At 36.1% G+C, this 57,671-nt stretch carries 52 protein-coding genes, 1 tRNA gene, 1 other RNA gene and 2 pseudogenes (2 of these 56 running past the window's edge); 31 read left to right on the top strand and 25 right to left on the bottom strand.

What is annotated here, in order from left to right; translation table 11 throughout:
- The 3 genes from rluD to AC1MPL_RS10855 all read left to right on the top strand — a co-directional run.
- Positions 1-537 carry the 3' portion of a 23S rRNA pseudouridine(1911/1915/1917) synthase RluD gene (gene rluD / locus AC1MPL_RS10865; RefSeq protein WP_479765963.1) on the top strand. The gene continues 516 nt to the left of window position 1, outside the view, so 537 of the gene's 1,053 nt are visible here — the last part of the coding sequence; its start codon lies beyond the left edge, outside the window; its stop codon occupies positions 535-537.
- A 77-nt stretch (positions 538-614) separates the two neighbouring features.
- Entirely contained in the window at positions 615-1,364 is a 750-nt protein-coding gene (gene pgeF, locus AC1MPL_RS10860; RefSeq protein WP_479766223.1) for a peptidoglycan editing factor PgeF, read from the top strand.
- 29 nt (positions 1,365-1,393) lie between these two features.
- Positions 1,394-1,948, top strand: coding sequence for a flavodoxin family protein (locus AC1MPL_RS10855; protein ID WP_479766222.1), 555 nt, complete (start codon positions 1,394-1,396; stop codon positions 1,946-1,948).
- 59 nt (positions 1,949-2,007) lie between these two features.
- Here the strand turns inward: AC1MPL_RS10855 and smpB are convergent, their stop codons facing one another.
- Complete coding sequence (smpB, locus tag AC1MPL_RS10850) at positions 2,008-2,484, bottom strand: SsrA-binding protein SmpB (protein ID WP_023273775.1); 477 nt, start codon at positions 2,482-2,484, stop codon at positions 2,008-2,010.
- A 153-nt stretch (positions 2,485-2,637) separates the two neighbouring features.
- On the opposite strand from smpB, the gene coaD reads away from it, so the two are divergent.
- From coaD to AC1MPL_RS10830, 4 genes are all read left to right on the top strand, one after another.
- Complete coding sequence (gene coaD, locus AC1MPL_RS10845) at positions 2,638-3,126, top strand: pantetheine-phosphate adenylyltransferase (protein WP_479765962.1); 489 nt, start codon at positions 2,638-2,640, stop codon at positions 3,124-3,126.
- Between the two features lie 5 nt (positions 3,127-3,131).
- A complete protein-coding gene (locus AC1MPL_RS10840; RefSeq protein WP_479765960.1) occupies positions 3,132-3,401 on the top strand; it encodes a YfhL family 4Fe-4S dicluster ferredoxin in 270 nt (89 codons plus the stop codon).
- Positions 3,402-3,421: 20 nt separating this feature from the next.
- Positions 3,422-3,779, top strand: an RNA gene (gene rnpB, locus AC1MPL_RS10835) — RNase P RNA component class A.
- A 60-nt stretch (positions 3,780-3,839) separates the two neighbouring features.
- Positions 3,840-3,916: transfer RNA gene (locus AC1MPL_RS10830), tRNA-Met, on the top strand.
- 786 nt (positions 3,917-4,702) lie between these two features.
- Here the strand turns inward: AC1MPL_RS10830 and AC1MPL_RS10825 are convergent.
- Positions 4,703-5,689 carry an aldo/keto reductase gene (locus AC1MPL_RS10825; protein ID WP_479765959.1) on the bottom strand — a complete coding sequence of 329 codons (987 nt, stop codon included), beginning with the start codon at positions 5,687-5,689 and terminating at the stop codon, positions 4,703-4,705.
- Between the two features lie 99 nt (positions 5,690-5,788).
- On the opposite strand from AC1MPL_RS10825, the gene AC1MPL_RS10820 reads away from it, so the two are divergent.
- On the top strand, positions 5,789-6,694 hold the full coding sequence (locus tag AC1MPL_RS10820; protein WP_479765958.1) for a LysR family transcriptional regulator: 906 nt from the start codon (positions 5,789-5,791) through the stop codon (positions 6,692-6,694).
- Between the two features lie 42 nt (positions 6,695-6,736).
- On the opposite strand, the gene AC1MPL_RS10815 is transcribed toward AC1MPL_RS10820, so the two are convergent.
- Together AC1MPL_RS10815 and AC1MPL_RS10810 are read right to left on the bottom strand one after the other, a co-directional pair.
- Positions 6,737-7,513 (bottom strand): DUF481 domain-containing protein, encoded by a 777-nt coding sequence (locus AC1MPL_RS10815; RefSeq protein ID WP_479765956.1) that lies wholly within the window; start codon positions 7,511-7,513, stop codon positions 6,737-6,739.
- Between the two features lie 235 nt (positions 7,514-7,748).
- Positions 7,749-8,576: an SDR family oxidoreductase gene (locus AC1MPL_RS10810; protein ID WP_479765955.1), complete on the bottom strand. Its 828-nt coding sequence runs from the start codon at positions 8,574-8,576 to the stop codon at positions 7,749-7,751.
- Between the two features lie 234 nt (positions 8,577-8,810).
- Between AC1MPL_RS10810 and AC1MPL_RS10805 the strand changes: the two genes are divergently transcribed.
- Complete coding sequence (locus AC1MPL_RS10805) at positions 8,811-9,878, top strand: 4-phosphoerythronate dehydrogenase (RefSeq protein ID WP_479765954.1); 1,068 nt, start codon at positions 8,811-8,813, stop codon at positions 9,876-9,878.
- Positions 9,878-10,852 carry an EF-P lysine aminoacylase EpmA gene (gene epmA, locus AC1MPL_RS10800; protein WP_479765952.1) on the top strand — a complete coding sequence of 325 codons (975 nt, stop codon included), beginning with the start codon at positions 9,878-9,880 and terminating at the stop codon, positions 10,850-10,852. Before AC1MPL_RS10805 ends, epmA begins: the two co-directional genes overlap by 1 nt.
- 242 nt (positions 10,853-11,094) lie before the next feature.
- Here epmA and AC1MPL_RS10795 read toward each other — a convergent pair whose 3' ends face one another.
- The 4 genes from AC1MPL_RS10795 to AC1MPL_RS10780 form a co-directional block, all read right to left on the bottom strand.
- The gene (locus tag AC1MPL_RS10795) at positions 11,095-12,333 is read right to left on the bottom strand and encodes a multifunctional CCA addition/repair protein (protein ID WP_479765951.1); all 1,239 of its coding nucleotides are present in this window, start codon (positions 12,331-12,333) and stop codon (positions 11,095-11,097) included.
- Positions 12,334-12,419: 86 nt separating this feature from the next.
- A complete protein-coding gene (locus tag AC1MPL_RS10790; RefSeq protein ID WP_479765950.1) occupies positions 12,420-14,693 on the bottom strand; it encodes an NADP-dependent malic enzyme in 2,274 nt (757 codons plus the stop codon).
- Positions 14,694-15,017: 324 nt separating this feature from the next.
- Entirely contained in the window at positions 15,018-15,737 is a 720-nt protein-coding gene (locus AC1MPL_RS10785; RefSeq protein ID WP_479765949.1) for a 16S rRNA (uracil(1498)-N(3))-methyltransferase, read from the bottom strand.
- Positions 15,738-16,100: 363 nt separating this feature from the next.
- Positions 16,101-17,249: an acetyltransferase domain-containing protein gene (locus tag AC1MPL_RS10780; protein ID WP_479765948.1), complete on the bottom strand. Its 1,149-nt coding sequence runs from the start codon at positions 17,247-17,249 to the stop codon at positions 16,101-16,103.
- Positions 17,250-17,397: 148 nt separating this feature from the next.
- On the opposite strand from AC1MPL_RS10780, the gene AC1MPL_RS10775 reads away from it, so the two are divergent.
- Positions 17,398-17,853, top strand: coding sequence for a GNAT family N-acetyltransferase (locus tag AC1MPL_RS10775; protein WP_479765947.1), 456 nt, complete (start codon positions 17,398-17,400; stop codon positions 17,851-17,853).
- Between the two features lie 50 nt (positions 17,854-17,903).
- Here AC1MPL_RS10775 and AC1MPL_RS10770 read toward each other — a convergent pair whose 3' ends face one another.
- A complete protein-coding gene (locus tag AC1MPL_RS10770; protein ID WP_479765946.1) occupies positions 17,904-18,500 on the bottom strand; it encodes a CHAP domain-containing protein in 597 nt (198 codons plus the stop codon).
- A 359-nt stretch (positions 18,501-18,859) separates the two neighbouring features.
- Between AC1MPL_RS10770 and AC1MPL_RS10765 the strand changes: the two genes are divergently transcribed.
- Together AC1MPL_RS10765 and AC1MPL_RS10760 are read left to right on the top strand one after the other, a co-directional pair.
- The gene (locus AC1MPL_RS10765; protein WP_479765945.1) at positions 18,860-20,173 is read left to right on the top strand and encodes an MFS transporter; all 1,314 of its coding nucleotides are present in this window, start codon (positions 18,860-18,862) and stop codon (positions 20,171-20,173) included.
- A 26-nt stretch (positions 20,174-20,199) separates the two neighbouring features.
- The gene (locus tag AC1MPL_RS10760; RefSeq protein ID WP_479765944.1) at positions 20,200-21,540 is read left to right on the top strand and encodes an amidase family protein; all 1,341 of its coding nucleotides are present in this window, start codon (positions 20,200-20,202) and stop codon (positions 21,538-21,540) included.
- 48 nt (positions 21,541-21,588) lie between these two features.
- Here AC1MPL_RS10760 and lipA read toward each other — a convergent pair whose 3' ends face one another.
- The gene (gene lipA / locus AC1MPL_RS10755) at positions 21,589-22,602 is read right to left on the bottom strand and encodes a lipoyl synthase (RefSeq protein ID WP_479765943.1); all 1,014 of its coding nucleotides are present in this window, start codon (positions 22,600-22,602) and stop codon (positions 21,589-21,591) included.
- A gap of 196 nt (positions 22,603-22,798) precedes the next feature.
- Here lipA and sthA point away from each other — a divergent pair, with 196 nt between their 5' ends.
- The 3 genes from sthA to AC1MPL_RS10740 all read left to right on the top strand — a co-directional run bounded on the left by sthA (position 22,799) and on the right by AC1MPL_RS10740 (position 25,335).
- On the top strand, positions 22,799-24,214 hold the full coding sequence (sthA, locus tag AC1MPL_RS10750; RefSeq protein ID WP_479765942.1) for a Si-specific NAD(P)(+) transhydrogenase: 1,416 nt from the start codon (positions 22,799-22,801) through the stop codon (positions 24,212-24,214).
- A 196-nt stretch (positions 24,215-24,410) separates the two neighbouring features.
- Complete coding sequence (gene dps / locus AC1MPL_RS10745) at positions 24,411-24,911, top strand: DNA starvation/stationary phase protection protein Dps (RefSeq protein ID WP_479765941.1); 501 nt, start codon at positions 24,411-24,413, stop codon at positions 24,909-24,911.
- Positions 24,912-25,083: 172 nt separating this feature from the next.
- Positions 25,084-25,335, top strand: coding sequence for a hypothetical protein (locus AC1MPL_RS10740; RefSeq protein ID WP_479765940.1), 252 nt, complete (start codon positions 25,084-25,086; stop codon positions 25,333-25,335).
- Positions 25,336-25,342: 7 nt separating this feature from the next.
- On the opposite strand, the gene rsmD is transcribed toward AC1MPL_RS10740, so the two are convergent.
- From rsmD to gdhA, 3 genes are all read right to left on the bottom strand, one after another.
- Positions 25,343-25,894 (bottom strand): 16S rRNA (guanine(966)-N(2))-methyltransferase RsmD, encoded by a 552-nt coding sequence (rsmD, locus tag AC1MPL_RS10735; protein WP_479765939.1) that lies wholly within the window; start codon positions 25,892-25,894, stop codon positions 25,343-25,345.
- Between the two features lie 11 nt (positions 25,895-25,905).
- Positions 25,906-27,954: a penicillin-binding protein 2 gene (gene mrdA, locus AC1MPL_RS10730; RefSeq protein WP_479765938.1), complete on the bottom strand. Its 2,049-nt coding sequence runs from the start codon at positions 27,952-27,954 to the stop codon at positions 25,906-25,908.
- Positions 27,955-28,119: 165 nt separating this feature from the next.
- Positions 28,120-29,463, bottom strand: a complete 1,344-nt coding sequence (gene gdhA / locus AC1MPL_RS10725; RefSeq protein ID WP_479765937.1) for an NADP-specific glutamate dehydrogenase — start codon at positions 29,461-29,463, stop codon at positions 28,120-28,122.
- Between the two features lie 425 nt (positions 29,464-29,888).
- Between gdhA and AC1MPL_RS10720 the strand changes: the two genes are divergently transcribed.
- From AC1MPL_RS10720 to AC1MPL_RS10710, 3 genes are all read left to right on the top strand, one after another.
- Positions 29,889-31,205 carry a hypothetical protein gene (locus AC1MPL_RS10720; RefSeq protein ID WP_479765935.1) on the top strand — a complete coding sequence of 439 codons (1,317 nt, stop codon included), beginning with the start codon at positions 29,889-29,891 and terminating at the stop codon, positions 31,203-31,205.
- A gap of 75 nt (positions 31,206-31,280) precedes the next feature.
- A complete protein-coding gene (gene adk / locus AC1MPL_RS10715) occupies positions 31,281-31,934 on the top strand; it encodes an adenylate kinase (protein ID WP_479765934.1) in 654 nt (217 codons plus the stop codon).
- Positions 31,935-31,999: 65 nt separating this feature from the next.
- On the top strand, positions 32,000-32,170 hold the full coding sequence (locus AC1MPL_RS10710) for a hypothetical protein (RefSeq protein ID WP_479765933.1): 171 nt from the start codon (positions 32,000-32,002) through the stop codon (positions 32,168-32,170).
- A 9-nt stretch (positions 32,171-32,179) separates the two neighbouring features.
- Here the strand turns inward: AC1MPL_RS10710 and nth are convergent, their stop codons facing one another.
- From nth to AC1MPL_RS10695, 3 genes are all read right to left on the bottom strand, one after another.
- The gene (gene nth, locus AC1MPL_RS10705; protein ID WP_479765932.1) at positions 32,180-32,842 is read right to left on the bottom strand and encodes an endonuclease III; all 663 of its coding nucleotides are present in this window, start codon (positions 32,840-32,842) and stop codon (positions 32,180-32,182) included.
- The gene (locus AC1MPL_RS10700; RefSeq protein WP_479765931.1) at positions 32,839-33,639 is read right to left on the bottom strand and encodes an RnfABCDGE type electron transport complex subunit B; all 801 of its coding nucleotides are present in this window, start codon (positions 33,637-33,639) and stop codon (positions 32,839-32,841) included. The genes nth and AC1MPL_RS10700 overlap by 4 nt, the downstream gene beginning before the upstream one ends.
- A gap of 133 nt (positions 33,640-33,772) precedes the next feature.
- A complete protein-coding gene (locus AC1MPL_RS10695) occupies positions 33,773-34,552 on the bottom strand; it encodes a ferredoxin--NADP reductase (RefSeq protein WP_237410430.1) in 780 nt (259 codons plus the stop codon).
- Between the two features lie 99 nt (positions 34,553-34,651).
- On the opposite strand from AC1MPL_RS10695, the gene tsaA reads away from it, so the two are divergent.
- Entirely contained in the window at positions 34,652-35,371 is a 720-nt protein-coding gene (tsaA, locus tag AC1MPL_RS10690; protein ID WP_479765930.1) for a tRNA (N6-threonylcarbamoyladenosine(37)-N6)-methyltransferase TrmO, read from the top strand.
- 166 nt (positions 35,372-35,537) lie between these two features.
- The gene (gene tfpB, locus AC1MPL_RS10685; RefSeq protein WP_479765929.1) at positions 35,538-37,310 is read left to right on the top strand and encodes a type IV pilus assembly ATPase TfpB; all 1,773 of its coding nucleotides are present in this window, start codon (positions 35,538-35,540) and stop codon (positions 37,308-37,310) included.
- Positions 37,311-37,395: 85 nt separating this feature from the next.
- Here the strand turns inward: tfpB and hemP are convergent, their stop codons facing one another.
- Complete coding sequence (hemP, locus tag AC1MPL_RS10680) at positions 37,396-37,566, bottom strand: hemin uptake protein HemP (RefSeq protein ID WP_023273815.1); 171 nt, start codon at positions 37,564-37,566, stop codon at positions 37,396-37,398.
- A gap of 145 nt (positions 37,567-37,711) precedes the next feature.
- On the opposite strand from hemP, the gene AC1MPL_RS10675 reads away from it, so the two are divergent.
- Positions 37,712-38,599 carry an NUDIX domain-containing protein gene (locus tag AC1MPL_RS10675; protein WP_479765928.1) on the top strand — a complete coding sequence of 296 codons (888 nt, stop codon included), beginning with the start codon at positions 37,712-37,714 and terminating at the stop codon, positions 38,597-38,599.
- On the opposite strand, the gene AC1MPL_RS10670 is transcribed toward AC1MPL_RS10675, so the two are convergent.
- Both AC1MPL_RS10670 and mrcB read right to left on the bottom strand, forming a co-directional pair.
- Entirely contained in the window at positions 38,596-39,324 is a 729-nt protein-coding gene (locus tag AC1MPL_RS10670) for a hypothetical protein (protein WP_479765927.1), read from the bottom strand. The two genes, AC1MPL_RS10675 and AC1MPL_RS10670, sit on opposite strands and share 4 nt — an antisense overlap.
- 16 nt (positions 39,325-39,340) lie before the next feature.
- On the bottom strand, positions 39,341-41,728 hold the full coding sequence (gene mrcB / locus AC1MPL_RS10665; protein ID WP_479765926.1) for a penicillin-binding protein 1B: 2,388 nt from the start codon (positions 41,726-41,728) through the stop codon (positions 39,341-39,343).
- 189 nt (positions 41,729-41,917) lie between these two features.
- On the opposite strand from mrcB, the gene AC1MPL_RS10660 reads away from it, so the two are divergent.
- Positions 41,918-42,829 (top strand): NAD(+) kinase, encoded by a 912-nt coding sequence (locus AC1MPL_RS10660; protein WP_479765925.1) that lies wholly within the window; start codon positions 41,918-41,920, stop codon positions 42,827-42,829.
- Positions 42,826-43,083 (top strand): YeaC family protein, encoded by a 258-nt coding sequence (locus AC1MPL_RS10655; RefSeq protein WP_479765923.1) that lies wholly within the window; start codon positions 42,826-42,828, stop codon positions 43,081-43,083. Before AC1MPL_RS10660 ends, AC1MPL_RS10655 begins: the two co-directional genes overlap by 4 nt.
- A gap of 6 nt (positions 43,084-43,089) precedes the next feature.
- On the opposite strand, the gene AC1MPL_RS10650 is transcribed toward AC1MPL_RS10655, so the two are convergent.
- Together AC1MPL_RS10650 and AC1MPL_RS10645 are read right to left on the bottom strand one after the other, a co-directional pair.
- Entirely contained in the window at positions 43,090-44,088 is a 999-nt protein-coding gene (locus AC1MPL_RS10650) for a glycosyl transferase family protein (protein ID WP_479765922.1), read from the bottom strand.
- A gap of 58 nt (positions 44,089-44,146) precedes the next feature.
- Positions 44,147-44,959: an alpha/beta hydrolase gene (locus tag AC1MPL_RS10645; RefSeq protein ID WP_479765921.1), complete on the bottom strand. Its 813-nt coding sequence runs from the start codon at positions 44,957-44,959 to the stop codon at positions 44,147-44,149.
- 257 nt (positions 44,960-45,216) lie between these two features.
- Here AC1MPL_RS10645 and pheA point away from each other — a divergent pair, with 257 nt between their 5' ends.
- From pheA to AC1MPL_RS10620, 5 genes are all read left to right on the top strand, one after another.
- Positions 45,217-46,323, top strand: coding sequence for a prephenate dehydratase (gene pheA, locus AC1MPL_RS10640; RefSeq protein WP_479765920.1), 1,107 nt, complete (start codon positions 45,217-45,219; stop codon positions 46,321-46,323).
- A 57-nt stretch (positions 46,324-46,380) separates the two neighbouring features.
- Positions 46,381-48,627 (top strand): bifunctional prephenate dehydrogenase/3-phosphoshikimate 1-carboxyvinyltransferase, encoded by a 2,247-nt coding sequence (locus AC1MPL_RS10635; RefSeq protein WP_479765919.1) that lies wholly within the window; start codon positions 46,381-46,383, stop codon positions 48,625-48,627.
- A gap of 238 nt (positions 48,628-48,865) precedes the next feature.
- The gene (locus AC1MPL_RS10630; protein ID WP_479765918.1) at positions 48,866-50,986 is read left to right on the top strand and encodes a TonB-dependent siderophore receptor; all 2,121 of its coding nucleotides are present in this window, start codon (positions 48,866-48,868) and stop codon (positions 50,984-50,986) included.
- A gap of 31 nt (positions 50,987-51,017) precedes the next feature.
- Entirely contained in the window at positions 51,018-51,287 is a 270-nt protein-coding gene (locus tag AC1MPL_RS10625) for a hypothetical protein (protein ID WP_479765917.1), read from the top strand.
- Between the two features lie 6 nt (positions 51,288-51,293).
- The gene (locus AC1MPL_RS10620; RefSeq protein WP_479765916.1) at positions 51,294-52,829 is read left to right on the top strand and encodes a PepSY-associated TM helix domain-containing protein; all 1,536 of its coding nucleotides are present in this window, start codon (positions 51,294-51,296) and stop codon (positions 52,827-52,829) included.
- A 290-nt stretch (positions 52,830-53,119) separates the two neighbouring features.
- On the opposite strand, the pseudogene AC1MPL_RS10615 reads toward AC1MPL_RS10620, so the two are convergent.
- Positions 53,120-53,797: pseudogene (locus AC1MPL_RS10615) on the bottom strand (ATP-binding cassette domain-containing protein); the annotation flags it as partial.
- Between the two features lie 70 nt (positions 53,798-53,867).
- Between AC1MPL_RS10615 and AC1MPL_RS10610 the strand changes: the two are divergent.
- Positions 53,868-55,033, top strand: a protein-coding gene (locus tag AC1MPL_RS10610; protein WP_479764079.1) for an IS3 family transposase whose coding sequence is annotated in 2 segments (ribosomal slippage) — positions 53,868-54,126 and positions 54,126-55,033 — 1,167 coding nt in all. Because the reading frame shifts where the segments join, the coding sequence is not laid out codon by codon here.
- A gap of 43 nt (positions 55,034-55,076) precedes the next feature.
- Here the strand turns inward: AC1MPL_RS10610 and AC1MPL_RS10605 are convergent.
- The 3 genes and pseudogenes from AC1MPL_RS10605 to AC1MPL_RS10595 all read right to left on the bottom strand — a co-directional run.
- Positions 55,077-55,655, bottom strand: a pseudogene (locus AC1MPL_RS10605) (P-loop NTPase family protein); the annotation flags it as partial.
- 149 nt (positions 55,656-55,804) lie between these two features.
- Positions 55,805-56,455, bottom strand: coding sequence for a YitT family protein (locus AC1MPL_RS10600; protein WP_479765915.1), 651 nt, complete (start codon positions 56,453-56,455; stop codon positions 55,805-55,807).
- A gap of 266 nt (positions 56,456-56,721) precedes the next feature.
- The gene (locus AC1MPL_RS10595) at positions 56,722-57,183 is read right to left on the bottom strand and encodes an Lrp/AsnC family transcriptional regulator (RefSeq protein WP_479765913.1); all 462 of its coding nucleotides are present in this window, start codon (positions 57,181-57,183) and stop codon (positions 56,722-56,724) included.
- 231 nt (positions 57,184-57,414) lie between these two features.
- Between AC1MPL_RS10595 and AC1MPL_RS10590 the strand changes: the two genes are divergently transcribed.
- Positions 57,415-57,671 carry the 5' portion of an amino acid permease gene (locus AC1MPL_RS10590; RefSeq protein WP_479765911.1) on the top strand. The gene runs 1,087 nt beyond the window's last position, so only the first 257 of its 1,344 coding nucleotides appear in the window; the start codon lies at positions 57,415-57,417; the stop codon falls past the right edge of the window.

Raw genomic sequence — 57,671 nt, 5'->3', positions numbered from 1 at the left:
ACTTCAGGTTTGCTTGTTGTTGCTAAAACATTGGAAGCGCAGTTCTCACTTTCTAGGCAGTTGGCACGTAAATCTGTTTATCGTGTGTATGATCTAATTGTCTATGGCAATATTATTGCAGGTGGTACAGTCGATGAACCGATTAAACGTCACCCTGTAGATCGTATAAAAATGGCTGTTCTTCCCGGGGGGAGAGATGCTATTACACACTATAATGTGAAGGAGCGGTTTCAACATTTTACAAGAGTACAAGCGCAATTAGAGACAGGACGTACACATCAGATTCGTGTACATTTTAGCTACATTGGATATGGACTAGTCGGTGATCCTGTATATATGAATCGTGTGCGTGTACCTGCAGGTGCATCTGAACGACTAACTGAAATGTTAAGAGGATTTCGCCGTCAAGCTTTACATGCTGCTAAATTGGGCTTGGTTCATCCAAGAACTCAGGAAGAGATGCTTTTTGAAGCGCCGTGGCCAGATGATTTTACTGCATTAGTAACAGTATTACGTGAAGAAAATAAAGCATACTAAAAGCATAGATTGCAAAAATATCAAAGAAGTACAAGTAGTCAGGTGCTTCTTTGATTTAAATAGGGATGAAGAAGATGATTCGATTTGTAGAGGGACTACCCAAAGGAATATATGTTGGACAAACTCGATTAGAACTTGAAAGTAGTTTGCCTGCAAAGCAGTCTGAATTAGATGGATTTAATTTGGCATTACATGTTGGTGATGATGAAGCACGTGTACATGCACATCGTATTGCATTGCTAGAGTATTTAAAGCCATTCCATGTGTCAAAAATGACATGGTTACAGCAAACACATAGTACCATCTGCCATGTTGTTAATGATGAAATTAAATTTTCCCCTCGTGTAGGTGATGGTCTTATTACGCAAATGCAGGGTCATGCACTAATGATTATGACTGCTGACTGTTTACCTATTGTATTTGGGAATGATGATGAAGTTGCAAATGTACATGCAGGTTGGAGAGGTCTTGCGGCTGGTATTATTGAAAGTACGATTAAAACAATGAAAAAACCACCGACATGGGCTTGGTTAGGTGCATGTATTGGTCAAAATAGTTTTGAAATTGGCCTAGAGGTTAAAGAAATATTTTGTAAAAAATATGCTATTGAGTCTGCATTTTTAACTAAAGAAAACATAGAAAATAAAGCATATGCTGATTTATATGCGATTGCTGCATATATTTTAAAGCAATTTGGTGTATTGCAGATCTTAGGTGGAACAGAATGTACTTTTTCACAAAATAAGGATTATTTTTCTTATCGGCGTCAGCCTAAAACAGGAAGAATGGCAACATTCGTATTTATAAATAAATTCATGGTAAAATAGTCGGGTTTAAACCACTTGTGTCTAATACCATGTCGGCATCTGAAAAAATCTTATCTATTATTTATCATAGTCCTTATGGCCATACTGCTAAGGTTGCAAGCTATATAGCTCAAGGTGCAGAAAAGATGGGTGTAAAAGTTTTTCTCATGTCTATTGAAGATATTCAATGGGAAATTCTAGATCAATCTCACGGTATAATTTTTGGCTCACCAACGTATATGGGGAGTGTTTCGGGCCCATTTAAAATGTTTATGGACAGTACATCAAAGCGTTGGATGTCACGTGCATGGCAAGGGAAAATGGCGGCAGGATTTACAAACTCAGGTGGTTTAAGTGGAGATAAACTTTCTGTATTACAGCAAATAAATCTTTTTGCAATGCAACATGGAATGTTATGGACGGGTTTACCACTGCTTGCTAAAGGACATACAGAGTTAGATTTAAACCGTTTAGCTAGCCATTTAGGATTAATGACGCAGTCGGATAATGCGCCTGTGGATATTACACCGCCTGAAGGTGATTTGAAGACAGCTTTATGGTTTGGTGAGTATGTTGCTTTGACTCTACAAAGAATAAAAAGCTAGAAGTGACCTACAGTGATCGTATTTAATATAAAAGCCCTCCATATGTAGAGGGCTTTTTATTATTTATGAAAGAGTCTTGCTTTGTCGCGTTTCCAGTCACGGTCTTTTTCACTGGCGCGTTTGTCATGAAGTTGTTTACCTTTTACAAGAGCAATTTCAAGCTTAACAAGATGACCTTTCCAATAGCATGCTAAAGGTACACATGAGTAACCTTTCTGGTTCACGGCTCCCATAAGTCTTTCAATTTCTTTTCTAGACAGCAACAGCTTTCTAGAGCGAGTAGCTTCTGGTACGACATGGGTAGAAGCTGAAAGTAGGGGCTGGATTTGAGCACCAAAAAGATATGCTTCACTATTTTTAAAAATAACATAGCTTTCGACAAGACTCATACGACCTGCACGCAAAGACTTTACTTCCCAACCTTGTAAGGAAAGGCCTGCTTCAAATTTTTCTTCAATAAAATAATCATGGCGGGCACGCTTATTCTGTGCAATTGTACCGCCATTATTTTTTTTAACTACTTTTACGTTCGCCATAATCTATATATTCCAAATCTGCATCTATTGTGCCGTAAACTTTAGACGAGGTGAAGTGTTTCTTATATTAAAGGCTGTTATGGAGTCCATTCTCTAAAAATCAAGTTTTTGTTAGAATGGTATGTTATATGAAAAAATTTGAGTGTAATTTGGATGTCTAAAAGCCGTATCATTTATCCTGGAACATTTGATCCGATTACAAAAGGTCATATTGATTTAGTTGTAAGAGCATCTAAGATGTTCGATGAGGTTATTGTAGCAATTGCTGCTGGACATCATAAAAAGCCACTTTTTTCTTTAGATGAGCGTGTTTCACTTGCACAGCAATCTTTTTCCGAGCTAGACAATATTAAGTTTATTGGTTTTGATGGTTTGCTTGTTAATTTCTTTAATGAACAAAATGCAACAGCTGTTCTACGTGGTTTAAGAGCAGTATCTGATTTTGAGTATGAATTTCAACTTGCCAATATGAACAGAACCTTAGATGCAAGGTTTGAAACAGTATTCTTGACGCCATCCGAACAGTACTCATTTATTTCATCAACAATGGTGCGTGAGATTGCTCGTTTAGATGGTGATGTTTCAAAATTCGTGCCTGAGCATGTTGTTCAAGCATTTCAGCGTAAGTATGCAAAAGGGTAATAAACGTGTCATTGTATATTACAGATGAATGTATCAATTGTGATGTCTGTGAACCAGTATGTCCAAATGAAGCTATTTATCTTGGTGATGTGATCTATGAGATTGATCCTAATTTATGTACGGAATGTATAGGGCATTATGACAAACCACAGTGTCAACTTTTTTGTCCTGTTGACTGTATTCCTAAAGATCCTGAGCATGAAGAAAGTGAAGAAATTTTACTCGAAAAATATCATCGTTTAATTGATCAAAAAAATACAAGCATTTCTGAGTAAGATTTGCTAATATGTGCGCCGAAGTGAGCTGGACGGTCGCTGCTATGGAGGTCTTCGTGACTAAAGTAGGGGAGGAAAGTCCGGGCTTCGCAGGGCAAGGTGCCAGGTAATGCCTGGGTGGCGTAAGCCAACGGAAAGTGCAGCAGAGAGTAGACCGCCATATTTATATGGTAAGGGTGAAAGGGTGCGGTAAGAGCGCACCGCATGTCTGGTAACAGTACATGGCATGGTAAACCCCACCTGAAGCAAGACCAAATAGGAATCCACATAGGTATGGCCCATACTGGATTCGGGTAGGTCGCTTGAGCGTATGAGTGATTGTACGCCTAGAGGAATGATCGTTCTTGACAGAACCCGGCTTACAGGCTCACTTCACAGATTTTAGAAAAAAGTGTTGACTATTCTTTTTTTAGCAAATAGAATGCGCAAACAGTTTTCGGCTATGTAGCTCAGTTGGTTAGAGCACAGCACTCATAATGCTGGGGTCACAGGTTCAAGTCCAGTCATAGCCACCATTTTATAGACCATGCACCCTTGTATGGTCTTTTTTTATGTCTTAATTATATATGTTTTTCTACAATTTTATTAATCTTAGTTTCTATTTATAAATAATGTAGTTATTTCTTTAAATTTAGAATAATTGACTAGCCTTAATAGTAACTAACTATTATTTAATTTAAAATAGCAATATTTTTAAATAGCCACGATAATAAATCAAAAAATTAATGGTTTTTTAGCTCGCAGATGTTGATTAATATTTATAGTTTATAAAGTTCTAATGACATTTGAAGTGCATGGCTAGGCCAATTGGCAATGCAAAAAATGACTAGAGTCAAATGCTCTATAATAAATATTATGGATGTGATTGCAGATAAACTTAGTCTATTCCATTAGTAGCTATACTAATGGAAGGAATGTCTAATCATAATTTATAATTATATGCAGTAGAAAACTTAGATAAAGCTAGAAAAAATACTAAATAAAAACACTATGGAGAAATATTGTACGAATTTAAAACTGCAAAGGATTTGAGACCAGTTTTATAACAACTTGGTTTCAGAGTCAGGTTTAAATTATGCTGAAGTGGTATTATAGATTGAAAGAGCAAGAAAGTAGCTAATGTATCGGTTGTGAGTGGGAGAAGATTGTTGTTGCTATAATTGCTGAAACCACTGCAAAAAATATAAGAACGCAACTTATATTTTTACAGGGTTCAGACTATATATACAATGGGTCATCTTCACCAAAAACCATAATGTATAAAGAGTATGGTTAGGTAGTTTATTGAAAAGTAAGTATATTTATATATCAATCATTTGGAGCTCTTTCTCATTATAACGTGCACCTGCAATATGTTCAGAAAGAAAGATGTTATCGATTTTTTGAATATTTTCTTGATCTAATATAATTTCACTTGCAGCAATATTATCTTGTAAGTGGTTCATTCTGCGTATTCCTGGAATAGGGACAAGGTGTGTATATTTATGTAGCATCCATGCAAGTGCAAGTTGTGCATTCGAACAATGATAGAATTGTGAAATTTGTTCTAGCTGTTGAATAAGATAATGGTTTTGTTCAACTGAATTTTTTTGAAATCTAGGTAGGTTTTTTCTAAAATCATTATCTGCAAGATTTTCTATGTGTAGTTGACCTGTGAGAAAGCCTCGACCAAGCGGGCTATAAGGTACAAAGCCAATATTAAGTGCTGTACATGTTGGTAATATTTTTTGTTCAGCTTCACGTGACCATAACGAATATTCACTTTGCACTGCAGTAATGGGGTGAACTGCATGTGCTTTACGTAAGGTATTCGCAGAAACTTCACACAGCCCAATATGCTGAATTTTACCTTCATGAATTAGGTCAGCCATTGTTCCAATGACATCTTCAATAGGTACGTTTGGATCTACACGATGCTGATAAAATAAGTCAATTGTTTCGCGACCTAAACGTTTTAAACTTTCTTCTGCTACTTTCCGAATGTTTTTAGGATGGCTATCTAAGCCACATACTTGATCAATACCTTCTTTGCTTGGGTCGAGTTGAAACCCAAATTTAGTTGCAATAAAGATGTCTTTATGGTCTTTAAAAGCCTTCTTCAGTAGTTCTTCATTGGTAAAAGGACCATAAACTTCTGCGGTATCGAAAAAATTAATACCGAGCTCTACAGCCTGATGAAGTATGTATATTGCTTCTTTTTCTTCTAAGCCACCATATGCTGAACTCATGCCCATGCAGCCCATACCAATACTAGAAACCTCTAACTCACCAATTTTTCGTTGTTTCATTGTGTTTATCTCAATTATTTACGGTATTATTAAAGTAAGTGAGCAAGGTTTGATTTACAATTGAGTTAAATTTAATGGTTTATTAAAAATAATTAAAGAATGAGTCGAATCCCAGAGTTTCATCAAATACATGTATTTATGACAGTAGCGAAGTATTTAAGCTTTGCACGAGCTTCAAAAATGATTAATGTCACACCACCTGCGATTACGACAACAATAAATAATTTAGAACAGCGCTTAGAGGTAAGGCTTTTTCATCGTTCAACACGTAGTGTGTCTTTGACAGAGAAAGGGCAAGATTTTTTAGAGAGTGTGACACCTATTTACAAGCAGTATATAAATGCCTGTGAGCAATTTACAACGAATGAAATTATACCTAAAGGAAAAGTAAAAATAAGCATCCCACGTATTGTACAAGATTTGTTTTTTGAACAAGTTTTTATACCGTTTAAAAAACAGTATCCCAACATCGAGCTTGAAGTTTTAGTTTCAGATGGGCTTGTGAATATTATTGATGAAGGTTTTGATTTTGGTATTCGATTCTACGAGTCTATTCCTAAAGACATGATAGCAATTCGTTTCGAAAGTCATGTTTCTCTAAGACCATTTGCTTCACCTACATTTTTAAAAAAATATGGGTGTCCACAAAATATAGATGAGCTTTCATCATTTAATTGTATACAGCGAAAGTTCCCAAGTGGTGAAAATTATGCATGGGAATTTTTTGATGGGCAAAAGCATATTCATAAAAAAACGAATGGAAATATGATTGTAAATACAGATCAGATGATGATTCAGGCAGGTTTAAATCATCTAGGCATTATTTATGTTTATGATAGCTTGGTTGCAATATATGAAAATAGTGGAGAACTAAAACGTATTTTGAATCAGTATAACTATCCTAGCGCACCATTTTATTTATACTACGCAACTGGTAAAAATATTTCTCGTGCTGCACGATGTTTTATTGATTGGGTTCAGCAGTCGACTGGTGTAATGCATTGAAAAAAAGGATGCACATGCATCCTTTTCTTATTGGAAAATATTTTAGTATTTATAGTTTAAGCCAAGAGAGAGTAAAGAGTCTCGGCTATTACCAATATCTGCTTGAATATCTTTAATATTATAGCTTGCAGATGCTGCAAAGTGTTTTGTTAAATCAGTTGTTAATGCTGTTCTTGAACGGAATGTACGAGAGTCCTGACCAAATTCATAGCCTAAGTCTTGGTTGAAACGAACAGAAGGTGTAATTTTGTATTCATAGAACGCTGCCAGAGTACCTACTAATTCATTAGTTGTATCCTGTGGAGCAACTTTCTCTTTACTAAAACGATAACCGCCACCAATTTCAGTAGAAAGTGACTGTCTATCATCTTTAATTAAATTTAGACCTAAACCACCTGTTGCACTTAATTGATAGTCAAAGGCACTGCTTAAATCTTTTTCAGCAGTTAATTTACCGAATTGGTAAACAGTGTCTGAACTACTATGAGATACTTTTCCAGCAAGTAAATAGCGTTCGATATTGTTTTTTGCATTGTCATCATGCGTGCTGACAGCACTTGCAAGAACTTCTTGACCCCAGACACCTACTTGGCGTTGAAATAAGATACGTGCGGTTAGATTAGATTTATTTGTTGAGCTACCATCAGTTGTTTTACTATTGTTAAAGAGGTAACCAATATCACCTTCTAAGCGAAATGGTTTATCGTTATCAACTTTTATTGTACTTGCCCCACCTGTGCGTGTTGGTCCTAGGTCTGCAGCAAATAGTGAAGAGCATGCTAAAGTTGTTAAAATACCAATAATAATTTTCTTACGCATTTTAATCTCGTATTTTGATTTTGTTTGAGTAAAGATAGCTATATCTTCGGTTAATTGTGCTTTGATGCTAAACAATAATCAAAAAAAATTACATAATAGATACATGTAACTTTTTTTTAGTCGTTTTTGTAAATATATTTTGTGAAAATTAAATTAATGTTGTTTTATGATGTTTAAGACAAAATCTAATATTTAGATATCGCTATATAAGCTGTTATCTTATACAGCGATATAATTAACCATTCACCATAATACCGCCATTAATGTGTAATGTTTGGCCTGTAATGTATGAGCCATCTTCACTTGCAAGAAAAACAAAGCTTGGACCAACTTCATGAGGTAAGCCATAGCGTTGCATTGGTGTATCTTTACCTAAATCATCTAGCTTGGATTTATCTACATCGCTCCATGTGCCTTGAATAGGTGTAAGAATTGGACCTGGTGCAATAGAGTTAATGCGAATACCTTTATGTGCAACTTGATTAGAAAGCGCGCGAGTAAAGCTAATCATTGCACCTTTTGTTGATGAGTAATCGACCAATTCTTTTAAACCAATATAAGCATTTACAGAAGCAACGTTAATAATAGAATCACCTTCTTTAAACTGTGGTAAGAAGATTTTACTTAAATAGAACATCGCATCTAAATTGATGTTAAATGTTTTCTTCCACTGTTCATCGGAAATATCTGCAAGATTATTTTTTGGAAATTGAGCTCCTGCATTGTTTACAAGAACATCTACTTTTCCAAAGTCACGCAATACGTTGTTTGCAAACTCTTGTGTTTTTTCTTTATCTCCAAGATCTACTTCATAAACTCGGCATGTTCTACCAAGTTTTTCAATCCATTCTTTTACAGAAGCAGCTTGTGCTTGAGAGGATGTATAGCTTGTAATCGCAATATCTGCACCTTCAGTAGCCGCATGCATAGACATTGCACGACCAATGCCTGTGCCCCCACCAGTAATTACAACAACTTTCCCCGCAAGTTTACCTGTGCCTTTATAGTTCTCACGAATAAAATTGTGTACTTGTTCAACGCTTCTTAAATCAGGATTAGACATGGAAGTCCTCCGGTATCATTTTCATTAAAAGTGTTATTTTGACGATAAAACTCTGAATCATTAAATATAAGAATGAGTCAAAGAATATTTATGAATTTATTTCTTACTATATAAGCTTTCGTATCAGTATAAAGCGTTCTCTGAAAAATTGGTGAGTTGTTAAAAAAACGAAACAATAGGCTTATATGTGGTTTATGATGTGGGCATTCGTATTTTCGTATTAGGTGGTGCTCAATGAAAATTGTTGCAGATGAGAATCTTGCCTTTGCATCATATTTCTTTTCAGATATTGCAGAAATTCAATTACATGCAGGTCGAACATTACAAGCTAAAGATTTAGTGGATACTAATGCGTTGCTTGTGCGTTCTGTCACTAAAGTAAATGAAGATTTACTAAAAGATACTTCTGTTAAGTTTGTTGGAAGTGCAACTATTGGTACTGATCATTTAGATATAGATTATTTGCAGTCACAGCATATTGAGTGGAAAAATGCCGCAGGGTGTAATGCTCAAGCAGTAGCAGAGTATGTTGTTACTGCTTTGGCACACTTGAATATCAATTTATTAGATGCAAATAAGGATTTTACTTTAGGTATTATTGGGCTTGGAAATGTAGGTTGTCGTTTAGCTCATCTTGGAAGGTTACTTGGATGGAATGTCATTGCATATGATCCATTTGTAACCATAGATGGTGTTACACAGGTTGAACTATCGGTATTATTGCAACATGCAAATGCGATTTCAATTCATGTTCCTTTGACTAAAGATGGTGATTATCCGACATATCACTTATTCAATGATGACGTTTTTCAATCTTTACCTAAAGAAACCATTCTTATCAATAGTGCACGCGGTGCAGTTATTTCAGAACAGGCTTTACTTAAAGATGTAAAGCGTACTGGGCGTTTAGTTGTGCTTGATGTGTTTGAGTATGAGCCATTAATTAGTGAGGCATTACTTAAGCATATTAGCTTAGTGACACCACATATTGCAGGTTACAGTTTAGAAGGCAAAGCGCGAGGTACTCAAATGGTTTACGAAGAGTTTTGTAAATATTATGACTTCGTCCAAAATAAAGACTTTAAAACCCAGTTGTCTGCATGTGAGCAATTCTTTGAGGGGTCGAGTGATCTAAAAAGTGTTCTTAAAAAGTATATTTTCGAGATATATCCAATTTTAGAAGATGATCGGCGATTACGTGCATGTTTAAAAGATGGAATTATAGATCAGTACAGTTTTGATCAATTACGCAAAAGTTATCCATTACGCCGAGAATGGTCATCACATGGAGCACATATATAATGTCGTTAAGCTATGCACCTACGTGTGACATGAAAGCATTACAAGCACGTGCAAAAATGTATGCACAAATTCGTCAGTTTTTTAATGAAAGAGATGTATTAGAAGTTGAAACACCTATTCTTTCTGCAGCAGGTGTGACGGATGTTCATTTAGCTTCCGTAACGGCAAATAGAAGTTTAGGAGGAAAGGTAAATGAGCACTATTTACAAACTTCTCCTGAGTTTGCAATGAAACGTTTATTGGCTAGTGGTAGTGGGCCTATTTATCAAATCTGTAAAGTATTTAGAGATGATGAGCATGGTAAAAAACACAATAGTGAATTTACGATGCTTGAATGGTATCGCCCTAACTTTTCATTAAAAGATTTGATGCATGAAACAGCAGATTTATTACAAGTCTGTTTATCTGATCGATTTTCAGAAATTAGACCGCTTATTTTAAGCTACAAGCATGCCTTTCAAGATCGTTTAAATTTGAACCCATTAAAAGCAACAGTAAACGATTTAAAAGAAGCAACAAAGCGTGTGGGTATTCATATTGATTTAGCTGAAGATCGTCTTGCATATATGGATCTGTTATTTTCCCATATAGTAGAACCAAGTTTAGGCTTCGATACACCAGTATTTTTAACTGATTTCCCACCTGAAATGGCTTCTTTGGCAAAGACACGTATAGATGACGATGGGGAGGAGGTTGCGGCTCGATTTGAAGTATATATCGAAGGTTTAGAGCTTGCCAATGCCTATGATGAGTTAGTGGATGCTGATGTTTTGCGATCGCGTTTTGAAGAGGATAATCGAGCACGTGAAAAACAAGGCTTAAGTACAATGCCTTTAGACGAGCATTTACTTGCAGCATTACCTAATATGCCTGCATGTTCAGGTATTGCGCTTGGCGTAGACCGCTTATTAATGGTGGCACAAAATAAGTTTAAACTGTCAGAAGTAATTACTTTTCCAGCAGATATAGCATAGATTTTTGAGTTATTGAATTGAGTAATATGTTGTAATAGCTTTATATGTGCATAGTACCAATATACCAATTATTAATGAGATAATGTAACCGACGATACTGTCGGGTAAGTTGTTGGATATATAGTAGTATGCAAGGAGCATGAAAATAATAAACAGTAGAGTAGTCATTTTTATAATGTAGATTTTATGTTTACGCTAAGAGTATTCTCTTAGCGTAAACTACATGTTAGATAAAACCTATACTAATTTTGCTTTGAAAGAAACTTCTCTTTTAGCATTTCTAGTGCTTTGATCCGATAAGAAATAAGCATTTCTCCAATATCTGGGCCTTTAACTTCTTTTGGTAGGTCATGTGCTTTAATACTACGAACACATTGAATTGCTTGTCGCATATAATCTGCTTGAGGGTAGGGTCTATTTTCTAAACCTAAGCGCCCGCGTGCATCACACTCACATGCTTGAATAAACTCTTCTACCTTTTCAGGTCTTCTTAAAACATCTAGACGTTGTAGTAAGCGCCAAAATGTACCCGGTTTTAGTATTAAAGCCTGATGGCACATGAGATGTTCTTTACAGACTGAAATCGCAAGTTTTTTAGTATTTGTAGGAACTTTTAAGCGTTCACACATCTGTGTTACAGGTTTTACACCACGAGCTTCGTGCATAATATGACGAGGTAATATATCTTTTGGAGTCAGTGCTTTTCCAAGATCATGGACTAAAACAGCAAATCGAACGTCTAAACTATATTCATGCCTGCAAGCTTGTTGTAAAGACATGAGTGTATGTATACCACAGTCAATTTCAGGGTGATATTCAGGACGTTGGGGTATGCCAAAGAGTGCATCAATTTCCGGGAAAAGAACCTCGAGCGCACCACATTCACGGAGTACTTTAAAGTATACATCTGCATTTTTTTCTAAAAGGGCTCGAGATGTTTCCTTCCAAACACGTTCAGGTGTAAGGCTTTCAAGCTCTCCAGAATTTGCTAGTTTTTGCATCAGGCTAAGTGTTTCTGGTGCAATTGTGAAACCGTAACTTGCATAACGTGCAGCAAATCGAGCAATACGTAATACACGTAATGGATCTTCTGCAAAAGCATCTGAAATATGGCGTAGAATTTTATTTTCTATATCTTTATGACCATGGTAGGGGTCATAAATTTGACCTGTTTTTTCATCTTGAGCGATGGCATTGATTGTAAGATCACGCCGTAATAAATCTTGCTCTAGTGTAATGTCTGGGTCGGTAATAAATTCGAAGCCATGATATCCACGACCTTTTTTTCTTTCTGTTCTTGCAAGTGCATATTCTTCTTTGGTTTTTGGGTGTAAAAACACAGGAAAATCTTTCCCTACAGCTTGGTATCCTTGTTGAATAAGCTGTTCAGGGGTTGCACCAACAACGACATAATCTTTTTCTTGATAGGGGTGGCCAAGAAGCTGATCTCTGACAGCGCCACCAACTAAATAAACACGCATGAAAAAACCTCTATTCTTAGCATCATCATGCATTAGAATAGAGGTTTGTACAAGTCTGAAATTCAAACCTTTTTAGTCAGAATGAATTATTTTCCTTGTTGTTGCTGAATCGCAGTCACTGTTACAGCAGTCATATTTACTAAACGACGTGTTGTTGCCGTTGGTGTTAAAATATGTACTGGTTTTGCAGCACCTAAAAGAATAGGTCCAATCGTTACATTGTTGCCAGTAGTTGACTTTAAAAGGTTAAAGGCAATATTTGCAGCATCAAGGTTCGGCATAATAAGTAAATTTGCTGAACCTTTATAGCGTGAATTAGGGAATGCAAAATGACGAATATTTTCATCTAATGCAGCATCACCATGCATTTCACCTTCAACGATAAGTTCAGGCGCACGCTCAGAAAGTAACTCATAAACTTTACGCATTTTTTGCGCACTTTCATCAGTTTGGTTACTACCAAAACTAGAATGAGAAAGTAGAGCAATGCGTGGTTCTATACCAAAGCGACGTACTTCTTCAGCAGCCAGTACAGTCATTTCAGCCAATTGCTCGGCATTTGGGTTTGTATTGACATATGTATCAGCAATGAATAGGTTGCGATCACCTAGCATTAGTGCATTGAGGGTAAAGAAGTTATTCATGCCTTCTTTAAGCCCAATAATATTGTTAACAAACTCTAAGTGGCGTTCATAACTGCTGTATGTACCACAAAGCATACCGTCAACTTTACCTGTTTTTAAAAGCATAGAAGCAATAATTGTTGAACGACGACGCGCTTCGCGTTGCGCATATTCAACAGTAACCCCTTTGCGCTTCATAACTTCATGGTAGTTTTTCCAGCACTCTTCGTATTGCGGGTTATGCTCTTGGTCTACAATTTCAATGTTAATACCATTATGTAAGCGTAAACCGAGTTTTTGAATGTTTGCTTCGATAACTGCAGTACGGCCCACTAGAATTGGACGTGCAAGACCTTCATCTACAACTACTTGAGCAGCTCGAAGTACACGTACATCTTCACCTTCTGCGTAAGCAATGCGCTTAGGCGCTTTTTTTGCTTGTGCAAAAATAGGTTTCATAATAAATGCTGTGTTATATACGAACTCAGATAATTTTTGATGATATGTATTCATATCTTCAATTGGACGTGTTGCTACACCAGAATCCATCGCTGCTTGTGCAACAGCAGGCGCAATTTCTAGAATAAGACGTTGATCTAGTGGTCCAGGAATAAGGTAGTCACGACCAAATGCAGTAGGCTTTTCACCATAAGTAGAAGTATCAGCTTCGACATGTGCCATGCGTGCAATGGCATGTACACAAGCAACTTTCATTTCCTCATTAATTGTAGTTGCACCAACATCAAGCGCACCACGGAAAATGTAAGGGAAGCAAAGTGCATTGTTTACTTGGTTTGGATAGTCTGAACGACCTGTAGCCATAATTACATCAGAGCGAACTTCATGTGCATGCTCTGGTAAAATTTCAGGATCTGGGTTTGCAAGAGCAAAGATAATTGGATCTTGCGCCATTTTCTTAACCATATCTTTTGTTAAGATACCAGCTGCTGAAAGCCCAAGGAACATATCTGCATTTTCAATGACTTCATGCAGCTTAGTTTCAGGAATATCTTGCATATAGCGTTTCTTAGATACATCTAGGTTCTCTCTAGATGTTGTAATAAGACCGCGAGAATCTGCAACAATGATATTTTCTTTTTTAGCACCCAAAGCACATAATAGGTCTAAGCAAGAAAGTGCTGCCGCACCTGCACCCGATGCAACAATTTTTAATGATTCAATTTTTTTACCATTAAGTTCTAATGCGTTGAGTAGCGCTGAACCTACAATGATACTTGTTCCATGTTGATCATCATGGAACACAGGAATGTTCATGCGTTCACGGAGTTTTTTCTCGATATAGAAGCACTCAGGGGCTTTAATATCTTCTAAGTTAATTCCGCCAAAAGTTGGTTCAAGTGCTGCAACGATATCTACAATTTTATCAGGATCGTTTTCAGCAATTTCAATATCAAAAACATCAACACCAGCAAATTTTTTGAAAAGAACGCCTTTACCTTCCATAACAGGTTTGGAAGCCAATGGACCAATATTCCCCAATCCTAAGACTGCTGTTCCATTACTGATAACAGCAACTAAGTTACCACGTGCAGTATATTTTGCTGCTGTAGATGGATCACGTGCAATTTCTAAGCAAGGTTCTGCCACCCCTGGAGAATAGGCTAATGCCAAATCACGTTGATTGCTGAGCTGTTTGCTTGGCGTAACGCTAATTTTTCCAGGAGTTGGAAATTCATGATAATTTAAAGCTTGTTGTTTAAGTGTTTGATCGTCCATTTGAATCTCTTTAGTACAGTTTAGTCTAGTGATTTATAAGACACTAGAACACATACAGTTTGAATATAGCATTAGTTAAAGATTTAGCACAGCGATAAACAGACTAAAACTAAAAGTATAAAGGAGCCTTAATAGGCTTGCCTATGGCAAATAAGTTACTGTTTTGAGAAAAAGGGTTTTAAATGAACAGTTATAAGGCTTAATAATTAACCAATACATATAAATATTCACTACTATCAATCTCTTAATTGTATTTAAATATCATAGAAGTTATAAAAAATACCTTTCTAGTCCCTTATATTCCCGTTATGAAAGTTGCTTATCTTATTTGTTAAAAGTGAAGTTTAGTATAGATAGAGCAACAACTGGGGCAGTTTCAGTACGTAAAACACGCTCGCCAATACACCAATTTTGAAATTTTTTCTTATTTGCTTGCAGAATTTCATCTTCCGAGAGTCCGCCTTCAGGACCAATGAGTAAAGCTATATCGGGTGTTACATGTTGTAAGACATCTACTTGTGCTTTATTGGGTGCAAGTACAAGGCGAGTAGAAGGGAGTTCATCATTTAACCAGTCTTGTAGGTTCTTGGGTGGCAATACTTTGGGAACTAAATTTAGTCCGCATTGCTCACATGCTGCAATGGCAACAGCCTGCCAATGGTCTATTTTTTTTTGATCTCGATCATATTTTAATCGCATTTCACAACGTTCACTGGTAAGTAGTTGAATTGTATGTACACCTAACTCAACAGCTTTTTGTATTGCATAATCCATACGATCTCCTTTAGACATTACTTGTCCTAGAAGTCCATTAAAGCGAGGAGATCTATTATCGGGTGAAAATGTTTGTACATCTACAAAGGCATTCTTTTTATTAATTTCTACAAGGCTGACTTTATATTCTCCACCTTTGCCATTAAAAAAAATTGCTTCCTCATTTAACTTAGCGCGTAAAACACGTACCCAATGGTGAAAAACCGTTTCTGTAAGTTCAACACGTGTATCTACATTTAATGCTGTATCTATATAAAAACGGTTACTCATGAGGCGTAGGACTCTTAAATATATATTTAGATTAAAGAATATCTTAACCCAATATTTTGTTGGGTAAATGATATTTATAGTATAAACATGTGTGCTTAGTACGCTACCCTTAATCATACGTTCGTATAACTTTAGTACAGTTTAATAGGTTTAATTCTGAGTATGTTTATAATTATTATTAGATTTTTAAGAAACCAGTTTATACCTGAAAAAAACTAGGGTTGTGGATCATTGAGATGCTTTTATACGATTAGCTTAATTTATAAATAGATATTATGTGTATTATCTTCAAATGATTATTCTGGTTGGCTTTCTATCTAGAGTTAAATTTGAGGAGCTGTGAATGTGCTCCTCAAGTTAAGTTTAGAAATATTTTAGAAGAGTAATATGTTTATTATTATGCTTAAATTTTGAAAATGCATGAATTGCAGGGTAAAGACAAATGCATAAAATAATACTTACAAGCCAAACTGTAGAAATATCATTAAAGCCAAAGTATTTACCATGATTTAAGCCAAAGAAACTTACTGCAATTATATAAAGTATTTTAAGTACAAAAAGATGAAAAATATAAAAAAACATGGGTACAGAACCAAAAGTAATAAGGGGTTTAACCCATGATTTATTTTGATTTTTTTCTAAAAATAGAAGTAATAAAAGCCCAATACCACCATTCCATAAAATGAAGAATAAAGAGGGCGGGTATTTTGTTAAATTTAGAAAACTCATAAGTGTTTCTAGCAAGGTTGGCATATGTTGCCATGTTTTATCGCCGTAAATATTGATAAATCTAAGTACAATAAACAGTGATAGACTGATAACTGCAGTCGTTAGAATCATTTTTTGTCGTTGTTTTACTTGGATATTTTCTTTAAACCATGTTTGACCAAAACAATAGCCTAATAAAATGAGTCCGATCCATGGCAAAATAGGGTAGGTTGTACGAATTCTTAAACCATTTTCAAAAGTAATCCAGCCACGTTCATGAAGAATATTCCAGATGGGTTGGAATGATGTATTTGCAAAGGAAATATGATCTAATAAATTGTGACCAAATATAATGAGTAGTGCAATAGACCACTGACCTATTCGAGGTAATGTAATTAGACCTGCAAGACAGACCATACTAATACCAATTGCCCAAATAACTTGCAAATAAATTGTTTGAGGTGGGAATTGACCTGTCCATGCAAAATTTACGATCACTAATTCTAATACAATGAGAAATAATCCTCTTTTCATTAAAAAGGATTGAGTAAGCTGAATGCTATTATTTTTTTGTTGGTAGAGATAGGCGGAAAGACCTGTAAGTAATACAAAAACAGGTGCACAGATATGTGCAAGTGTTCTACTTAAAAAAAGAGAAGGTTCTGTTTCACTAATGATCATGGGATCGGGCACTTGATGGTGCAAGAAAAAGGTTTCTCTTACATGATCAAGCATCATAATAATAATGACCAAACCACGAAGTGCATCTATAGCATATAGTCGTTGAGAGAGTTGAACTGACATGAATTAAATAAGATGAAATTTAAATGTTATAAGATAACATAACACTTGTATGAATCCTATTTTATCCTTTTATTTTGATAAATCACTCTTTGAAGCGAGAAGAAACTAATATAATTTAGTTATTCATTGAAAAATTATAGAGATAAATGTGGAAATCAATACTTTTAAAATTGAAACTGAGCAAGATATTTATGATTTAGCTGAGTTGTTTAATGCTTATAGAGTTTTTTATAAACAAGAAAGTAATTTTTTGGCTGCGTATCAATTTATTGAAACAAGACTGAAGAATAAAGATGCCGAGTTTATTATTTATAAGAATAATGAGAATAAAATAGTAGGTTTTATTCAGCTGTATCCTATTTTTTCATCTGTTTCGATGAAAAAAGCTTGGATACTAAATGACTTGTATGTTCATGATGGTTTTAGAAGGCAAGGTATTGCTGAGTTTTTGATGCAAGGGGCAATTAATTTAGCACAGCAAACTGATGCAAAATTTTTAATGCTAGAAACGGGCATGACCAATAAGAGTGCACAAAATTTGTATAAGAAGATGGGTTTTACAGAAGATAAAGAGACATTATTTTTAACATATAGTTGTCAATAAAAGACAAAAGGAGTGCTGTCAGCTTTTGTCTTTTATAGTCTGAAAATATACTAGATTAAGCGATAGTATTTATAGGTTGCATTGCCACTATAAACGGCATAGCTATTTTGTTTAAAATCTGAGACCCAGTCAGACCCTGTGTAGCCGGCAATATGACCATATTCATGTGATCGTGTACGATTGATAATATAGATATCACCTTTACGTGGGCTATCAAAAGCAGGAGAAATTTGTCTATAACCAATTTTTTCTAGTGTATGTCCCCAGTCTGCAGCAGCAACTGGATGGCTTGTTACATTAGCACCCGCAGACTCTAAAGCCAAGCGCACATGTTTAGCACATTTTTCTGTGCTTTTACGGCGAGCACTTGCTACAAGCGTATGCGTAAATTTATTTACATTAATATGGTTGTGACTTGGTTTATTTGCTTGTGCACGTGCATTAAATGTATGGTGATGTGCTTTTTTCTTTGACGTCTTGGCTGTATTCTTTTTAGTAACAGCTTTATGAGTCTTAGATTGAGTAGATGTATGTTGCTTATGCTTGTTTAGACCACTATTTTTACTAGCGGATGAGTGAGCATGAGCAACAATGTGTGTATGAGCGCTGTGGTGGGCGTGGTCTTGGTGATGCGTATGGTGGATCATTGCAAAAACATTCTCGGTAACACATGAATACTGAGTAAGCTTTTTTATACTCAGGGCGAAGTTAAGGTGTATGCAATACTATAACATTGATATATGACAATCTATCTTAAATTGACCAAAAGAGAAAAAATGACGTTACAAAATGTTAATAGTTAAAAAACACATAATAAAATAATATATTGATTCTTATAAAAATAATTAATAACAATGGCTTATAATTTTTATTTTAAAAAAAATTTTTAAAATTACTATAAATTAAGTTAAGTCAATATTCTTTGGCACCTATTTTGCTTTGTATTTTTTATCTAAATACTCATAAATTTCTAAAAGATAAGAGTGATATAACGAAGGTAAGCAAAATGAAAAAAAATAATATGAGGTATCGGTATTCTATTTTTATGCTGTTGTTTGCTCTTATTCTCATTAACTATATTGATCGTGGTGCACTTCCATTTGCAATTAATGATATTGCCAAAGAATATAGTTTATCTAAGGTACAAATAGGTGCTGTACTTGGTTATTTTGGTTTTGGTTATTTAATTGGAGCACTGTTAGGAGGTGGATTAGCCGATCGTTTTGGAACAAAGAAAGTATGGCTGTGTTTTGGTCTAGCATGGTCGGTTATTGAAATATTTACGGCTTGGGCAGGAAATATAGGCGTTTTCTTTTTTGGGTCATCTTTAATGGGTTTTGCAATGTTTAGAGTGCTATTTGGTATTGCTGAAGGACCTGCATACCCTTTATTAAATAAATCTATTGCCAATTGGGCACCTAAAAATGAGCGAAGTTTTTCATTAAGTTTAGGGTTATTGAGTACACAAGTTGCTGGATTGCTGACAGCACCAATTGCAGTTTTTTTATTGATGACAACACATAGTTGGAGAACGATGTTTGTGCTGTTAGGCATAGTTTCTTTTATGTTTATGGTGGTTTTTTATTTTAGATTTCAAGATTCACCTGAGAAGCATCTAAAAGTTACAAAAAATGAGTTGGCTGAAATTCAAAAAGATAGAGAAGAACAGGCGGAGAAACTACCGTGGTGGACATTTTTTCAGAATCGAACACTGGTGCTTAATGCTTTTGGCTATTTTGCATTTCTATATGTCACATTTACAATTATGTCTTGGGGTCCGAAATATTTACAAGATACCTTCCACTATAACTTAAATGCACTCTGGTATATGGCTATGATTCCATGGGTGGGGTCTACCATTACTGTGGTATTGGGTGGCTATATTAGTGATTTTTTGTATAAAAAGTATCATTTGAAAATTGCGAGAAATATTTTTGCTATGGTCATGCTGGCTTTAACTGCAATATGTTTTGCAATAGTACCTTTTATGCATACTGCAACTACAATTATTCTTCTTATTGCATTAGGGAATGCATGTAATGCAATGATTAACAATGTTTATTACTCAGTTGTAATGGATGTTTCTCCTCATCAAAATATTGGGGTGTTCTCTGGTGTAACACTTGCGATTGCAAATGGCTCAGCCATTCTTTCTCCTTTACTTTCAGGTTGGCTTGCACAATATTATTCATACCATGCCATTTTCTATGCAACTGCTTGTGTTGCAGGAGTAAGTATGTGCTGTATGGCCATGCTACAGCCGCATAGAAAAATTAAAGTAGATTTACCACAAAAACATACGATTCCTGCTATTCATTAGTTTATTTTCTACGTTGGAGTATAACCGTGAAGCACTTACAAGATGCGATTTCAATTGCTGAACAGTTTCAGAAAAAAACACTTAACCCTTTGCAAGCTTTAGAAAATGCATTTGAAAAAATTCAGCAAACAGACAGTGTGTATATCCAACTTTGTGAAGCACGTGCTTATAGAGAAGCAAAATCTGCTCAGGCAAGATGGGAAGCAGGTCAGCCCCTCTCAATTTTTGATGGTGTACCTATTTCATGGAAAGATTTATTTGATATTCAAGGCTATAAGACAACTGCAGGTTCTCCAGTTTTAAATGAGAGTAAGATAAAGACAGCCGATGCGAGTATGGTTGCAACATTAACTCAGAAAGGTATGGTAAATGTTGGTAAAACAAATTTATCTGAGTTTGCATATTCAGGATTAGGACTAAATCCTTTTTTTGGGCATCCTAAAAATATATATGACAATAATTGTGTTTCGGGAGGTTCTTCTTCTGGCGCTGCCATTTCTGTAGGCAGAGGCACAGTACCACTAGCTATGGGTTCAGATACAGCAGGTTCTATTCGTATCCCTGCTGCTTTTAATGGCTTGGTGGGATATAGAAGTAGTTATACGCGTTATGCAAAAGAAGGTGTATTTGAGCTTGCAAAAACTTTAGATACTTTAGGGCCTTTAGCACTTAGTGTACGTGACTGTAAAGCACTAGATAATTTATTACTTGGAAAGAATATTTTAGAGATTCCTCAAATACAGATAAAACCACAGCAAATGAGTTTTGTTGTTGATGAGCGTGTTTTCTCACATCCTAAAACCTCAGAAGATGTAAAAAATAATTTTGCTCAAAGTGTAGAAAAACTGAAAGAACAAGGTTGTTTAGTGGAGTATCGACCAATTGATGCATTTCAGCAAAGTTTAGATTTGGTTGATGATGGGTTGTGGCTTGGAGCGGCAGAAGCATTCACATTACATGAAGATTTACTCAATTCTTCTGATGCAGAAAAAATGGATCAATATATTCGCTCAAGATTGGAAACAGCGCGTCATTTCCCTGCATCGAAGCAAATTAAGTTATATTTCTTGAAGCAAAAATTACAGCAACAGCTTCGTGTTGAATTGAATGGTTCTTTACTGCTTACACCAACAGTAATGCATACAGCACCTGAACTGGCGCCATTACTTGAAAGTGAAGAAACTTTTTTTGATTGGAATAAGCGCAGTTTACGTTTAACTATGCCAGGAAGTTTTTTAGATACACCAGCGATTACCGTGTCTAATGGTTTTTGTAACCGAGGGTTGCCAACAGGATTACTTATTTCTTCATATTCAGGAGATGATGAAAGTGTTTTCCGTGCAGCACATTTTTTTGAAGGGTTGTAACTATCATTTGAGAAAGAGACCAAACTTAAATGTTTGGTCTCTTATTTATTAGGCTTCTATTGTCTGTACAGCAATTTTTTTCGCAGGATCTACTTTTCTGCGTACTTGTGGCACAGGTTCACCATAGTACTGACGGTCTGCAAAGTAACTTGAGCGCACCATAGGAGCAGACCAAATGTTTCTAAACCCAAGTTTACGACCATGTTCTGCATAACGCTCAAATTCTTCAGGCGTTACAAAACGTTCAAGTGCTGCATGTTCTTTTGACGGCTGTAGGTACTGACCAATCGTCACATAGTCCACACCGTGCGCATGTAAGTCATCCAATAAAGAAATAACTTCTTCTTCAGTTTCGCCAATACCTACCATTAGTCCACATTTTGTTGGAATATCTGGGCGCATTTCTTTAAAGCGCTGTAGTAGCGTCAAAGAGTGTTGATAATCTGAACCCGGACGCATGGCTTTATAGAGTCGAGGTACAGTTTCAATATTATGGTTAAATACATCGGGTGGGCATGCTGCCATAATATCGAGGGCAACATCCATACGACCTCTGAAGTCGGGTACTAAGATTTCAAGCAGTGTCGTTGGGCTAAGGGCACGTGCTTCTTTGATACAATCAACAAAGTGCTGTGCACCACCATCGAGCAAATCATCTCTGTCTACAGAGGTGATCACAGCATATTTTAAATGTAAATTGGCAATTGTTTCTGCCATATGGCGTGGCTCATCTGCATCTAGCGCATTTGGTCGTCCATGTGCAACATCGCAAAATGGACAGCGACGTGTACAAATATCACCCATAATCATAAAGGTTGCTGTACCACCACCAAAACACTCAGGTAGGTTAGGACATGCTGCCTCTTCACAAACGGTATGTAATTTTTGTGCGCGTAAAGTCGTTTTTATACGTTGAACTTCTTCAGGTGCTGTCATTTTTACCCGAATCCAATCGGGTTTGCGTGGCACTTCAACCGTAGGAATAACTTTTACAGGAATTCTAGCGACTTTATCTGCGCCGCGAAGTTTTACCCCCTGTTCTGGCTTACGGTTTTTCGTCATTTTCAACATTTCCACTGTTTGACAATTTTAAATGGCTCTTTGCTATACAGTAGCATTATAACGAAAAATGTGCCATTGAGGGGAGTAATGGATATTTGTTAATAAGAAAGTATAACTTGCTGAAAATAACGCAAAGTAGCATCTAAAAGAAACTGAATTAGGCTAAAATAAATGAAAACAATGGAAGGAGTGATATATGTCACGTAAGAAAGAAGTGATTAGAGGGAATTTTAGTAAGTATGATGCCATTGTATTAGGTTCAGGCCCTGCTGGTGAAGGGGCTGCCATGAAACTAACTAAGTCAGGTAAACGGGTAGCAATTGTAGATATGCGTGGTCAGCTTGGTGGGAATTGTACCCATGTTGGTACAATTCCAAGTAAGGCACTACGTCAGACTGTTTCAAGCATTATGCGTTATCAGCGTGACCCATTGTTTCAAAAGGTAGGTGAGTGGAAAAAGTTCACCATGAAACAAGTATTAAGTCATGCACATCGTGTTATTCAAAAACAAGTTGCAACACATAGCCGTTTCTATGACCGAAATAATATTGATGTGTTTTATGGTCGTGCTTATATTCAAGATAAAAATACTGTGGTTGTATTTACACCAGATGGTGTGAAAGAAACTATCTTGTTTACTGAGCTTGTGATAGCGACAGGAAGTCGTCCATATCATCCACAAGGTTTAGATTTTAATCATCCGCGTGTATTTGATTCAGATAAAATTTTAGATTTAGATTACACCATTAAAAAAATTATTATTTATGGTGCTGGTGTGATTGGTTGTGAATATGCTTCTATATTTATTGGTCTGAATCATAAAGTAGATTTGATTAATACACAGCCAAAATTATTGAGTTATTTAGATACTGAAATTTCAGATGCTTTGTCTTATCATTTGCGTGAACAAGGGGTACTAATTCGCCACAATGAGCAAATCGACCATTTGGAAACATCTGATGACTATGTGATTTTGTACTTACAAAGTGGTAAGAAGATTAAAGCAGATGCCATTTTATGGTGTAACGGTCGTTCAGGAAATACAGATGGTTTAGGGCTTGAAAATATTGGTTTAACACCAAATAGCCGTGGTCAGCTTTCTGTCAATGAGTTATATCAAACATCAGTAGAAAATATTTATGCTGCAGGTGATGTTGTTGGATGGCCATCTCTTGCATCGGCTGCTTATGATCAAGGGCGTTGTGCAGGGTCAAATATGAGTGGTGAGGAAAATGTAAAACCTGTTACGGACATTCCAACAGGTATTTATACGATTCCTGAAATCTCATGTTTTGGTAAAACAGAGCAAGATTTAACAGAAGAGAAAGTGCCTTATGAGGTTGGGCAGTCATCTTTTCGTCATTTGGCACGTGCACAAATTACGGGTGACACGGTAGGTGAGTTAAAAATCTTATTTCATCGTGATACTTTGGAAATTTTAGGTATCCACTGTTTTGGCAATAATGCATCTGAAATTATTCATATTGGACAAGCCATTATGCAAAGCCAAAATAATTCACTGAAGTATTTTGTTGAAACAACATTTAATTACCCGACAATGGCAGAAGCGTATCGTGTCGCTGCACTCAATGGGCTCAATCGTTTATTTTAGTTTGAAAGGGTAATGTCGAATATTTATCGGCATTACCTATTTTGATAGATGATGATTTACATTTTGCTTAAAAAATATGATAACAATTGTTATTGCTCTGTTTTAATATGAAACATATGCTCGATACAGAATAAAATTTGAGCTATTTTATAACCATAACGATTTTAAATTCCATTGTTCTATACAAGAGGATACTATGACAACAAAGAGTAAAACATTGGGTCGTGTTTATACACGTAATAACCTTGATGAAAAAATTAAAGAATCTACATTAAAAATTTTAAATCAGATTTTATCTAATTTGATTGATTTATCTTTAATTACTAAGCAAGCACATTGGAATATGCGTGGCAGTAATTTCATTGCTGTCCATGAAATGTTAGATACATTTAGAACATCGATTATTACACATTTAGATAATGTTGCTGAGCGCGCAGTACAAATTGGTGGTACAGCTTTAGGAACGACGCAAGTTGTAGGTAAAGATTCGCAATTAAAAGCATATCCAACAGATATATATGATGTGCAAGATCATTTAGTGCAACTTGCAGATTGTTACGCTGTGGTTGCAAATCATCTTCGTTCTACTATTGAAGAAATTGAAGATCCAATTTCTGAAGATATTATTCATGCTGCACTTGAAGATTTAGATCAGCATTTATGGTTTATTGAAGCAAATATCGAAAAAGAAAAGTAAGCTGTATGATACATAAAAGCCAACTCTATTTAGGGTTGGCTTTTTTACAAATTTAGTATGTTTGAAATGCAATAAGAATCATAAGAAATATAAAACGATTACGAACTATTCATATTTATCTAGGGTAGTTCCTACAAAATAAATATTGTTCAATATTGTATTTAGGTTTTCTATGAAACATTTTTGGATTTCCTTATTGTGCATTTTATCTATTACAGGTTGTATTGTCGTACCAACGCATGCAGGTGTAATGCCTATACAGATTTATAGTGACTTTCCTCATTTGGTAAATTCAACTTTAGATAATGGATTTTTTGATGATGATGGCTTAGAGCATCAGCCACCATCACATGAGATTCATCAAATGATTACAGGGGTTAAACTATTTAAAGAACGTGAAAAGTATGAAGATGACGATGAGTAGTTATGTATTAGGACCTTTTTTGGTATAGACCTGCATGTACTGTTCCTGCTTTGGTTTCTTTAATTTTTTGCCATGAATTGGGTAGTTTAATTTGTGCAAATGGAATATCTGCTTCAATATAAATAAAGGCATTTAGATTTAGTAAAGGGTCAATCATTACAGATAAATTTTCCCATAATTTTAAGCTGTAAGGTGGATCTAGAAAAACAACATCAAATGTTTTTTTTAAGTTTGGCAATACATCTTCAGCTATTTTGCAATGAAGTTCACACCTATCTCGAATATTTAGCATTTGAATATTTTCTAGTAGAAATTTGGCTTGCTGTTTGCTGGGTTCGATGAGCGTGACGTGTGAAGCACCTCGTGAAAGTGCCTCAAAAGCCAGTGCACCAGAACCTGTACATGTATCTAAAACAGAGGTGTTTTGAATATCCCACATGAGCCAATTGAAAAGAGTTTCTCTAACTCGATCGGGTGTTGGTCGTAAACCTTCAATGGAAGCAAAAGGAAGCTGTCTGCGCTTCCATTCACCACCAATAATACGTAACTGATTTTTCATATAATATCTATCTATTCGCTAATATCTGTATCTGGAACATCACCTGTTGCACGATCGGATGTCACAGCAGGTGTTGATATAGGCTTTACAAGGTGGGCAACTGGGCTAGTTGTTGCAATTGCATTTGGGTCAGCCTCTAGCATTTTACCAATACTTGGCAGTTGTCCAGGCTTTAAGCCCGCAGTCATTAAACCACCATTGACTTGTTGGGCAGTTGGTTTAATTGGGTTAGTCTTACGTTGCACCATCCAATAGTCAAATATTGGTTTAGCAATATGTGCAGCAGCACCACCATGGCGACCATTTTCCCAAATAACAGCAAGTGCAATTTCAGGGTTTTCCGCAGGTGCAAAGCCTACAAATAAACCATGGTCATATTCTCGTTGTGTCAGTAATGCTTCATTATATTTTTTACCTTGAGCAATACTTTTAACCTGTGCTGTACCTGTTTTTCCTGCAATTTGATATGCATTGGTTCGAATACTGCGACCTGTACCATGATTAATTACATCTACCATGGCATCACGCATTTTTAACCAATCTTCTTGTGTACCATTAAATTTGACGTTGCCATCTGTATCGTTATGAATAGGGTGAGGAAGGGCACCTTTTACAGATGAAAGTACGTGAGGGGTAATGTGTTTACCTTGATTTGACAAAATTGCAATAGCCATTGCAAGTTGTACAGGTGTTGCTGTAAATGCACCTTGACCAATACTTACTGAAATTGTTTCACCACGTAGCCATTTAGACTTGTAGTTTTTCATCTTCCATTCAGGGTTAGGGTAAATACCAGTACTTTCACTTGGTAAGTCGAGTCCTGTCTTTGCACCGAAACCAAATTGGCGCATCCACTCATTCATATGCTCGATACCCATTTGGTTTGCAAGTATATAGAAGTAGGTATCACATGACTCTTGGATGGCTTTGTTCATATTTACAATGCCATGCCCAGTTTTTTTCCAATCTCGAAATTTATGTGGATCACCTGGAAGCTGGAAGTAACCTGGGTCGTGAATTGCTGTTGACCAATCAACGACACCATAGTTAATACCACCCAACCCCTCTACAGGTTTAATTGTAGAACCGGGAGGGTATGTCCCTTGCACAGCACGGTTATATAAAGGTTGGTCTAAGTTATCTCTGAGTGCTGCATAGTCTTTTCCGCTAATCCCTGTAACAAAGAGATTAGGGTTAAAGCTTGGGCTAGATACAAGTGCTAATATTTCTCCAGTTTTGGGATTGATTGCAACAACAGCACCACGTCTTCCTGCCAATTGTTCAGAAGCAACAACTTGTAGGCCGTAGTCTAAAGATAGGTAAAGATCATCACCTTGAGCAGGTTCCTTACGTCCTAAATGTCTTAAAATATTGCCATGTGCATCAGCTTCTACGGCTTCATTACCAGGAATACCATGAAGCAGATTTTCATAATATCTTTCAACACCACTTTTACCAATAAGGTTTGTACCTGCATAGGTGTCTTTATTAATGCTCTTTAATTCACGGTCATTAATTCGACCTACATAACCAATAATATGTGCAAAAAGTTCACCGTAAGGGTAATAGCGTGTCATTTGCGTTTCAATTTGTACACCAGGAAATTGATACTTAGTTTCACTAAAACGTGCAATTTCGGTTTCATTAATATTGAGTTTTAAAGCAACACGTTCGGTCTTTTTTGCTGTTTTTATACGTGCATTAAATTTATCAATATCATCTTCTGATAAGTCTAAAATAGGTTTTAAACGCTGTACTGTATCATCAATATCATCTACATCGGCTTTACTTAGCGTTGCAGTAAAAACAGGATAGTTGTCTGCAAGTAAAATGCCATTACGGTCATAAATATAACCACGTGTTGGGGCAATAGGTTGTAGGCGAATGCGGTTACTGTCTGATGCAGCTGAAAAATCCTTATAGTGCACCACTTGAAGATAGAAGTACCGCGCAATAAGCATTGAGAAACATACGAGTACTAAGCCAACAGCAATAAATATTCGATTGCGATAAATGCGTCTTTCTTGTTGTACGTTTTTTAAAGGAAAATGTTGCTTCATATAGACGATATCAGCAGAAGGTAAGGTGAAAAGCGTACTATTTTAACCTAAGCGACGTGTGAATAAAGACTGTATTGAATTTATTGTGTAAATATTTCTTTAGATGTTGTTGTATTGTGGGCAACTATACTATGAAGTTTCAGTATAGTTGCCTGTGTTATATAATTAGAAAATACCCTGCGCAATCATAGCATCTGCAACTTTTACGAAGCCTGCAATATTAGCACCATCAACATAGTTGACGAATCCATTTTCTTTTGTACCATATTTTACACAGTTATTATGAATATCACGCATGATATCTTGCAAACGAGAGTCGACTTCATCTCGTGACCATGACAGTCGGATTGCATTTTGCGACATTTCAAAGCCTGATGTTGCTACACCGCCTGCATTAGATGCTTTTCCTGGTGCATATAAAACTTGAGCTTGAATAAATTGTTCTACTGCCTCAAGCGTACATGGCATATTTGCACCCTCTGCAATACAAATTACACCATTTTTAATGAGTATTTGGGCATCGTCACCTGTTAACTCATTTTGAGTGGCGCAAGGTAGAGCAATATCTACAGGAATATGCCATGGTGTTTGTTTTTCAAAATACTCAAAATGATGCTTTTGGGCAAAGTCTGCAATACGCCCGCGTGTTTCATTTTTAATTTTCATAACATCGGCAAGCAACTCTGATGTAAAACCTTCTTTAATGTAAACTGTACCATTAGAGTCGGAGAGTGTAACAACCTTTGCACCAAGAGAAATTGCTTTTTCGGCAGCAAACTGGGCAACATTGCCTGAACCTGAGATAGAAACTATTTTATCTTTAAACGACTGATGTTTTGTTTTGAGCATTTCTTCTGCAAAGTAGACTGCACCATAGCCTGTTGCTTCGGGACGAATAAGGCTACCGCCAAATGAGATTCCCTTACCTGTAAATACTGAAGCGGTATCATTACTTAACTTTTTCATCATACCTGCCATATAACCGACTTCACGTCCTCCAACGCCAATATCTCCAGCAGGAATATCAGTGTTAGGGCCTAGATGGCGATAAAGTTCGACCATAAGTGCCTGACAAAAGCGCATAATCTCATTGTCTGATTTTCCTTTAGGGTTAAAGTCTGAACCACCTTTACCGCCACCCATAGGTAAGGTTGTCAGAGAGTTTTTGAAGATTTGCTCAAAGCCTAAAAACTTTAAAATAGAGAGATTTACAGATGGATGAAATCTCATTCCACCTTTAAATGGTCCAAGTGCAGAATTGTACTGTACTCTAAATGCGCGATTTACCTGAGTTTCACCTTGGTCATCTATCCAAGCAACACGAAACTGAATGACTCGCTCTGGTTCTACTAAGCGATCTAAAAGACCATGTTTGGTATATTGAGGGTTTTTCTCAATAAAAGGCCATAAGCTTGTCATCACTTCTTCAACAGCTTGTAGAAATTCGGGTTGATGTGGATTGTTTTTTTCTACTGCTGCTAGAAATTCTTTAAGGCTATGATATTTCAAAGTATTGACCCTTATTCTAAATTATGGCTTAAATCGTATTTTTCTCACGAGAAAAGTGAGTAGATATATCAACAATGTAACGTAGTTGCTGTCTGTATGAAAAGGAAAAAAGAAATCTTAGCCTATTTTTTGAGTACGTGATCTGCTTTAAAGATTGCCATAGATACAGTTTTTTGAGCATTGCAACTTGTTTAATTCTATTGGGTTAAAAGTATTCCTATATGATAAATACATACTTTCGTATATCTTTTAATTTTTATCTTTGCGACTCAGTGCTTTTAGCATGTTAATATATCAAGGTGCATAAAAATAATTTTTTAGGCTTCCGATTTCTTGCTTGTATGCCACCTTTAGATTGGTTTCTAGGTAGTGCTAACACGGTATAAAATTTATTATATTTCATGTAAATAACTAGAGAGTGTTTCATGTTTGAGTATTTTAGTCATTTGTGGCAACTATTTTTGCTTCGTCCAGACCATTTGGCGGTGCTAAGTATTATCCCTGTGACTGCTTTTGTAACATGGGCACATGTGTGGATGGCACTACGTATGGTGTTTTATCCAATACATTTTTTTGGTTTCCATATTGGACGTTTGCCTATAGGTTGGCAAGGCATTGTGCCACGTAAGGCTGGACGAATTTCAGGAATTATTACAGACAATACATTAAAAAAAATTGGTTCATTGGGTGAGTTTTTAGATGCAATGGATCCCGATGAAATGGCAAATATTATTGGGAATCAGGTGGATGCACAACTTGAGAATCTGATAGATGAAGTGATGCATGACCGTAATGCTGTATTATGGGAAAATTTACCTTACTCTATTAAACGCCGTATTTATGAGCATGCACATAAACAGTTACCAACGGTATTACATGATTTGGTGATTGATTTAACCTCACATGTCGAGTCTCTTGTAGACATGAGAGATATGGTTGTACATCAGATGGAAAATGACCGCCGTTTAATGGTGACTATGTTTTTAAAAGTAGGGTCGAAAGAAATAAATTTTATTTGGCATATTAGCGCCCTTATTGGGTGTTGTTTTGGTTTTATCCAAATGCTGGTTTGGTTTATTGTGCCTTGGCATTGGACAGTACCGTTTTGGGCATCTATTTGGGGATTACTGACCAATTGGATTGCAATTTGGATGGTTTTTAATCCAATTTATCCACATTATGTTCGCTATCCACAATTTTTTAGACGTACTACAAACCATCAATTTCCATGGCTCGTGCCTGTTGTACCAAGAATAGGTACTTATAACATTCAAGGTGCATTTATGAAGCGCCAAGAAGAAGTTTCAGATGTGTTTGCAAAAGTGGTAACAGAAGAGCTTATTACTTTAAAAACGATTATGATGGAAATGATGTATGGCGATAAAAAAGAGAAAACACGTCAAATTGTAAAGAAATATATTAACCCAATTATGGATACACCGTTAGTTCGTACAACTTTACAGCTATCATTAGGGCCAAAAGAGTATGCAAAGTTAAAAACAGACTTGATTGACCGCTCAATAGAAATTACGATGGTGCCTGTTTGTGATCCTGCATTTAATGCAAGTCGCGCACGTAAGATATTTAAAATGTTTCGAGATCGTATTCGTGATCTTACACCGCACGAGTTTCAAAATTTATTACGTCCAGCATTTAAAGAAGATGAATGGATTTTAATCGTGTTGGGAGGGGTAACTGGTTTTATTGCTGGTACAATACATCTTTTTGTTGCTTTTTTATAAGACAAAATCATCTATTTTTAATTTTTATAAAGTATGTTGATTTGGTCAATTTTTTGTTAAATGAGGATTTATTAGATGCGCATTATCTTACTCGGACCACCTGGAGCAGGTAAAGGTACACAAGCTCAGTTGATCTGTAAGCGCTATGATATCCCACAAATTTCAACCGGTGATATGCTCCGTGCTGCAATTCGTGAAGGAACTGAACTTGGCCTAAAGGCAAAAAGCGTAATGGAATCTGGCGGTTTAGTTTCAGATGAACTTATTCTAGGCTTAGTTAAAGAGCGTATTGCACAACCTGACTGTGTAAATGGTTGTATTTTTGATGGTTTTCCACGTACGATTCCACAAGCTGAAGCACTAGAAAGCGAAGGCATTGAAATTGACCATGTTATCGAAATTACTGTTCCTGACGAAGAAATTGTAAAACGTCTGTCTGGTCGTCGTCAGCATCCTGCCTCTGGTCGCGTATATCATGTTGTATACAACCCACCAAAAGTGGAAGGGAAAGATGATGTAACAGGTGAAGACCTTGTGCAGCGTCAAGATGATCAAGAAGAAACGATTCGCAAACGTTTAACTGCGTACCATGCAGAAACTGCACAACTTGTTGGATTCTATCAAGCGCGTGCAACTGCAACAGAAAAAGCTGCGACTTACAATAAGCTTGATGGTTTACGTCCAATTGAGCAAGTTCAAGAAGAGCTATTTACCATCTTGGATAAATAAATTTTATTTTGAAAAGTTGAGGAAAGACCTAGCTATTCTAGGTCTTTTTGTATTAGGAAACTATTATGAAATTTGCGCTAATTGCTTTGGTTGGTCTTAGCTTCATTTTATTAATTGGGCTATTATGGCAAAGTAAAAAGATGCTGAGTGATGTTGTAAAAGAAAATACACTACGACCTAAGCAACCTCGACCACGTCAGTTACACCCAAAACTACAAAAGAATAAGATAAAATAAGCGATTAATTTATTTTAGTGCACCAAATTCAAAGCGATCGGGCCAGTTACAAACATCTGAAACTATACATTCACTGCATTTGGGTTTTCGTGCAACACAGCAGTATCGCCCATGTAAAATAAGCCAATGGTGGGCATCTACTATAAATTCTTTTGGAATGACTTTTATGAGTCGTTTTTCAACCTCAAGTACATTTTTACCCATAGCAAGCCCTGTACGGTTCCCCAAACGAAAAATATGTGTATCAACTGCCATAGTGGGCTGACCAAATGCTGTATTTAAAACAACATTTGCTGTTTTTCTACCTACGCCCGGAAGTGCCTCAAGTGCAACACGTGTATTGGGAACTTCACTTTGATGCTGATCAATAAGAATCTTACAGGTTTTAATAACATTTTCTGCTTTTGAGTTATATAAACCAATGGTTTTTATATAAACTTTTAATCCTTCTACACCTAATGCATAAATACTTTCTGGTGTGTTAGCAACAGGATAGAGTTTATCTGTCGCTTTATTTACACTGACATCGGTTGCCTGTGCAGAAAGCATAACTGCAATGAGTAATTCAAAAGGTGAGGAATAGTTTAACTCTGTTTGAGGATGCGGTCGTTGTGCTTGTAAACGTGTAAAGAAAATTTCTATCTGTTTACGTGTCATATTTTTTGTAGTCATGCAATCTCACCTTGTAACTCGGTCAATTCAGCTTCAAGTAACTGTAATTGATTACGTTTTTTTTCATCTTCTCGTACACTTAATTGTTTTTCTAATTTTTTAATTTGTGTACGTAAACGAGCAAGCTGAATAGTTGTTTTCGCACTAATTTCAGTTTTTTGTGGCTGATCTTCAATAGAAACTTCTACTTTAGGTACGTTGTTTACATGGTTTGAAAAGTCTGCAAAGAGAGAAGTATCTATTTCTGCACGTACTATAGGCCCTCGTCTAGCAATATTTCTTTTCTCTTCCCGTGTAATATGAGAGTAATAACGTGTACGAAGGTTTTCTTGTAGTAGCACTTGTTCCTTGGGTTGTGGAATGGGGCTAGTATCTTCAATAAGGTCGATACAGTCTACAGGACAAGGTGGAATACATAACTCACAGCCTGTGCAAAGGTCTGTAAAAATGGTGTGCATCAGCTTTCCACTGCCTACAATGGCATCAACCGGACATGCACTGATACATTTGGTACAACCTATACATTCTTCTTCACGAATAACAGCTTTCATTCGTTGAGGACGACCATCACTTTGAGTTGGCCATATACTTTCTTCTGCTTGTAGCTTAGGGCGACTGAGTAATGTTGCAAGTTGATCTGCAACAGGTTGTCCGCCAGGAATACATTTATTTGCAGCTTCACCTTCAGAAATCGCTTTAGCATAAGGTAGACAGCCATCACGATGACCGCATAAACCGCATTGCGTTTGAGGGAGTAGTGCATCAATTTGCTGGATGAGAGGGAAATTTAAACTCATGTGGCTCGTTAATGTATGTGCAAAACAGGGGATTGTGCAGAAAAATAGCACTCAGGACAAGCCATTCTAACAGATATGTATGATAAAAAGCCGATGACTGTGCATCGGCTTTTTATATTTATATTCAGTGATATTATTTTTCTACAAAAGCGCGCTCAATAACGTAGTCACCCATTTCACCCATACGAGGCGATTCTTTTAAACCGTGTTCGTCAAGTAAGGCTGCAACATCTTTTAAGAATGCTGGGCTACCACAAAGCATTGCGCGGTCAGTTTCACGGTTAAAACGAGGTAAACCAATTTTTTCAAAAAGTTGACCACTTTCAATGGCTGTTGTTACACGACCTTGGGTATGGAAATCTTCACGCGTAACAGTTGGGTAGTAAACGAGTTTCTCTTGAACACCTAGCTCTTGGAAAAATTCATGGTTTGGTAGTTCATTTAAGATAAGGTCTTGGTATGCAAGTTCACTTACGTAGCGTGTACCATGAACAACAATTACTTTTTCAAAGCGTTCATAGGTTTCAGGATCACGAATAATTGATAAGAATGGTGCTAAGCCTGTACCAGATGATAAGAGGTATAGATTTTTACCTGGCAATAGATCGTCGTGAACAAGTGTACCTGTTGGTTTTTTTGAAATAAGAATTTCATCACCAACTTGTACTTTTTGTAAGATTGAAGTGAGTGGACCGTCTGCAACCTTAATTGAGAAAAATTCAAGTTCTTCTTCATAATTTGCACTTGCAATAGAGTAGGCACGCATTAATGGTTTGCCATTGACCTGTAAGCCAATCATGACGAACTGACCATTCTTATAGCGCAAACTTTGGTCACGTGTTGTTTTAAAGCTAAATAATGTGTCATTCCAATGGTGAACGTGGGTAATACGTTCAACGTTAAAAGCAGCCATTTAAAGGTCCAATTATGAATATTAAAAACACTTTCTATTTTAATCTAAAATTAATCCCGATAAACTGAATATATTTAATTGTCTTTATAAGAAAAAGTGATGAAAGTTTTTGATCTGATTCAATTCCCCGTCATTGGCGTAATGCATTCACCTTTTCGTGAAAAGTTTGGTATACCACGTCAGCCTAATTTAGTTGATGTAGAAAGTTATATTGAATTTTTTTCACCTTATAATGATCTTTCAGCTTTTGAAGGTATAGAAGAGTTTAGTCATTTGTGGTTACTTTGGAATTTTCATGAAAATAAACAGGCAAGTTCTTCTAAATTTAGACCTCAAGTGAGACCCCCTCGTTTAGGGGGGAATGAGAAGAAAGGGATATTTGCAACAAGAAGCATGTATCGACCTGCTCCAATAGGAATGTCTGTTGTAAAACGAGTACGATTAGAAAAATATAAAAATACGGTGCGCTTATATGTAAAAGGAAGTGATTTACTGCATGGCACACCCATCTTAGATATTAAGCCATATATTGTCTACTCAGATGCAGTCACAGATGCTTTAAGTGGTTATGCAATGGATGAACCTATTAGAAAAGTTGTAATTTGGGAAAGTGTCGCAAAACAGCAGCAGGAGATATTCATAAGAGAAAATTACCTGACACCCAAAATGATTGCTTCGATTGAGCAAGTGCTTTCTTTAGACCCTCGGCCTGCATACCAAGATGATGAGCAACGGATTTATGGCATGAAGTTTGATATGTTTGATATCCGTTTTAAGGTAATTTGTGATTATGTATATATTGTGAATATAATCACATAAAATTTAAATATATTGCATTTTATCTCAATTTATTTTGCTAACTTTGATAGTTTTCGGTCTTGAAAGGCACTGTAGGAAGCCTTAATGTGCATATTAACTTCATCATATTTGAAAATTTAGTGCAGCGTAGGCACATATTTAATTTGGTTTATTATTGGGATTTTTTATGTATAGTCGGTCATCAGCAAATTTTTCGTATTTAATTGACTTGCAATGGTGCTTAGAGAACTTAATGCAAGATGGTTTAATGAGTGAGAGAGACAAAATACTTATTCAAACCACACATCGAAAAAGAGAGCAACTGAGTTTGCATCCGTTGCAGTGGATTGCTGAGTTTAATCTTCCCAATAAGTTAAATGTAAACCAAAAACTTAATTTGACTGTACTCGGTCAGTGGTTGGCGAATAAAGCTGGTGTAGGGTTATTCACAATTGATCCTTTAAAATCAGATGTTGATTCTCTAACAAAGATTATGTCTGAAGAGTTTGCAGTTCATAATCGTCTTTTGGCCGTAGATGTAAGTGATACTGAGGTTGTTATTGGTACAGATCAGCCATTTATGACAGATTGGCTAAAAAGCTTAGAGCAAATAGTAAAGCCAAAACAGATTCGCCGTGTCTTTGTGAATCCTGATCAGTTACAGCGATATTTAATTGAATATTATCAGGTAAGTCGAGCAGTTTTTTCTTCAGAAAAAAATAAGAAGAATGACAATAAGTCAGTCGAATCTCTACTTCAAATTGGAGATATGCAAACTCAAAACCCTGATGCGAATGATCAACATATTGTAAAGCTTGTTGATTGGATTCTACAATTTGCATTTGAGCAGGGTGCCAGCGATATTCATTTAGAGCCTCGAAAAGAAAAAGGCAAAGTGCGTTTTCGTATAGATGGTGTTTTAACGACGATTTATCAGATGCCTGCAAATACTTTAAATGCCGTGATTGCACGTATAAAGATTTTGGGAAGAATGAATGTTGCAGAAAAAAGAAAACCGCAAGATGGTCGTTTAAAAACACGAACACCAAGAGGTGTTGAAACAGAACTAAGACTTTCAACTTTACCTACGGCATTAGGTGAGAAGATGGTTTTACGTGTATTTGATCCAGAAGTACTTGTGAGAGATTTTAAGCAGCTAGGTTTTAATGAAAAACTACTCAATGATTGGACAACACTGACCAGTAATACACATGGAATTATTCTTGTGACAGGGCCAACAGGATCAGGTAAGACGACCACGTTATATTCTTCTCTAAAGAAATTGGCAACAGATGATGTGAATGTTTGCACCATTGAAGACCCAATAGAAATGCAGGAAGATAGCTTTAATCAAATGCAAGTCAATGCAAATATTGATTTAGGCTTTGCAGATGGTATTCGTGCATTAATGCGTCAAGATCCAGATATTATTATGATTGGTGAGATTCGAGACAAAGATACTGCTGATATGGCAATTCAAGCTGCTTTGACAGGGCATTTGGTACTTTCAACATTACATACAAATGATGCACCTTCGAGTTTAGTACGTCTGCATGATTTGGGAGTACAACCTTTTTTAAGCTCGGCAACACTGTTAGGAGTACTTGCACAACGACTTGTAAGATGTTTGTGTCACTGTAAGAAAGAGATGACAGTTTTCCAACAAGAGTGGGAGCAACTGACAGCAGGATACGATTTACCCATACCCCAAAAACTTTATGAACCTGTCGGGTGTGAGGAGTGTAGGCATACAGGGTATAAAGGTCGTGTTGGTTTGTATGAGTTTATGCCAATGTCATTGGTACTAAAACAGCTTGTGAGCGATGGTGCTAAGTTGGCGGATGTAAAAGCTCAGGCAAAAAAAGAAGGCGTTGAACCACTGCGTATCGCAGGTGCAAGACAAATTTTATTAGGTACAACCTCTATAGAAGAAGTACTTCGAGTTGTGCCATTAAGCTAGATTTATATTTTAAAACAGTAATTATATGTTTGATATAATTACTGTTTTTCCACGCGTTATATCCGCTACTCGTTAAATTAGCTTATTATTTTGTTAAAATTAGACGGTTATTACGAGTTAGTCTTAGACGATATTCTTCCCCAGCATGCATAATGCGAATTTCACGACCTAAAGCAAATAAGTTGTTAGAGTGAAGCATTGGTAAGTTTTGATTTGATTCTGTACTGCGAGTAAATAAGTTAAACGGTGCGTTCATTTCTATTTCTCCGTGGAGTTGGCTAGTGTTTTAAATGATAATCATTATCGAATAATACTGTCAATTATAATTTGTGCTTTTTCATAAAAAACTTAGAAACAGTTACAATATGTAAAATTTACATAAAATAGCGGAGAGAATTAATATGGCTAAAGAGGAAGTTAATGTTGCGATTGGGCTATTATTCTCACATGGTAAAGTTTTAGTTGGTTGGCGAAATAAAGAACAGCATCAGGGTAATAAAAATGAGTTCCCAGGTGGAAAAATAGAAAAAAATGAAACGGCAATTCAGGCTTGTCGTAGGGAAGTGAAAGAAGAAGTTGGGATTGATATTGAAAAGTGGTTTCAGTGGGATGAAGTCAGGTATGAATATGATGATGTGATTGTTCGCTTATTTTTATTTTATAGCTATGTATCTGATAATTTGTTACCAATAATTCAATATCCTTGGCAATGGTATTCACGTTATGAGCTAGAAGCACTTAATTTTCCGAAAGCAAATGATCCGATTATCCAAAGAATGCTATGGTCGCCATATATTAAAATTAGTACAGAAATTTCAGATATAGAAAAACTAAATTTAAATACGATGTTATATGTGCAAAATATTGCTGTAGAACAAGCTAATCAGTTGAATAAAGAGCTTTTATCTAAGTTTATTTTGAATATAGATTTAGCACATGCTTTAACAAGAGATGAGCAGAGGGAGCTTGGAGCCATTCATATAGAACAGCACCAGTTAAAGCAATTAACAGCAAATGACTTGCATTTAGGGTGTCGGTATATAGCTACTTGCCATGATTTAGAGAGTGTTTTGTATGCAGAGAAAATAGGGTGTGAAGCTGCCTTTTTAAACTCAGTAAATATAACAAATACTCATATTGATGCTATGCAACTGAGCTTGGGAGCACTTAAAAGTATTGCTCAATTAAGTCATATATTGATATTTGCATTTGGTGAATTGACACCTAAAGACCTGACAATCATGAAGGATTATCAGGCTTATGGTGTAGCAAGTATTTCCGTGCCTTAGTTTAAATTATTTATAGCTGTTAGTGCCTTATTCATTAAATCAGCATTTTGTTGTTGTTGTGCGGATTTATAAATTACTTGCCAAAACTGTTTCTTTGTCGTTTTATCGATAGCAAAAATCATACCTCGTTGAGATAGTGATTGTGCTTGAGAAAACTGTTTTTTCTGTAGTGCAATTCTAGAAAGCATGACATAACTGCCAGATGCTTGTGGTGCAATACGTTGAGCAAGTGTTGCAAGATGCTCAGCTTTATCTAGCTGTTGTTGTTGGTAAGCAATTTGAGATTGATTAATTAGGTTACGAAAAGCAGGCGGTTGAGCATTGCTAATCGTAATTGTATTGCTTACTTGTTGCGGTTGTGGTTGCAGTTGCGGTTTAGATGGTGAAGCCTGCTGTGGCTGTGGCTGTGGCTGTGGCTGTGGCTGTGGCTGTGGCTGTGGCTGTGGCTGTGGCTGTGGCTGTGGCTGTGGCTGTGGCTGTGGCTGTGGCTGTGGCTGTGGCTGTGGAATAGGCATAGATTCTTGCTTAATCTCGCCAGGATTATATGGTGTGACAGTTACGCCATTGATAGGTTGTTGTAGGTTGGTAGGTGTCATTTGCTCACTCACAACTTTAGGCGCTACAGTAGAGCGTATAGGCTGTTGTGTGTGATGAATACTTGGTAACTGACTACAGCCAACCATTCCAAGTAGCATGAGGCTACTCGTTAGCAATTTAATTTTCATAATTATTCTCCCAAACTTAATTAAAGCTGCCTGAAGAAATCACCTGAGGTGGTGTACTTGGGGCAGTATTATTAGGATGGCTTTCAGTTGTTTGATTAATTAAGTTTTCTAAAGGGTCATCTGGTGATGTTGTTGGTGATGAAACATTGTTATTAGGCATTGGCTGATTTGGCATTGCACATGGTGTAGATTGTGTTGGTACATGACCTGCTAAAAGAGGAATATACATTGCATTGCTACAACCTTGAGCCGATAGATTACCTGTTGGAACATCAATCCATTGCCATTGTACATCGTCGGGCTGTGTCAAGTTCACAGGCTGTTGATGTAATTGTTTCATTACATTTGTCCAAACAGGAAGAGCGCCTGATGAACCTGTTAAACCAATAACTTTATTATTATCTAACCCTAACCAAACAACAGCAACATAATTACCTGAGTAACCTGCAAACCATGAGTCACGTGCATCGTTTGTTGTACCTGACTTACCTGCTAAATTAAGATTGTTTGGTAAACTACGATAAGCCGCTTGGCCTGTACCTGAGTGCATGACTTGTTGTAAACCATAATTCAGAACATACGCTGCGGCAGGGTCTATGGTTTGTTGTACGTTTAAGCTATAACGATCAAGTACTTTACCATTCTGATCTACAACTGAACGAATAGATTTAGTTGGGTATTTAAAGCCACCTGTCGCAAAATTACCATAAATACTTAATACTTCCATTGGTGACATATTTACTGCCCCCAAGAAAGTTGAAGGATATGGTGGAATATCGCTAGTCACACCAAATTTGCGTAAATTGTTGGTAAAAGCTGAAACGCCAAACTCTTGCCCCATGCGTACAGCAGCAAGGTTATAAGAGTGTTCTAAAGCTTGTACCATAGGTACCATACCATGTTCGCCACCACCATAGTTTTTAGGTGTCCATGTCTTACCATTTGAACCAATACTAATATAGGTGTCAGGGATTAAAGTAGCCCAATTATAACGGCCAGACTCAATTGCATTAATATAAATTGCGGGTTTAAGTAAAGAACCAACTTGACGTTTGGCATCAATTGTACGGTTAAACCCTGTAAAGTCTTGTGAGGAGCCGACTGCAGCAACTAATTCACCATTATCTGGTCGTTGAATAAGTACTGCACCTTGTAAATCATTAAGTGCACGAGGGTTACGTTTTGTTAAGTTTTCAATACTGTCTTTAAAGGCATTTTGAATATTAGTTTGTGCAACTGGGTCAAGTGTTGTGAATATGCGAAGTCCTTGATTTGTTAAGTCAGAGTCTTGGTATTCAGCACGTAGTTGGCGACGAACAATGTCCATAAAGTCTGGGAAGCGTGTTGGGCCTAATGATGGCTTTTCGATGACGCCAAGTGGTCTAGTAATCTCTTTATCATATTGTTGTTGAGATAGATAACCCGTTGTAAGCATATTATTGAGTACAACATCGCGTCTCTCTTTCGCACGCTCAGGGTTACGCCATGGATTGTATAAAGATGGACCTTGAACAAGACCAACTAAGAAAGCTTGTTGAGCAATATTTAATTCACGTAATGGCAGTCCAAAGTAAAACTGAGATGCAAGGCCGTAACCATTAATTGAATAGTTACCATTTTGACCTAAATGAACTTCGTTTAGATAGGCTTCTAAAATCTCAGATTTGCTGTAATGCATTTCAAGCAAAATTGCCATAAGTGCTTCATTGATTTTACGCTTATATGTTTGCTCAGGAGATAAGAAAAAGTTTTTTACAAGCTGTTGTGTAAGAGTAGAGCCACCTTGTCTACGCCCACCTGTAATGTTACTCAATATTGCGCGTGCTGTACCACGAACAGAGATACCATGATGGCTATAAAAATCACGGTCTTCTGTAGATATAAGTGCATCAATGAGCGGTTGCGGTACATCTTTTAATTTAATAAGTACACGGTCTTCATTATGTTGAGGATAAATTCCCCCAATTAGTAATGGTTCAAGACGTGTCATGCCTGTTTCGCTAGGTTTAGTTGTTTTGACATCAATAATTTGATCTTGTGCAAATTTGAGGTCAAGAACTTGCTCGGGTTCAGTGCTATTGTCACCAAAGTCGAAACCACGTGTGTGAATTAAAACATTATTTCCTTTTAGAACAAATGAACCAGGATGCTCATAGTTCTCAGCTTTATGATAGCCAAGCATGTTCAACTCTTGAATAAGGTTAACTTCGCTTACAGGTGCTTGATTATAAATCTCTAAAGGACGTGCATAAACTTTTGCAGGAATATCCCAACGTTGACCCTCAAATTTTGTACGTATAACGTTATCTAAACGAACAATGTAAAACCCAATGGCAATACAACCAGCAATAATTAGGATCAAAAAGATCACTAGAAAAAAACTAAGACCACGTTGTGACTTCATAAAAAGTGATAAGCTATCCAAAACAAACCCTACAATCATGCGAATGTTTTGCACATTTTGCAATAAGTATTGCTGTAACGATACAAAAAATATGCGTTAAAACAGTGTTCAATCATCTAAATAACAGCATATTTTTCATAGAGTGTGCATGATATTATAAAGCTATTCTTGTATGGAGTGCTGAATTTAGTGAAAATCTCCCATAGGTCGTTTCGCAATATAGGACTCATTGGCCGACCAGATAAGTCTGCTGTAGTAGATACATTATGCCTAATTCATAATCATTTACTGACACTTGGGCTGCATCCTATTTTCGATGAAGAAACAGCAGCGCTTGTGCCTTATCAAAATTGCCAAGTGGTTAGTCGGAAAATGATGGGTGAGGTTGCAGACTTGGTTATTGTTGTGGGTGGAGATGGTTCATTACTTCACGCAGCACGTGCATTGGTAAAATATAATACGCCGGTTGTTGGTGTAAATCGTGGGCGTCTTGGTTTTCTGACCGATATTAAACCATCTGAAGTGCTTGCGAAGCTTGATCAAGTATTACAAGGTAACTTTTTACTTGATAAGCGGTTTTTACTTGAGCTTGAAATTCGAGCACAAGATCAGGTGTTATATAAGGCAATTGCGTTAAATGATATTGTGTTGCACTCAGGTAAGTCAGTTCATATGATTGATTTCGAACTTGAAATAGATGGTCATTTTGTTTATAGACAACATAGTGATGGTTTAATTATTGCTACACCAACGGGTTCAACAGCTTATGCGCTTTCTGGTGGTGGGCCAATTATACACCCGAGTATGGAAGCAATTTCTCTGGTGCCAATGCACCCTCATACGTTGTCATCACGTCCTATTATTGTTGGTGATCAGAGCGAAATAAAAATTACATCGAGAGAGTCCCGCTGGATGCCAATGGTCAGTGCAGATGGTCAGCCAAGTGTTTCTTTAAATGATGGTGAATCATTACATATACGTAAATACCCTTTTAAACTTAATTTGCTGCATCCACCAGGTTATGACTTTTATATGGCTTGTCGTACGAAGTTAGGGTGGAATCAAGATTTTGAAGCATTACAACAACAGGAAGATGAATGAATATAGAGCATATGTTATCTGTTTTAGATCCTGAAATTGTACAGCGACTAAAAACAGCCGTAGAAATAGGTAAGTGGCCTAATGGAGTTGCACTTTCAAAGGAGCAGCGTGAAACGTGTATGCAGGCTGTATTGGCTTGGGAATATACACATTTACCAGAAGAAGAAAGAACGGGATATATAGATAAAGGTAAGAAAAAAGAGGGAGATGTTTGCAATGATGATACATCTCCTCAACCAATTCGGTTTACCTAAAACTTACTATTGATGTCTATTTTCCCATAAGTATCTTGCTGTTTGCATTGCCTTGGTAAGGCTTTCAGCTTGTTTCATGGTGTAAAGCGCAATACCCATTGTTTCAATAATTGCAATTTCACCATATTCATGATGGATGTTCCCTTCCCACACATCTTTAAATACAGAAAGGTTTAATTCTTCTTCTGTAGGGCTTCGTTCAGGTGTTAGCTTTGGAAGTTCATGTTCATATAGCTGACCATCTTGAATTCCACAGATGAGGGTTTTTGCATCAGGATTTCTTTCAAATTCACCACCTTCACCTTTAATAACTGCACTATTTTTATAGCCTAATTGTAAGGCTGCATGTTGATGTGAGGTTCTATATGCGGGATGGAATATAGATTGTAGGGTGGCTTTTGCATTAAAAGGATTAATCAATCGAGCGAGTGTGTGAATTGGAGATCGTAATCCCATGACATTGCGGAGTTGAATTAAGTCATCAAGAGCGGGTGATAGTTGTGCCAGAGGAATATAAGCAAAAGCGTGTTTATTAAGTTCTTTCTCAATTTCAGCTTGGCTTTTACAAATAGGCAAGCCAAAGTATTTTAAAACTTCTTCTGTATATACACGGTTGAGCGTATGACCTGAAGCACCATGCATAACGATACGGTATCCATGTTTGGCTAAGGTCAGTGCTGAAAGAATAAACCAAGGGTAATGCTTACGTTTTCCTGCATAAGATGGCCAATCTAAATCAACATCTATAGCTGAAAAGCTAAGCTTATCTTTTGTGGCTTGAACGAACCCTGTAAGCTCATTAATGGATTCCTCTTTAACACGAAGTAACATAAGAAAAGCACCGACTTGCACATCAAGAACTTCTTTTTCTAAAATTAAACAAAAAGCATTATATGCTTCTTGTTGAGTAAGTGAGCGTGAACCCGTCTTTCCTTTACCAATAATACGAATATATTGTGCAAAAGGGTGTTCTATATCTTTATACAAGTTGCGTTTGGTATTCATAAATGAAATTTTTTCAGAGTCTACTTTTTAATATATCAGCTTCAGCTCTAAGAAGTCATTATTGTAGATCGAGTTGTTCATGACACGTTTCTAAAGAATTACAGCTTGTGAATAAAATCGCTTTGGGTAAGGTTGAGTAAAGGTTCATAATATGTTGGTCACCTGGCTGTATATATGTCCATGTGTTTGTATTCTTTACAGTAGAAAATAGTTTTTCTCTCATCTCTTTCGCATGATGAATTGTATCCCCACTTGGTCCAGCACTTTCATTTGAACCAAAAGTAATCATAAGCATTTGATTATTTTTTAAAGTTAAAGGTTTATCTAGTAGTTCATATTGATTGAACCAAATAGATGGGCTAGCAGCTATAAATCGGTTAAATACATTATTTTTTTGAGATAAAAGATGTAATACAAATAAACCACCGAGAGAATGACCATAAATAGCTTGAGCTTGGGTATTAATAAAATATTCATGTTCAATACGAGGTTTAAGCTCTTTTTCAATGAATTTACTAAACTGTTGTGCGCCGCCATATACGATAGGTGGATGAGCATGCTGTTTATTGTTGGGGGTGGGTGTATAGTCTAAAGCTCTTTGTATTGGATTAAACCCATTTTTTGTGTTGATATAACCAATTGAAACAAGTGCGACTGGGGTTGTATTGGTTGAAGATTTTGGTGATGTGGTTAAAATATTGGTAATAGTTTTAGCGGTATCTATAATTGCGTTACCATCGAGTAAATAGAGGACGTGATATCCTGAAGAAGGTAATTTTGAACTCGGTGGAAAATAGACATCAATCTGGTATTTTTGGTGTGTATATTCTGACAGCATTGTAAAAGAGGTACTTTGGGTACTTTTCTCCATAGCATTATCAGAATCCTGAGCATAGCTCCTTGGTATAATATTGAAGACTATACATAAAAATAATGCAGTAAGTATATGCTTTTGAGAGTAGTTCATATTTTTCTTAAATGGTGTTTTTATAAAAGATAATCATTTTCACTATTAAAGTCCAATGAAAGCATGATTAGAATTTTTAGCAAATGCAAATAGCACTTATGATTTGAATGTGGTTATACTTGTAGAAATGCTTATTTATTATATGTGTGGGATGACTTGAAATGAGCCATGACGGTAAAAACAAACCTTCTTTGAATTTGGAACAAATTCGTTCAGATATTGATGGTGTTGATCAGCAAATTCACTATCTGATTAATCGCCGTGCTAAGTTAGCAGAGGCTGTTGCACATGCTAAGTTTGCAGAAGAAGAAAACCCTTTGTTTTATCGTCCTGAACGCGAAGCTCAGGTACTGCGTAAGGTAATGGAGCGTAATGAAGGTCCATTATCTGATGCAACTGTGGCACGTTTATTTCGTGAGATTATGTCAGCTTGTTTAGCATTAGAAGCACCACAGAGTATAGCTTTTTTAGGTCCTGAAGGAACATTTACGCAAGCGGCGGCATTAAAGCATTTTGGACAAGATGCTGTGGTACGTCCAGTTGCAACGATTGATGAGATCTTTCGCGAAGTTGAGGCGGGCATTGCAAATTATGGTGTTGTCCCTGTAGAAAATTCATCTGAAGGGGTGGTAAATCATACGTTAGATTGTTTTAAGTCATCACATTTGAATGTGATTGGCGAAGTCGAGTTACGAATTCATCATCAATTTCTCGTTTCAGAACATACACGTAAAGATAGTATTAAACAAATTTATGCACATCAACAAGCATTAGCGCAATGTCGTCACTGGTTGGAAGCCAACTATCCAGGTGTTGAATGTGTAGCCTTAAGTTCTAATGCAGAAGCAGCACGCCGTATTCGTAGTGAATGGCATTCTGCTGCCATTGCTTCAGATGTAGCAGCAAGTACATATGGATTAGAAATTTTACATAACAATATTGAAGATAATCCTGAAAATACAACACGCTTTTTAGTAATTGGTCGTGAAAAAATTCCACAAAGTGGAAATGATAAAACATCACTATTGATTTCTGCACATAATCGCTCAGGTGCACTACTTCAAATTTTAGAGCCTTTTTCGAAGCACAATATTAGTTTAACAAGTATAGAAACTCGACCTGATTTGCATGAAAAATGGACATATGTATTCTTTGTTGATTTAGAAGGACATATTGAGCAAGCAAATGTTAAAGCCGCGATCGAGGATATTCGTCCGTTTGTCAAAGAGTTGCGTATTTTGGGTTCATACCCTCTTGCTGTAATTTAGAGTTAACTTTGTGAATAGGATATTGATCGTGTTTTTAAAAGAAGCAGGTGGGGTGATATGACATCTGTATTGTTTGATAAAGTTGCTTTTATTGGTTTGGGACTTATCGGGTCTAGTTTGGCACGTGTAATTCGTGCTAAAAAAATCGCAAAACAAATCGTTGCTTCAACGAGATCTGTGAAAACATTGCAAGATGCGGAAGCATTGGGTCTGATTGATGTTGGATATACTGATGTGAGAAATGCGGTAAAGGATGCCGATTTGGTTGTGCTTGCTTTACCAGTTCGTGCAACTGAGCATGTTTTGCAAATGATTCATCCATATTTAAGTCCAAATGCAGTTTTGACAGATGTAGGTAGTACAAAAGGAAATGTCGTCGATGCTGCAAAAGCAGTATTTGGTGAAAAACTACCAGAAGGTTTTGTACCTGGTCATCCAATAGCAGGTAGTGAAAATACAGGTGTGCATGCAGGTAAAGTTGATTTATTTGCAAAGCATAAGGTTATTTTGACTCCTTTAGAAAGTAGTGCTACATGGGCTGTAGAAAAGCTTACACAGCTTTGGCAAGCAGCCGATGCTGAAGTCATTTGTATGGATGTTCAAAAGCATGATGAAGTCTTAGCGCATACTAGTCATTTGCCACATCTGATGGCATTTAATTTGGTAGAGCAGTTAGCAACGCGTGAAGATAATTTGGATATATTTCGTTATGCTGCGGGTGGATTTAGAGACTTTTCAAGAATAGCTGCCTCTGATCCTCAAATGTGGCACGACATTTTCTTTTCAAATAAAAAAGCAATTTTGGATGCGGTAGATGGATTTGAGACACAGTTAAAAACAATTCGCCGTCTGATTGAAGAAGATAACTCTTTGGCTTTAATGGGGTTACTAGAGCATGCCCAAGCTGCAAGACAACATTTTAATCATATGCTCGCTAAAAAAACTGTAATGGAGAAAGAATTAGTGACTCAGAAATTTACAATTTTGCCGAAAGAGCACCAGTTTAAAGGCACTTTCTCTATACCAGGAGATAAGTCAGTTTCGCATCGCTCAATTATGTTTGGTGCAATTGCTGAAGGTACAACCCAAGTTACAGGGTTTCTAGAAGGTGAAGATGCTTTAGCCACATTACAGTCTTTCAAAGATATGGGTGTACAAATTGAAGGCCCTGAAAATGGCAATGTGACAATCCATGGTGTGGGTATGTCTGGGCTAAAAGCTCCCGAAAAAGCATTATACATGGGTAACTCTGGTACAAGTATGCGTTTGCTTTCGGGTATGCTTGCAGCACAACAGTTTGATACTGTTATGACAGGTGATGCTTCTTTGTCTAAACGCCCGATGGAGCGTATTGCTAAACCATTACGCTTGATGGGTGCGCAGATTCAAACCACAGGTGAAAAAGGTACGCCTCCTGTGAGTATTACAGGAAAACAGTTGTTAAAGGGTATTCAGTACGATTTACCAATGGCATCTGCACAAGTGAAATCAGGTATTTTACTTGCAGGTTTATGGGCTGAAGGTGAGACATCAGTGATTGAGCCTGAGCCAACACGTGACCATACAGAACGTATGTTACGTGCATTTGGTTATGAAGTAAAAACAGAAGGCAATAAGATTAGTTTAGTGGGTGGTGGTAAATTAGTAGGAACAAATATTCAAGTCCCTTCTGATATTTCATCTGCGGCATTCTTTATGGTTGGTGCTGCAATTTGTAAGGACTCAGATGTTACGCTTGAGGCTGTTGGTATTAATCCAACACGAACAGGTGTTATTGAGATTCTGAAAAAAATGGGTGCAAATATTACTGTTCAAAATGAGCGTATTGCAGGTGGAGAGCCAATTGCGGATATTCGTATTCGTGGTACACAAACATTGAAAGGAATACATATTCCTGAAGATCAAGTTCCATTAGCAATTGATGAGTTTCCTGCATTGTTTGTTGCAGCTTCTTGTGCAGAAGGAAAAACTGTACTTACAGGTGCCGCAGAGCTACGTGTTAAAGAGTCAGATCGTATTCAAGTGATGGCAGATGGTTTACAAGCTATGGGTATTCAGTGTGAACCTACAGCTGATGGTATTGTAATTGAAGGAAAAGGAAAAGCTGGCAACTGGGACCCTATCTTTAATGGTGCAGATATTCAATCTCATCATGATCATCGTATTGCAATGAGTTTCAGCATTGCAGGGTTGCGTGCAAGTGAAGCCATTACCATTCATGGTACAGAGACGGTGGCGACGAGTTTTCCTACATTTACACAGTTAACAAATGAAGCAGGCTTTAGCATTCAAGTTGTTGACTAATTTTAGCTTGTATATGCGTATATGCATAAAAGAGTCAGTTAAATACTGGCTCTTTTTTTTAATAAAATTAAATTTGTGACTTATATAACATAATTTACTAAAAATAATATTTTATCCATTTAATTGAAAAATATTTTTATTTTGTAGCATAGAAAAAGTTAAAAAATCCATAATTCAGGTAAAAAGCGTAGATATAATGATAATTGTTTACATTTATTATGTTTTGGGTAATATCTAAATGCAATTTATGAGAAAGCAACTATGTGTTGCAATAGTCGGGATTCTTTATATTCCATTAACACATGCAAATGACACATCTTCTACAGATGTACTTTTGCCCACATTAGCGGTAAAAGCAAATAAAGTATCTAGACAAGAAAGCTCGGAGAAAACGAAGTCTTATATTATTGAAAATACCAGTAGCGCAACAAATCTAAATTTATCTGTAAAGGAAACACCACAAACAGTTAATGTAATAACAAGACAGCAATTAGATGATTTTAGTTTAAAAACAACTAGAGATATTCTAAATAATACTCCAGGTGTTACTGTTACAGGCCTTGAGACAAATAGAACAACATATACAGTGCATGGTTTTGATATTTCAAATATTTTATATGATGGTATGGGTATTCCTCAAGTCGATAGCTATAACTATAATCTTTGGGATCCTGATAGCTATCTATTTGATCGTGTTGAAATTATTAAAGGAGCAGATGCTCTTACGAATGGATTAGGTGATCCTGGTGCGACAATTAACTATATAAGAAAAAAACCAACCAAAGATTTTCAAGCATCTGGTGGAATAAGCTATGGTTCGTGGGACACTCAGCGTTATGAAGCTGATGTTTCAGGTTCACTTACACAAGATGGTCGTGTAAGGGCAAGGTTGGTTGGCTATGAAAAAGCAGGAAATTCATACTTAGATAAGTATTCAGAAGAGAAAAATGGCGTACAACTGATTGTAGATGCAGATCTTACAGACTCAACAACAGCTTCTGTCGGCTACTCGAAGACCAATCAGTTAACCAATGGTTCACAGTGGGGTGCACTACCACTGACTAACTCGGCAGGTCAACAACTGAGCTATTCGCGCAGTTATAACTATGCACCTTCATGGGCATATTATGACTGGTCGATTAATAATTATTTTGCAAGTTTAGAACAAAAACTTGCGGGTGATTGGGTTGCCAAATTCAATTACGATGAACGTATTTCTAAAATTCAAGATCAGATGTTGTATTTGAGTGGTAATCCGAGTGCAACAGATAATACATCAGGTATTTATCTCTATCCTGATATTTATAATCAAAAATATAGAGATCGTACTTTTAATTTAAATACTACAGGTACATATAGCTTATTTGGTCGTAAGCATGAAGCAAATATTGGCTACAAATGGTCTCAGAACATCACACAGAATAGTAATGCTTATGGAAGTAGCCTTGGCGTATATACAACTGATTTAGCAAGTTGGTCACCTGAATCTCAAACATGGGGTGCAAGTACCTCCGATCCAACAACAGCTTTAATTTTACGCTCTTTATATGGTGCAACACGGTTACATTTAACGGATAATTTAAAAGTTTTATTGGGTGTAAATTATGCCGAAATTAATTCTAGAGGCAATTATACAAAAAATAAGACATTGCCTTATGCGGGTATTACTTATAACTTTACGCCAACCTATACAGGATATATCAGTTATAGCTCTATTTTTAGACCGCAAACAGTCATAGATTCTTCTACAGGAAAAACGGCAGTACCAGTGGAAGGTAAGAGTTATGAAATAGGAGTAAAAAGTTCATGGTTGGACAATAGGCTGACAGGTTATGTGTCTGTGTTTAGAACTGAGCAAACGAACTTTTCACTTTCTCCAACATTTAGTATTTCGGATAATTTGTACCATTCACAGCTTGGTACAGTGCGCTCTCAAGGAGTAGATATAGGGCTTGCAGGGAAAGTGACTGATGCACTTGAAGTATCGGGTGGTTTTACCAAGTTTAGTTTGAAAAATCTAGCGAATGGAGTGAATCCACGTCAATATAACCCAACACAAACATTTAATCTTTTAGCAACTTATACTATTCCACAGTATCCTAAGCTCAAAGTTGGTGGAAGTTTAAAGTGGCAGAGTGCAATTCATGATCCTGCATCAGCTTCACATGCAGGTTTAATTACACAAGATGCCTATGCACTTATTGGGTTAATGACTAGTTATGATGTAAATAAAAATATTAGATTACAGTTGAATGTGAATAATATTACCAATGAAAAGTATCTTACTGGCTTGAAAGATGGTCAGGGTTATTATGGCGCACCGACGAATTACAATTTGTCGGCCAACTTTAAGTTTTAATGTAAGTTAGATTGGTATGAAGGAGCATGCAATGATGTACAGGCTAAATATCACATGTCGTATATTTATTGCATGTATCCTTGGTTATGTGTGTACACGTTACGCCACATTACTTCTTACAGTCGCTTTGACGAGTTTATTGCCACGTGCTGAGGCTATTTTTTTAGCAGCAATGTTTGGTATTTTATTTTTTCTTATTTTTTTTCTAAGTGTTTTTATTTTTCAGTCAGTCAAGAAGACCATATTATGTAGTGTTGTCATGACATGTATATTCTATGGGCTTGCTCAAATTATTGTGTGATGCAATATGTATAAATCAATACGTCAATCAATGGCTTGGTTACACTCTTGGGTTGGATTACTCTTAGGTTGGTTGCTTTTTACGATTTTTCTTTTAGGAACGTTATCGTATTACAAAGACAATATAAATTTATGGATGCAACCTGAGTTTAACCAAATACATTTTACTCAAGAGCAAGCCATACATAGTGCTTTAGAGTATGCAGCTAAGCAAGGTAAGGAAAGTAAGTCGTGGTATATCCAAGTTGCTTCTGAAGAGCACCCTGTTAATCAGGTCTTTATTCAAACGAAATCAGAAGGGTTTATATTTAAAACACTTCATCCAAATACAGGAGAAGAAGCACATCTGTCGCCTACACAGGGTGGAGAGTTTCTCTATAATTTTCATTTTCAGCTATTTGGTGTTCCAATCATTATTGGACGGCTTATCGTTTGCTTTGCTGCATTTATTATGCTTATTGCATTGATCTCAGGCGTTATTACACATAAGAAAATATTTACCGACTTTTTTACTTTACGTACATTTAAGTCTCAACGCTCTTGGTTAGATTTTCATAATGTGGTTTCTGTTATTGCGTTACCATTTTTTTTAATGATTACTTTTACAGGGCTAGCTATATTCTTTTATTTATACCTACCATCAGGTATTGAAAAATATTATGGAAATAAAAAGTTAGATTTCTTTAATGAGTTAAATACACCTACGAATTTGATTATGGACAAAGATAATCAGAAGTCTTCAAGTATGATAGGAATACAAGAGATTCAATCTAAAATGAATCAGGTTTGGCCTGATCATCCTGCTATTGCAAGTATTGAAGTGAAGCAACCTTACACCACAGTTAGTCAGATAATTATTAAAGAAAAAGAAGATAAAAGTATTACTTTAACACCAGCACAAATTATCTTATCTGGTGTTACGGGTGAGGTTCTCTCACAAAATTTTCATAAAAGCTCTGTGCAAAATATTTATGGTGGTATTTATAGCTTGCATATGGCACCTTTTGCCAAACCTTTACTGCGTATTACATTATTTATTTCAGGAATTTTGGGTTGTCTAATGATTGCATCTGGTTTATTACTATGGAGCTTGAAAAGACAATTAAAAAATAAAAATAATATATTTCATTTTGGGCATTATATGGTGAATCGTTTAAATGTGAGTGTATTGGCTGGTTTACCCATTTCTATATTAACTTATTTTTATAGTAATCGTTTTTATACATTATCTCATATCAGTGAACCCAACTTAGAAATATCTACTTTCTTTTATGTATGGGGGATAGTATTGGTCATTGCATGTATGCTGTCTGAGAAATATTTGTGGCAAGTGTATCTCACTATTTTTACTGTACTTGCAATTTTTCTTCCTATTGTGAATGTTGCATCATTGATGCGATGGGGTTATATCAATCAATGGTCTGATTATAGTCATTATATGGGACTGGATTTGATGGTGTTATTGATCGGAGTTTTTGTATTATTTCTTCTAATGAAAGTGAAGTTAATTAAACATCAAGTTTTTAAAAAGTACGCGAAATAGGAAATCGGCTTATATGATTATACTTCTTGTGTTTTTGGGAATATATAGCGGTTTCTTCTTTCTATTTTTATTAAATCAAAAAAAGAAGAAAACACAATTTAGATTGGTATATCAATATCCTAGAGTATTTAAAATACTATCTTTAACTCTCTTCCTTTTTAGCTTTTATCTATTGGTATTAAAGTATGGGTTTTCTATTGGTTTTATTAGCTGGTGGGTATTTGCAACCCCCACCATATTATTACTCATTTTATTAAACAATCCAATGCGAGAAAAATTGAATAAATAATTTATGAATTTTGGAGATATTGAGCAAGATATTGACCTGTTAAAGAATTTTTTACTTTGAGTAAGTCTTTTACATACCCTGAAAAGATAAGCTGACCACCTTCACGACCTGCAAATGGCCCAATATCTATAATCCAATCTGCTTGCGTCATAATATCTAGATTATGCTCAATCGTAATAACAGTGTTACCTTGATCCACCATATAGTTTAAAAGTTCAATAAGTTTAAAAGTATCTGATGGATGAAGTCCTGTACTTGGCTCATCGAGAATAATGATATGACCATTTTGTTTTAATTCTTTGGTAAGTTTTAGACGTTGTCGTTCACCTCCAGACAGTGTGTTTAAGCGCTGTCCAAGTGATAAATAATCTAGACCCAAATCAATTAAAAGCGTTAGTTTCTCTTGAATTTTTTCTTCATCAAAAAACTGAGCGGCTTCCTTGACAGTTAGCTTCATAATTTCTGTAATATCTTTATTTTTATACTTATATTTTAAAACTTCTGGTTTGTAACCTGTACCATTGCATACCTCACAAATCATTTCAATGTCATCTAAAAAAGCCAGCTCAATTTTTTCTATACCTAAACCTTTGCAATGGGGGCAAGCACCTTCACTGTTATAACTAAAAAGCTTAATGCTTACATCGTTTGTTTGGGCAAATTGAGTTCTAATATAGTCTGAATGATGTCTGCTGAAAAAACAGGAGGGTTTAACTTGGTAAACTATACATACTCATCAGGAGTTTACCATGAGCAAGAAACACAAGACGTATACGGCAGAATTTAAAGCTGAAGCGATCAAAGCAATAGAAGCCAATCAAGGCAATGTATCCCAAACAGCTAGAGAACTCGGCATTTCCATGCAAACCCTTTCGAACTGGAATACAAAGGCAAAGGCAGGGACTTTAGCCGGTACAAAACAGTATTCACCTGATCTAAATGCTTTACTCGAAGAAAATAAAAAACTTAAACAGCAGCTTAAAACAGCCGAAATGGAACGTGAATTTCTAAAAAAGGCAGCAGCGTACTTTGCCAAAGAAAGTCAGTAAGGTACGCCTATATGAAATCGCAAAGACACTTATTTCCTATTATTTTGATGGCTCGCTTACTTCACGTATCAGTTTCATGCTTTTATGATTGGCTAAAACAAGGTGTGAGTAAACAATCAATTCAGCGAAATCAACAAGCAATTTTGGTCAAAATAGCACATGAGGAAACGAAACAGAGCTATGGCTATATTCGTTTAACCAAGCATTTACAGGCTCAGGGCGTAAAAATTAGTGCCTATGCCGTTCGTCAGATAAAAAAGTTAAATCAGCTGTATTGTAAGCGCCACAAGCGTTTCAAAAGAACAACGAACAGTGACCATAACCGAGCGATCTATCCAAATTTGCTTGAACAACAATTCTCAATGATTAAACCAAATCAAGCGTGGTCGAGTGATATTACGTATATATGGACAACTGAAGGCTGGTTGTACTTAGCAGCTGTAAAAGACCTTTACACGAAACAAGTGGTTGGCTACAGCTTAAATGAGCGTATGACAGCCAAGCTTGTTTGTGATGCATTGAATATGGCTATTCGCAATCAAAAACCAACTAAGGACCTCATTGTGCATTCAGACAGAGGCAGCCAATATTGCGGTCATGAATATCGAAACTTACTTGAAAAATGTGGCTTTCAGGGTTCAATGAGCAAGCGTGGCGATTGTTACGATAATGCACCGATTGAAAGCTTCTGGGGCATACTCAAAAACGAATTGGTGCATCATCATAGCTATAAAACGAGGGAAGAAGCCAAAGCGGAGATTACAAAATACATAGAGTTATTTTATAATCAACGAAGAATTCAAAAAGGTTTGGATTTTAAGACACCAAATCAAATGGCAGAGGACTTTTGCAAGTTGGCTGCCTAAAATCTCCCAAGTGAAAGTCTCCTGATAATTCAGCACACATCACTTTAAGTTTTTTATTTAAATCGAAATATCCTGAATATGCATATCGTTGCCAACGCCATGCTTCGGGTTGGTAAGTTGGAAAATGGATCGCTTCTTCATTTAATGACTTTTCTTGATCTAAAATTTTATAGATGTCTAAAGTATTTTCAAAACCAGTACCTTCACATTTGGGGCACATACCGTCTGGATGATTAAATGAAAAAACCTGAGAGTACCCTACAAAAGGTTGACCCAAACGAGAGAAAAGGAGTCGTAAGCTGGCATATATATCTGTCGCTGTTCCCACAGTTGACCTAATACTGCCAGATAAAGGCTTTTGGTCGATGATAACGGGCACGTTTAAGTTTTCTATTTTATCGACATCTGCATGCCCCATATGCTTTAGGCGATTGCGTGTAAAACTATCTTGTGTTTCATTAATTTGACGTTGTGCCTCAGCCCCAATTGTTTCGAAGACCAAAGAAGATTTCCCTGAGCCAGATACACCTGTAAAGACAACAATTTTGTGTTTGGGAATTTCTAATGAAATATTTTTTAGATTATTTTGGCGAGCGCCAATGATATGAATGTTTTTTATCATAAAAATTTACTCGGTATTATTTTGTTTATATTTTTAAAATAGAGTATGTATTATCAGTTATATATTTTTTTGCGATAAAATTGAACAATAGATATGTTAATTTATGAAAAATGCTGCAATTTATTACAATAAATTGCAGTGTGAAAAGACTATGCAATATAACGAGATGGTTTATGATTCATTGCAATAATGAAGTTTAAAATAACTGCTCCAAGAATAGATACTCCCAGTACATGCCAATCAACAAAGAAAGCAGATACAGCTAAAATTGAAATATCAATGCCCATTTGTACTTTACCAGCAGCAATTTTATAGTGGCTTTGTATGAAAAGTGCCAATAAATTAATGCCACCTAAACTTGAGCGATGGCGGAAAAGTATAAGAAAACTTACACCCATAAGAATATTTGCAACAATTGTTGAATAGAAAGGGTTGAGATCTTTAATATGAAAAAATTGGGGAGTAAACTCTGAAAATAATGATAATAAGCCAACGGCAATAAAAGTTTTGACGACTAAAGCAATGCCCATCTTCTTATAAGCAAAATAATAAAAAGGAATGTTAATTAAAAAGAAAACAGTTCCGAACTTTAATCGTATAATATAATGAATAAGTAAAGCTAAACCTGCTGTACCACCCGTCATAATACCTGAAAATTGAAGTAAGTTAAGAGCAAATGAAAGTACAAATGTGCCCATCATCATTGCAAGTATATCTTCAAACGTTGTGTGTTTGTCTATGGGTGATAATGGTGCAATATTAGATTGAGGGTTTCCATTTTTTGGAGTTTTTGTATCCATAACAGGTGTTCTCTAAATAACAAGTAAAATATAGCTATGCATAATTTATGCAAAAATAATGCCATTTAGAGATTTTTAACTATTTTATATTGTAAATTGAATTATTATCCTAATAAGTTGAAATATTTTTAATTTTTAAAAAACTTAATAAAAATAATGCTTTAGTTAATAAGCAGTTGTTGTTAATTGGTGCGACCACATATTTTTGCACTAAATTAGTGCAAAATTCAAAATAAAACCTATCGATTTCTTATAAATAAATATGATTAATAATTGATCGAATTCTCTTTAAGCTTTTCTAAAACAATTGAGGTGTTGAGATCGCATATACAAAACTCATTTGATGAAAGGCGTGAAATTAGATGGCTCATTTCGTTAAAGTCTTTTACTGCAACTTTAAAGATAAAATCATAGTGTCCTGTCAGTTTATAGATATCTTTGATACTGGATGTTGTTTGTGCAAAATTTATAAAATTCTCATAATTTTCATGGTTATAGTTTGTAATTTTTAATTCAATAATACCTGTAATTGGAGTAGGGTCTGCAATAGGTGATATTTGTGCATAGTAACCCGCAATGATATTTTTTTGCTCCAAAAGTATTCGTCTACGTGAACACTGGGATGTGGATAGCCCAATCATTTCCGCAAGTTCTTGATTGGTAAGGCGACCATTTTTTTGTAAATAATGAATAATTTTACAGTCATATTGATCGAGTTGTATGCTCATTGCTTACCCACTTGCAAGATTATAAAGTTTTTATTCTAGAAGATTTAAAAATCAATAAGCAAACTTTTTAAAGATATTGTATAAGATATATGGAATATTGTTCTTAAAATAGTCAATAAATGCTTTTTAATCCTATTTATTGGTTAAATTTAGAAATAATTGGTTGTTTTTTGTGTATTTAGGCATGATTTTTGCATTTATTCTATTGTTAAAATGTACGAGCTGAATTCGATGCAAGATCAACATCACCTTAAAAAGAAATTATCTAATAGGCATATTCAACTAATTGCTTTAGGTGGAGCAATCGGTACTGGATTGTTTTTAGGAATTAGTCAAACTATCCAACTCGCAGGTCCATCTGTAATTTTAGGCTATGGTATTGCAGGGTTTATTGCATTTCTGATTATGCGTCAATTGGGTGAAATGATTGTTGAGAACCCAGTAAGTGGTTCTTTTAGTCAGTTTGCCTATGACTACTGGGGAAAGCT

The sequence above is a fragment of the Acinetobacter sp. N1-1 genome, from assembly GCF_056711485.1.
The sequence above is the reverse complement of the archived record's forward strand: the minus strand, read 5'-3'. Positions and strand labels throughout refer to the sequence as shown.

Excerpts from the sequence above, each read along its gene's own strand:
- AC1MPL_RS10855 (WP_479766222.1), top strand. The coding sequence starts at position 1,394 with ATGTCGGCATCTGAAAAAATCTTATCTATTATTTATCATAGTCCTTAT.
- smpB (WP_023273775.1), bottom strand. The coding sequence starts at position 2,484 with ATGGCGAACGTAAAAGTAGTTAAAAAAAATAATGGCGGTACAATTGCA.
- coaD (WP_479765962.1), top strand. The coding sequence starts at position 2,638 with ATGTCTAAAAGCCGTATCATTTATCCTGGAACATTTGATCCGATTACA.
- AC1MPL_RS10825 (WP_479765959.1), bottom strand. The coding sequence starts at position 5,689 with ATGAAACAACGAAAAATTGGTGAGTTAGAGGTTTCTAGTATTGGTATG.
- AC1MPL_RS10820 (WP_479765958.1), top strand. The coding sequence starts at position 5,789 with ATGAGTCGAATCCCAGAGTTTCATCAAATACATGTATTTATGACAGTA.
- AC1MPL_RS10815 (WP_479765956.1), bottom strand. The coding sequence starts at position 7,513 with ATGCGTAAGAAAATTATTATTGGTATTTTAACAACTTTAGCATGCTCT.
- AC1MPL_RS10810 (WP_479765955.1), bottom strand. The coding sequence starts at position 8,576 with ATGTCTAATCCTGATTTAAGAAGCGTTGAACAAGTACACAATTTTATT.
- AC1MPL_RS10805 (WP_479765954.1), top strand. The coding sequence starts at position 8,811 with ATGAAAATTGTTGCAGATGAGAATCTTGCCTTTGCATCATATTTCTTT.
- epmA (WP_479765952.1), top strand. The coding sequence starts at position 9,878 with ATGTCGTTAAGCTATGCACCTACGTGTGACATGAAAGCATTACAAGCA.
- AC1MPL_RS10795 (WP_479765951.1), bottom strand. The coding sequence starts at position 12,333 with ATGCGTGTTTATTTAGTTGGTGGCGCTGTCAGAGATCAGCTTCTTGGC.
- AC1MPL_RS10790 (WP_479765950.1), bottom strand. The coding sequence starts at position 14,693 with ATGGACGATCAAACACTTAAACAACAAGCTTTAAATTATCATGAATTT.
- AC1MPL_RS10785 (WP_479765949.1), bottom strand. The coding sequence starts at position 15,737 with ATGAGTAACCGTTTTTATATAGATACAGCATTAAATGTAGATACACGT.
- AC1MPL_RS10780 (WP_479765948.1), bottom strand. The coding sequence starts at position 17,249 with ATGTCAGTTCAACTCTCTCAACGACTATATGCTATAGATGCACTTCGT.
- AC1MPL_RS10770 (WP_479765946.1), bottom strand. The coding sequence starts at position 18,500 with ATGATCCACCATACGCATCACCAAGACCACGCCCACCACAGCGCTCAT.
- AC1MPL_RS10765 (WP_479765945.1), top strand. The coding sequence starts at position 18,860 with ATGAAAAAAAATAATATGAGGTATCGGTATTCTATTTTTATGCTGTTG.
- lipA (WP_479765943.1), bottom strand. The coding sequence starts at position 22,602 with ATGACGAAAAACCGTAAGCCAGAACAGGGGGTAAAACTTCGCGGCGCA.
- sthA (WP_479765942.1), top strand. The coding sequence starts at position 22,799 with ATGTCACGTAAGAAAGAAGTGATTAGAGGGAATTTTAGTAAGTATGAT.
- dps (WP_479765941.1), top strand. The coding sequence starts at position 24,411 with ATGACAACAAAGAGTAAAACATTGGGTCGTGTTTATACACGTAATAAC.
- AC1MPL_RS10740 (WP_479765940.1), top strand. The coding sequence starts at position 25,084 with ATGAAACATTTTTGGATTTCCTTATTGTGCATTTTATCTATTACAGGT.
- rsmD (WP_479765939.1), bottom strand. The coding sequence starts at position 25,894 with ATGAAAAATCAGTTACGTATTATTGGTGGTGAATGGAAGCGCAGACAG.
- mrdA (WP_479765938.1), bottom strand. The coding sequence starts at position 27,954 with ATGAAGCAACATTTTCCTTTAAAAAACGTACAACAAGAAAGACGCATT.
- AC1MPL_RS10720 (WP_479765935.1), top strand. The coding sequence starts at position 29,889 with ATGTTTGAGTATTTTAGTCATTTGTGGCAACTATTTTTGCTTCGTCCA.
- adk (WP_479765934.1), top strand. The coding sequence starts at position 31,281 with ATGCGCATTATCTTACTCGGACCACCTGGAGCAGGTAAAGGTACACAA.
- AC1MPL_RS10710 (WP_479765933.1), top strand. The coding sequence starts at position 32,000 with ATGAAATTTGCGCTAATTGCTTTGGTTGGTCTTAGCTTCATTTTATTA.
- nth (WP_479765932.1), bottom strand. The coding sequence starts at position 32,842 with ATGACTACAAAAAATATGACACGTAAACAGATAGAAATTTTCTTTACA.
- AC1MPL_RS10700 (WP_479765931.1), bottom strand. The coding sequence starts at position 33,639 with ATGAGTTTAAATTTCCCTCTCATCCAGCAAATTGATGCACTACTCCCT.
- AC1MPL_RS10695 (WP_237410430.1), bottom strand. The coding sequence starts at position 34,552 with ATGGCTGCTTTTAACGTTGAACGTATTACCCACGTTCACCATTGGAAT.
- tsaA (WP_479765930.1), top strand. The coding sequence starts at position 34,652 with ATGAAAGTTTTTGATCTGATTCAATTCCCCGTCATTGGCGTAATGCAT.
- tfpB (WP_479765929.1), top strand. The coding sequence starts at position 35,538 with ATGTATAGTCGGTCATCAGCAAATTTTTCGTATTTAATTGACTTGCAA.
- hemP (WP_023273815.1), bottom strand. The coding sequence starts at position 37,566 with ATGAACGCACCGTTTAACTTATTTACTCGCAGTACAGAATCAAATCAA.
- AC1MPL_RS10675 (WP_479765928.1), top strand. The coding sequence starts at position 37,712 with ATGGCTAAAGAGGAAGTTAATGTTGCGATTGGGCTATTATTCTCACAT.
- AC1MPL_RS10670 (WP_479765927.1), bottom strand. The coding sequence starts at position 39,324 with ATGAAAATTAAATTGCTAACGAGTAGCCTCATGCTACTTGGAATGGTT.
- mrcB (WP_479765926.1), bottom strand. The coding sequence starts at position 41,728 with ATGAAGTCACAACGTGGTCTTAGTTTTTTTCTAGTGATCTTTTTGATC.
- AC1MPL_RS10655 (WP_479765923.1), top strand. The coding sequence starts at position 42,826 with ATGAATATAGAGCATATGTTATCTGTTTTAGATCCTGAAATTGTACAG.
- AC1MPL_RS10650 (WP_479765922.1), bottom strand. The coding sequence starts at position 44,088 with ATGAATACCAAACGCAACTTGTATAAAGATATAGAACACCCTTTTGCA.
- AC1MPL_RS10645 (WP_479765921.1), bottom strand. The coding sequence starts at position 44,959 with ATGGAGAAAAGTACCCAAAGTACCTCTTTTACAATGCTGTCAGAATAT.
- pheA (WP_479765920.1), top strand. The coding sequence starts at position 45,217 with ATGAGCCATGACGGTAAAAACAAACCTTCTTTGAATTTGGAACAAATT.
- AC1MPL_RS10635 (WP_479765919.1), top strand. The coding sequence starts at position 46,381 with ATGACATCTGTATTGTTTGATAAAGTTGCTTTTATTGGTTTGGGACTT.
- AC1MPL_RS10630 (WP_479765918.1), top strand. The coding sequence starts at position 48,866 with ATGCAATTTATGAGAAAGCAACTATGTGTTGCAATAGTCGGGATTCTT.
- AC1MPL_RS10625 (WP_479765917.1), top strand. The coding sequence starts at position 51,018 with ATGATGTACAGGCTAAATATCACATGTCGTATATTTATTGCATGTATC.
- AC1MPL_RS10620 (WP_479765916.1), top strand. The coding sequence starts at position 51,294 with ATGTATAAATCAATACGTCAATCAATGGCTTGGTTACACTCTTGGGTT.
- AC1MPL_RS10600 (WP_479765915.1), bottom strand. The coding sequence starts at position 56,455 with ATGGATACAAAAACTCCAAAAAATGGAAACCCTCAATCTAATATTGCA.
- AC1MPL_RS10595 (WP_479765913.1), bottom strand. The coding sequence starts at position 57,183 with ATGAGCATACAACTCGATCAATATGACTGTAAAATTATTCATTATTTA.